The organism is Parahoeflea alexandrii (assembly GCF_027214025.1).
GTDB lineage: Bacteria > Pseudomonadota > Alphaproteobacteria > Rhizobiales > Rhizobiaceae > Hoeflea > Hoeflea alexandrii_A.
Window position 1 is genome coordinate 509,576 of sequence record NZ_JAPWHB010000002.1, and the last position, 56,476, is coordinate 566,051.

A 56,476-nucleotide genomic window follows, 5' to 3' on the forward strand; every position below is an offset into this window, starting at 1 on the left:
CGGTGATCGTTATGTTTGACAAAACATATCACTGGATTTCGCGCAATTTGCAACCGTTATTTCTGAGCGGGAATATCGCTGAGCATCGCAGACAAGGTGGCAATCTGTGGCGCGCCGCGCTCAAGAACCATGGCTTCAAGGCTGCGGAACTCCGCCAGCACGGCTTCTCCGGCATCGGTCAGGCTGGCGCCGCCGCCTTTCTGTCCGCCGCGGCTGCTCTCCACCAGCGGCGAAACGAACGCGGCGTTCATGTCCTCCACCAGCATCCAGGCCCGTTTGTAGCTCATCTTCATGCGCCGGCCTGCAGCCGAGATCGAGCCCTCCTCGGCAATGCCTTGCAGGAGATCGGCCTTGCCGGGCCCCAGGATCAGGCCATTGTCAAAGGTCAGCCGCAGCCGCAGTTTGGGCGCCATAGCATCATCCTCCCTGGCTCGCCCGAAACATGACGACAAACGCCCGGCAAGACAAGGTCCAAGGCCCCGCTGGCCAGGACGCAAATGCCGGAAGCAGGAGTCCCCGCTTCCGGCCCCGCTTCAGGCGTTGTCGTGTTCACCGCGAATGACTGCGTGACCCGGACCCTAGCCGAACATGTCGGCGGTGATGCCGGCATACCAGCCGACCGACTCTTCAAAGTTGGCCTTACGCAGCGCATCCTCCTCGTTCATCTGGCTGATGAAACCTTGCGTCGAGGCAATCTTGCCGTCGCCGGGCGCGTATTGAGCCCCGACCTTGATGCTGTCGTCGGTGTCGATCAGGCTCCAGCAGGTGTTGGCGAATTTCGCCGGGAACACCTTCGAGCCCACAAGATCCGCGCGGACATTCATCGCCGCGACCTTGGCCTGGCTATTGGCAGAGAAGCCCGATTTCGGCATGTCGCCTGCGATGCAGGCATCCCCGATGACGAAAATCGCCTCATCCATTGTCGAACGCATGCTTGTGGGATCGATCGGGCAGAATCCGCTGTCGTTGGTCAGACCGGCGGCGGAGGCGATGGCGCCGGCCTTCTGCGCCGGGATCACGTTCATGAAAGCGCCCTTGAAGGTATCGAGCCCGGTCTCCACCGTGCCGGCCTTGACATCGATGCTCTCTATGCCGCCATGCACGTCCGGCCCGTACCACTCGATCATGCCCGGATAGTGCTTTTCCCAGCCTTCCTGGAACACGCCCTGCTTGGAGAATTTCGGCTTCGGGTCGAGGATGATGATCTTCGCATCCGTTAGCCCCTTGGACTTGAGCACATGCGCCATCATCGAAGCCCGCTCATAGGGGCCGGGCGGGCAGCGGTAGGGATTGGGCGGCGCCACCATCAGGATCTGCTGCCCGTTCTCGATCGCATCGACACCGGCCTTGAGGATTTTGGTCTGCTCTCCCGCCTTCCAGGCATGCGGCGCTGTCTGGGACAGTTCCTCCGAGTATCCTTCCACCGAATCCCAGATCAGATCGATGCCTGGCGACACCACCAGCCGGTCGTAGGGGATCGTCGATCCGTCCGCCATCGTCACCGTCTTGGCCGCGCGGTCGACGCCAGTAGCCCGTCCGGTCACCTTGGTGATGCCGTAGCTCGATTGCAGCGTGTCGTAGCTGTGGGTGATCGATTCGAAGCTGCGAAACCCGCCGACGTAAAGGTTCGAAAAGAAGCAGGTGGTGAACATCTCCGAATCGTCGATCAGCGTCACGTTGATGGCGCCGTCGGAATCCTTGGCGATGTAGCGTGCAGCCGTGGCGCCGCCGGCACCGCCGCCGATGACGACAACGCGCGGCTTGTCCTGCGCGCGCAGATAGGTCGGAAGCGTTAGCGCTGCGGCACTCGCGCCTGTGAAAAGTCCGAATTGGCGTCTTGTCAGGCCTGCCATGATATCCTCCCGGGTTGCAGGTTTCTCTCTATTGCGGATCCAGCGAACTGAAATAGGCCGCCAGCGCCGCAATTTCCTCGTTCGAGAGGTTCGCGACGCGCAATTTCATCACATCGTTTGAGCGCACATTGGTGACGTACTCGAACAGTGAAGTAACGAAATAATCTTTTGGCAATCCGACAATGGACGGAATGCCATCCGCATGGCCGCTGGCCTGGTGACAGGTCACGCATTCGCCGGCCAGATATTCGCCGTACTCCGGGTCACCTTCCATCTGCAGCACGATGTCGGCAAAACCGCTGACCGGTCCCGAAGCCGAAACTTGCTCGGGGACGGGATCTGCGGCGGGCGCTTGTCGGGTGGCCGCTTCAAGCCACGATATCAGCGCCCGCCGGTCATCCTCATCCGGCATGCCGCGAAACGACATCCGGTTGCCCTTGATGAAATCGCGCGGTCTTTCGAGATACTGGCTGAGCGCATCCGCATCCCAGACAAGACCCGCCTCACCCGCAGCGCGCATGCTCTCGGAGTAACGAAAATCCTCAAGGCTGCCAGCCTTGCGCCCGAACAGTCCGTCCAGATGCGGCCCCACCCGGTGCTTCGCGCCCGCACCGATCTCGTGGCAGGTCGCACACGGCTTGAACAGCGCTTCCGCCTCGTCCGCCCGCGCCGGACCGGAGAATCCGGATACGGTCAGAATGCCAATAAAAATGGCAGGCACCAGACTGCACACCATTCCAATGTGCGCGGGGTGCCTGCCAGTTCCATCCATACTAGCTCTCCTCAAGGGCGTTTTTCAGCGCTCGGGTGTCAATCGATTCCGCCTCCGGAATTCTCATCGCCCTCGCCCTCTGGCGTCACGTCGATGACCTGGGCACGGGCGGTGATTTTCACCGGGCCCGGCTTGCACTCGGACATGCAGGGCTCGATGCCCTTGGCGTAATGCGGCTCGCTCGCCCGGTCATCCGGAATGAAGTTGGCTTCATTCGGCAAATGTACCGAGGCGAAGTTGTCCTTCGACAGTTCGAACTCCTCGTCATCCACGATATCGTTGAGATACATCAGATAGGCCGTGAGCGCATAGACATCGTCGTCGGAGAGCGAACGGGCATTGCCGAACGGCATCGCTCGGCGAACGTAATCGAACACGGTCGACAGATATGGCCAGTACGAACCGATCGTCTTTTCCGGACGGTCGTTGCGCAAGGTGTCCTGCCCTCCGGCAAGCACCGGCCAGCGTCCTGCGCCCTCACCGAAATCGCCATGACAGACGGCGCAGTTTTCCACGAAGATCGGTTCGCCCTCTGCCACCGTGCCACGGCCTTCCGGCAGGCCGGTTCCATCCGGACGGACATCGATGTCCCAGGCCGCGATTTCATCGGGCATAGCCTTGCGGCCCAACCCGAATGCGCCCTGGCTTTTCTCGACAGCCATCTCCGCAGCCGGAGCAGCTTCGACGGCGGCGCCCGCGTCGGCGGTTTCGACCGGGGTTTTGCCAGTCTCAACAGCCGCCGGAGCCGCCGCCGTCTCCTGGGAGAAGGTTTTCAGATAAGCCAGCACATTGGCGATATCATCGTCTTTCTTGAGACCGGCAAAGGCCATCTTGGTGCCTTTGATCATGTCCTTCGGTTTGGCCAGATAGGTGCTCAGCGTCTCTGCGTCCCAGACCAGGCCACCCTGACCGGCCTCGCTCATGGCATTGGAGTACTTGTACCCCTCAGCCGATCCTGCCGTGCGGCCGAACACGTCATTGAGCTCCGGTCCCACCTTGTGCTTGGCGCCATCGCCTACGGCGTGGCAGGCCGCGCATTTCTTGAACACTTTCTGGCCGGCGTCAGCGTCGCCATCGGCAAGCGATGGGCTGGCAAAAGCTGTGAGCGCCAGAACAGCGAGAGCTGCAGACTTAGGAAACTTCAACATTTTCAACCACCCCGTCGTTGTTGACGTGCCATGTCTGGATGCCATTGTTGTGATAGATCGAATTCTCGCCACGCGCCGCGCGCAGCTCGTTCTTGGTCGGCTGGACCAGTCCCTGATCGTCAATGGCGCGGGACTGCAGCAAAAGCTCCGACCCGTCCCAGTTAATATCGAGGTAGAACCGGTGCAGCGCCTTGGGCAGGCTTGGGCCGTCAAGCCGCGCGGTCTGCCAGGTGCGGCCACCGTCGAGCGTGACATCAACGCGCTTGATCGTGCCGTTTCCGGACCAGGCCAGGCCGGTGATCACCAGCGGCCCCTTGCCATGGGTCACCGGTGCCTGCGGGCTCGGGCTGGTGATGACCGATTTCACGTCCATCACCCAAGTATGGCGCCGCGCCTTACCATTGGCGAGAAGATCGGTGTATTTGGAGGTTTCCTCGCGCTGAGCCCAGGGCTCGTCGCCCACTTCCAGCCGGCGCAGCCATTTAACCCACATGTTGCCTTCCCAGCCGGGAACGCAGAGCCTGAGCGGATAGCCCTGTTCGGGACGCAACGCTTCGCCGTTCATCTTGAACGCGACAAGGCAGTCGTCGAGCGCTTTCTCCATCGGGATCGAACGCGTCATCGCCGAGGCGTCGGCGCCTTCGGCCAGGAGCCATTTGCCGTTGGTCTTCACCCCTGCCTCTTCCAGCAGATAGCGCAGCGGCACCCCGGTATAGACCACGCAATGGATCATGCCGTGGGTGAACTGGCAGCCGTTGAGCTGCGAGCCGCGCCACTCCATACCGCCATTGGCGGCGCATTCGAGGAAGTACACCCGGTTTTCGCGCGGGAACCGTTTCAGGTCCTCCATAGTGAACACCAGCGGCGTGTCGACCAGGCCGTTGATCATCAGCCGGTGATCGGCCGGATTGATGATCGCCGTGCCGCCGTGATGCCGTTCGAAACACAGGCCGTTGGGCGTGATGATGCCGTCAAGCTCGTGCAGCGGCGTGAAATTGATCGACGATACCGGGTCCGCGGTCAGCCACGGCACATTGCGGCGCACGACATTGGCCTCGAACTCGGACGGCTTGCCGTAGGGCGCCACGTCGACGCCTTCTCCGAGATAACGGTTCCAGTCCTGGATTTCGGTGATCAGCGGATCGCCTGCTGCCCGCGCCACGCCGGCGCTGGCTGCAACCGCGGCTCCGCCCAGCAGGCCGGCCTTGAGAAAATCGCGCCGTGACGCTGCCTGTTTCGTCCGTTTCGGGTCGGTGATATCTACCATGAAAACCTCCCGCTGCGCATATCCAGCATTTGCATTGTCGTCTCCGTCTTCATAGCCGTGGCTGGGAAACCCGGCTTTCGGTTCAAATCGGCGTTACTGGATCACCCGGACGGCAGCAGCCTCCGGATCCAGCGAAACCACCGATTTCTTGGTGATGTAGTTTTCCATCAGATCGTAGATTGCCGGGCCCTCGACCCCTTGGTTCACGGACGCCCAGCCACCGACCACATAGGTCTTGTCGGCCTCCAGCAGTTCGCCGCTTCCGGTCAGCCGCATATCCGAAATCCGGCTGCCCATTTCGGCCTCGGGCGTACAGGCGTAGCTGAACCCGCCCACCCGCACCATGTCGCCGCCCTGCTGCAGGAAGGGATCCTTGTTGAACAGGTTGTCGCAGACATCTTCCATGATGTCCTTGATCTGCGCTCCGGTGAACTCCAGCCGGTAGACCGCCGGGTAGCTCATAGAGGTTTCGGTGTAGAGGTCGTCGATGGTGATGTCCGAGCCCGGAAGCAGCGTCGTGCCCCAGCGGAAACCGGGCGACAGCGCAATCTGGGTGTCGCGTTCTTCCATGATGCCCTGGCAGATCAGGTCATCCCAGGTTCCGTTGAAATTGCCGCGCCGGTAAAGCAGGCTGTCGGTGCGGCCGATGACACGCTGTGTCTCGGCCTCATAGGGCGCGCGCACCTCGTCGATCTTGGCGGCCATCTCCGGATCCGGGGTAATGATGTCAGCAAAGACCGGAATCAGGTTGGAGCTGTAGCCCGTCACCTTGCCGTCCTTGACCTCGAGATCGATGCGGCCGAGATACTTGCCGTGCGAGCCAGACGACATCAGCAGCGTGCCGTCGACTTCCAGCGCAAACGGTGTCGCGTCGTGGGTGTGGCCGGTGACGATCACGTCCAGTCCGCTGACGGTCGAGGCGATCTTGCGGTCGACATCGAAGCCGTTGTGGGACAGCATCACCACCACTTCCGCGCCTTCTTCGCGCGCCGCGTCGACATTGGCCTGCAGCACCTCGGGACGGATGCCGAACGACCACTTCGGGAACATCCAGCTCGGATTGGCGATCGGCGTGTACGGCATCGCCTGGCCAATCACAGCCACCTTGACGCCGCCGCGCTCGAAATAGGCGGTGGGCTCGAAGGCCGGCTCATCCCATTCCGCGTCGAAAATATTGGATGCCAGAAACGGATAGCCCATGGCCTCGATCAGCTCGAGGAAGCGCTCCTCGCCGAAGGTGAACTCCCAATGTCCTGTCATTGCGTCGGGCTTGAGCAGCTTCATGCACTCGACCATGTCCATACCGTTGGTCTTCAGCGATGTATAGGAGCCCTGCCAGGTGTCGCCGCCGTCAAGGAACAGCACCTTGTCGTCACCGCGATCGGCGCGGATCGCCTTGACCAGCGTTGCCGTGCGGTCCAGCCCGCCGAGCTTGCCATAGGTCCGCGCCAGGTCGACATAATCGACCATCGTGTGGGCATAGGCATAGGGGCTGCCTTTCTCGATCTTGAAGTAATCGAGGAATTCCTGCGCAACCAGGTGCGGCGGAACGCCGGCATAGGCGCCGACACCGATATTGGTGTCCGGCGGACGGAAGTAGACCGGCTTGAGCTGGGCATGGCAGTCGGTGAAATGCAGCAGCGTCACCTGCCCCTTGGAGTCGAACTTCAGCAGATCATCCTGTGTCAGCTTCTGCTGCGCCAGCGCACGTGTCGGATTTGCACCCAACCCGGCGGCGCCAAGCACAAAGCCGGCGTTCAGGGCATATTGCAGAAAATCTCGCCTGGTATGCATCCCATTCTCCATTCGGGCGAAAAACGGACAAGCGATCTCGCTCCAGCAAATGCCAGAATCCGTATTTTCATTTAATTTCAAACCGTTAACGCAAAGCTCTTCAAGTCATGCCGATCTGAAGAACGGTAATCGCGTAATGCTCCAGCGAAACCGCTGGCTATGCGGGTCCTGTAGGACGCGCCGGGTTCTGAGGCCGGAGGCGCCGAGACGCCCCCGGTAAATTCAAAGCCTACTGGCGAACCGACGGGGTTTCGACCGAAAGGCCGGTACCGCGCCATGTCACATAGGTTTCCAGCGCCATCAACTCGTCCGAGAACGCCTTGGGCTGTTCTGCCCGCGTATCGCGGATACAGCCGCGGAAACGCTGATGCAGCGATGTCAGACCGCTCTTCAGACGGTAGGTCGGGAAGCCATTGACCTGTCCCTGGCTGAGATGGTCAGCCCGGATGAACTTGCCCATGGCCTTCTCATGGCAGCTTGCGCAGGCAAGGTTCAACTGACCCATGCGGGTGTAGTAGACGTCCTTGCCCTTTTCCCACCAGGCCTGCATGTCGCCCTGCGTCAGGTCGATTTCGACCGGCATGCCGAGCGACTGGTACTTGATGTAGGACGTCAGCTCCTGCTGGCCGCCCTTGTTGAAGGCGAGCGCTTCCGCGCCCATCTGCTCGGTGCGGCACTTGTTGATCTGCAGCTCGACATTGATCGGCTTCTTTGAATCCGCATCCCATTTCGGGAAGCTGGCTCCGATGCCCTTCATGCTTTCTGCAGCATCGCCATGGCAGCTCGCGCAGGATTTGCCGGCGGTGCCCTCAACCTTGTTCCACAGCACTTCGCCGTCTTCGACAGCGATCATGCCAGGGTTTTCGATCGAATCGCGCTCCGCGTCACGGGTTTCCGCTTCACGGAAAAGCCAGCCCGAATACACCTCGTCGAACGGGTGCCCCTCAGGCGCCTTTGCGCGGGTTACAATCGGCGTACCGTCGATTTCGAGCGTGTCATCGACCGGGTCGGCCATGACCGGACCTGACCCAGCGAATGCGGCCGCCATAACGACACCGGCAATCAAAAGTCTTTTCATAACGTTCTCCGTCCTCCCGGGAACTCCCGATGCGGGAACCTCCCCCGCCCGGGCTCCCTCCCAAAGTTACTTGACTTCGATCGGCGCCTCGGCCTCGTAGACCGAACCGTTGTCATCGAGCCAGGTGAACTTGAATGTCCCGCTGGCCGGCACCTTTGCGTTGAACTCGAAATAGGGATTGGCGGAAATCGCCGGATCCAGATCGCACTCGAACACCTTCTGCCCCTCGAAGGTGCAGGTGAACTTGTTGATGATCTGACGCGGAATGGGATTACCATCCTTGTCCTTGCGCTGACCCGATTCCATCTCGTGGCTGATCAGGGTCTTGATGGTGATCACCTCACCGGCCGAAGCCGACTTGGGCACCTTGATGCGTGGTTTTGATGCCATTTTCGTAAATCCTGTCCTGCCTCAGCCGCCGCAGCCGCCGATGGTTACCTTGACCTGTTTCTTGTCCATGAAGACCGAACCGTCTTTCATCTTCGCAACCGCGATGACGTTCTGGGTCTTGGCAAGGCGGATACGGGTCGTTGCGAGTGCTTCACCGCTCATTTCGGTGAAATGGAACGTGGCAACTGCCGGGCTCGGGTTTCCATCGGCAAAAATGATGACCGATTCCACCAGATCGTCGCCTTCCATGGCGCTTTCTACGCTGACCGACACCGGCACGGTGTTGCCGTTCTCGGCAATCTCCGGCGTGTTCAGCGAGACCTTGCCTTCGCCCGGCTTTGCACCGCCGGTGAATTCCATGATCATCTTTTCGGCGTCTTCCGCCGAGGCCAGAGCCGGAGTCATCCGGGCACCGGCGACCGCGAATGCAGCCGCACCCGCCGTCAGTCCTAAGACATTGCGTCTTGTTAGTTTCATTGGCTTCGAGCTCCCTTGCTCCAGTTTATTCCTTGAGTGTACCGAGATAGGCGACAACGTCCTCGACCTGCTGCGCGGTCAGGATTGTCTTGCCAACAAAATCCTTGGCCACGTCCTGCCCGACGTTGAGCGAGTAGAATCCTGGCATGACGGTTTCGTCGGTGAACACATGCTTCGAATTGACCACGATCGCCCTCAGCATCGGCTGCTCCCAGCGCGAGGCGACACCATCCAGCGACGGGCCCACATCACCATGGAAAAGCTCCTTGGACATATCGGTACTCGTATGGCAGGCCAGACAATTGCCCAGCTTGCGGCTCTTGAAGGCTTCCGCACCGGCCGCAGGATCCCCTGCCACGCCGGTCAGAGATACAGTCACACCGTCATCGGTGAACTCCACCGCATCGGGCGAAACCTCGCTCGCAAAAGCTGCAGTCGACAGTGCAACCGCCGCCATCGCCCCCAGTGTGATTTTCATTCGCCTTGTCATTTTGGCGTTCCCTCCTCCGATTGACCGGACACAGCAGTCCGGATCTACTCCGATTCCAAGATACCCATACTTCACCGCACAATCAATGCAAAAATATGATTTCTTGAATGTATGGCTTGCGCAGCCTACTCTGCATCAAGCCTTCCCTGTGCCCGCATCTCGTTGATGATCCGGGCGTGATACTTCTGAAAATGCTCGTCACTCTCGTAGCCTTTCTCGGCTACCCATTTGAACATGTTGAGGAATGTCCATTTCCCGAATGCGCCCGGCATGGTTGCAACCGCCGCCTCGGCAACGGTCTTTCCTTCCGGCGCTTCCTCCGGCAGAAACACCATGGTCGGGGTGAAAACATAGCCCCATTTGCGCGCCGCGGTCTTCTCGGTCAGCACTTCACCGTCAAGATCAGTGACTTCCTCGTCGCCGAACATGTTGTACTGGACGACCTTGTAGTTGGCCTTGATGAAGTCGGAAACCTCCGGATCCGACAGGATCTTCTCGTGCATCTGGGCGCAATAGATGCAGCCGCGCTGCTCGAAAATCATCACCAGCCGCTTGCCTTCCTCCTTGGCGCTGGCAATGTCCTCTGCGACATCGCGGAAGGTGAGGGCAAACCAGTCCTCCTTGTGCAGTCCGTCTTCGCCGATCTCGGAGGACCAGGCCTGGACGGACAGGGCGGCAAGCGCTGCAAGCGCAATTATCACACGTCTTATCATCTTATTCCTCCTAACCGATCGTAGCGAATGCGGGAAACATCTCAAGCAGCCATTGCGCGATCCGTGACATCTGCCCGGTCATGAACAGGATACCGGTGACGACAAGGAGTAGGCCCATGGCTTTTTCGATGACAGCCATATGTTTCTTGATTCGGGTCGAAAACCGGATGAAACGGCTCGCGAAGAACCCGGCGACAACAAACGGAATGCCGATTCCGAGCGCATAAAGGCCCAGCAGCACCGCGCCCTGCCCGGCGCTTTCCTTGGCGGCCGCCATGAACAGGATCGCCGCCAGGATCGGCCCCACACACGGTGTCCAGCCGAAGGCGAAGGCCAGTCCCATGACATAGGCGCCGACCATCCCCGCAGGCTTGCGCTCAACCTGGACCCGCGCTTCGCGATAAAGCAGCGCAAACCGGAACACGCCGAGAAAATGTAGCCCCATCAACAGGATCAACACTCCGGCGACGATCGCCAGCACATCGAAATAGCGCGCAACCGACTGGCCGATCAGGCTTGCGGTCGCCCCCAGCGACACGAAAACGGTACTGAAGCCCAGCACGAAGGCAATCGAGGCGAGAGCGATACGGCGCGATGCGACAGCGTCTGCATCGGCATTCTTCACCTCGTTGAAGCTCATGCCCGCCAGATAGGCAAGATAGGGCGGAACGATCGGCAACACGCAGGGTGAGAAAAAGGACAGCAAACCGGCCAGAAACGCGGCCCCGTACCCGACATCGATCATCTAACGTCCTCCCTGTGGCGCTGACAGTCGGATGCGACCCGTCACAACCACCCCATCACAATCCTCCGGTGCATGCAGGGCTTGCCGTTGCCATGTCAATTGCATGCAGCAAGCAGCTTCCTGTATTCCGGTATCGAGCCTCCCGCATTCCGGGACAAACCAGAATACGATTGCAAGATATGCAACAATGCATATATATTGCAATCACTATTTTTCAGTGATTGGACTGGCCTCATGACCTCACTCTATGTCGTGGCACTGACCCTCATCCTGGGTCTGACGACCCCGGTCATGGCCGCCGAAATGATCATGTTCGAGCAGCCGGGCTGCGCATGGTGCAAGCGGTTCAACGAGGAAATCGCACCGGCCTGGCCGAAAACCGAACAAGGCAAGCGCGCCCCGCTGCGCCGCGTCAACATTCACGACGATATCCCTGCCGACCTCGCCGGAATTCCGGTCGAGCGGTTCACCCCGACCTTTGTGCTGGTCGACGGTGGTCGCGAGATCGCAAGATTGCGCGGCTATCCCGGCGACCAGTTCTTCTGGGCGCTTGTCGACGAGATGATGACAAAGCTGGACCAGTGATGACCGCCCCGTCGTCAGGTCAGGATTTCAACGGGCAGGACATTACCCTCCTGGCCGGCCAGGCCCGCAAGGCAAGCGACATTCTCAAGGCCCTGTCCCACGAAACCCGGCTGCTGATTCTCTGGCTGCTGTCGGAGAGCGAGAAATCCGTCTCCGAGCTCGAGGAGTTGCTGTCGTTGCCGCAGGCCGCAGTGTCGCAACAGCTTGCCCGGCTTCGCTACGACCATTTGGTCAGCACCCGCCGCGAGGGCCGCGTGATTCACTATTCGATCACCAGTCCGGAAGTCTCGGCGGTGGTCACCTCGCTTTATGAGCTGCTGTGCGAACCGGCTAACCGGGCGGGTTGATGCTCCCGGATTGCTTGCATTGGCTTGGGTGTGGCCGTAAGTTCAGAGTAACAAGACCGGGCTCGAACCTGGCAAACGGGAGGAGATGACCGACATGATGGATTCGGGGTGGGTGCTGGCGCTTTCGGGCTGCCTGGTCGGCGCGATCATCGGCTATGCCGCGCGGCGAAGTCATTTCTGCACGATGGCGGCGCTGGAGCGTCACTGGTACGCGGGTGACGACACCCCCCTGCGGGCTTGGGCATTGGCCGCTTTCACCGCGCTCATCGCCACGCAACTGCTCAGTGCCGCGGGCCTAGTCACGATCGAGAAATCCTTCTACCTGACCGAACCGCTGCCGCTTGCCGGCGCTATCGTGGGCGGGCTGATGTTCGGCGTCGGGATGGCGCTCGTCGGCACCTGCGGCTTTGGCGCCCTGGTGCGGCTCGGCGGCGGCAACCTGCGGGCGCTGGTGGTCCTGACCGGCCTGGGTCTGGCGGCCCTCGCCGCCCAGCGCGGCGTCACCGCCCATCTCCGCGCAACCCTGCTTGATCCGCTCTCGCTGGATCTGAGCCGCTTCGGCGGACAGTCGGCCGGCGCCCTCCTGTCAGGCGCCATCGGTTTCGACATCAGCCTGGCGCTCGCCCTGGCAATCGGGTTTGCCGGCCTGTGGTGGGTATTCAGATCCGCAAGCTTCCGCGCCGACCGCGCCCGGCTTGTTGCCGGCATGGTCATCGGCCTGTGCATTGCCGCAGGCTGGGTCATCACCAGCAACTACGCCGCCCTTGCCTACTTCCCGGTCCAGATCGAGGCCGGCTCCTTCGTCATGCCGGTCGGCGAGACCATCCTCCAGATCATCACGGTCACCGGCGAACTGCCCGACTATGGCGTGGGCCTTGTCGTCGGCGTCTTCCTCGGCGCGGCGGTCTCCGCATTTCGTTCGGACGACATGCGCTGGGAGGCGTGCGATGACGCACGCGAACTCAGCCGTCACCTGCTTGGAGCCTTCCTGATGGGAACCGGCGGCGTCTTCGCGCTCGGCTGCACCATCGGCCAGGGCGTCAGCGCCTTTTCCGTGATGGCGATCTCCGCCCCCATCGTCATGATCTCGATCGCCGCGGGCGCCCGCATGGGGCTAGGCATGCTGGTCGAAGGCACGCCGTTCAGCTTCATCGCCGACTGGCGCGCCCGCAAGACCTGACCCTAGGCCGAGGCGACGAACCGGTAAGCCGTCCCGTCGCGCTCCACCCGGCCCTCGCCGGGCTTGGGCAAGTGGTAGGCGGCCAGTGCCGCCTTGTCGGTCGCAAGCCGGTCAAGCAGCCTGAGACGCGTGGCGACGCCCTTCTCGGCATCCTGGTCCGAGCCGCTTGGCCACGCCGGATGCGCGAACGACACGGCGAAATGGGTGATCGCATCGCCCGCAATCAGCATCGGCTCGGATCCGCCGTGCAGCATGAACGACATGTGCCCGGGCGTATGCCCCGACGTGTCCACGGCCTCAATGCCCGGCAGGACTTCGGCGCCGGGCTCGAACAGGTTGATCATGTCCTCGAGAACGGCCAGCCGGTTCTGCGCGCCCACGGCGAAGGTCTTGCGCTCTTCCGGCATGGCATCGACCGTCCCCGGATCGCGCCAGAAGTCCCACTCCGCACGCCCCATGTGGAAGCTGGCATTGGGGAAGACGATCTCGTCGAAATCATCGAGCAGGCCCCAGAGATGGTCCGGATGGCCATGGGTGAAGACCACATCGGTCACATCGGCCGGATCGAAGCCGGCGTCGGCCATATTGTCGAGAAGCTTGCCGGCCGACGGCATGAAGTTGGATCCCGAGCCGACATCAAACATGATCAGCCGGTCGGATGTCTTGAGGATAGGCACGTTGCAATCGGGCAGAAGCGAATCCGTCGGCAATCCGTTCTTTTCCAGAAGCGCGATCAGTTCGTCCTGCGGCGCATCCGGATAGGAAAAGCTCAGCGGCAGGACCAGATTGCCGTCGCTGACGCTGGTCAGAACGGCATCGCCGATTTCGAATGCCCTGGCCCCGGAAAGCCCCGCCGGCAGCAGCATGCTGGCTGCTGCAGCCATGCCGGTGTGCAGGAATGTGCGGCGCGTCTGTTCGAGCGGTGCCATGTTCTCTCTCCCATATAGAATTATATGAATATTTGCCTTTGTCTTGACCCAGGTCAATGCTTGTTCTCATAAATCAGGCAAATTGCGTCTAAAAAGGGCCGTGGAATGGAACTCGAATGGCTTGCTGACAGGTTTGGTGACAAAGGCGCGCTGTTGATCGGCGGCGCCATCATTGGTGCGCTGTTCGGTGCCTTCGCACAGCAAAGCCGGTTCTGCCTGCGCGCCGCAGCCATCGAGTTCTCCCGCGGCCAGGTCGGTGGCAAGATGGCGATCTGGCTGATCGTGTTTTCCACAGCCATTGCCGGAACCATGCTGCTGTCGGCGTTTGGTATGTTCACCGCCACCGAAGCCCGTCAATTGGCTTCGCCGCAAAGCCTCTCGGGAGCGGCCATTGGTGGCTTGCTGTTTGGCACCGGCATGGTGCTGGCGCGTGGCTGTTCGTCCAGGCTTTTGGTGCTCTCGGCCACCGGCAACCTGCGTGCCCTGCTTTCCGGTCTTGTCTTCGCAGTCGTCGCCCAAGCCAGCCTGCACGGGTTTCTTTCTCCGCTTCGCGATGCGCTGGCGTCGCCGCTGACAACCCTGTCGATCGGTTCGAACGATCTGCTGACATTGTTCGGTATCTCCGAAATAATCGCCCTCACCTTCGTCCTGGTCGGCCTTGTCGCCAGCCTGTCGCTGGCGCTTTGGCGCAAGATCGGACTCTGGAAGACCATCACCGCCTTTGCCGTTGGCGCCTGCATTCCGCTGGCCTGGTGGTTCACAAAATCGATGACCACTATCGCCTTCGAGCCGGTGCAACTGGAAGCTCTGAGTTTCACCGGACCGTCAGCCAACACGCTGATGCTGTTCCTCTCGGAGCCCGGTTCGATGATCGATTTCGATGTCGGTCTGGTCCCCGGCGTGTTCATCGGCGCGTTCATCGCCGCTTTGGTGACAGGGGAGCTGGAGCTGCAAGGCTTTGAGGGCGGCGGTTCGATGCGCCGCTATCTGGCCGGCGCAGCGCTGATGGGGTTTGGCGGCATGTTGGCCGGCGGCTGCGCCGTCGGCGCCGGCGTCACCGGCGCAAGCATCTTCGCCCTGACCGCATGGGTCACCTTGTTTGCGATCTGGATCGCCGCAGCAACAACCGACTGGGTGGTTGATCGCAAACTGCCTGCAAGAAAGGCCCGGTCTCAAGCAAGGTCCGTCGCCGGAGAGGCGCAACTCAGCGATCTCCAGCCCGGCATGTGAAAAGACCGCCAGCCAGGGCGCTCTCCGTACATCCGGGATCAGCGGCATCCTGTCTGGCGGCCTTTGTCGAAGCACTCTTTATCGAGCGTCTTGTGCGATCCCCTCTGGATCTGGCAAATACAATGCAGGAACCGTGCCAGTTGCTTGCGGTCACGTCAGGCCGGCATTCACACCGCTTTCGCTTCAAACCCTTGGGATCACTGCATTTGCGATGGGCAGGCTCAGCCCGCAAACCACGCCACTCGCACAATTCCTGTGCATCTGGGCCAAGGTCGGGACTTCAGACCGACACGGCCTCGCGCAGGGTTTCCTTGCTCAGGCTTTCCCGGTCGCCGGACATCTTCACCTCACCGCGCTCGATCACGCAGAAGCGGTCCGCCAGGCCATAGGCAAATTCGAAATACTGCTCCACCAGCACGATCGCCATCTTGCCTTCGTCGCGCAGCAGCGCAATCACCCGACCGATCTGCTGGATGATGTTGGGCTGGATGCCCTCGGTCGGCTCATCCAGCAGCAGCAGCTTGGGCCGGGTGATGAGCGCACGGGCAATACTCAGCTGCTGCTGCTGCCCGCCCGACAGGTCTCCGCCGCGCCGGTTGCGCATGTCTTTGAGCACCGGGAACAGCTCATAGATATGATCGGGGATCTTTCGCTCCGACCGCGGCAGGCAGGCAAAGCCGGTTTCAAGGTTCTCCGTGACCGTCAGCAGTGGGAAGATATCCCGGCCCTGCGGCACGTAGCCCACGCCCTTGGCCGCCAGCTGGTAGGCCGGCAGCTTGCCGATCGCCTCGCCCGCCAGGGAATAGTCCCCGCCCGAGCGGTGATGCACGCCGGAGATCGCCTTGAGCAGGCTGGTCTTGCCAACGCCGTTGGTGCCCATCACGCAGGTCACCTGCCCCACATCGGCCTTCAGCGAGATGCCCTTGAGGATTTGCGACTGCCCGTAATGAAGGGTGAGGTTTTCAACGTTCAGCATTTTCTAGCGCCCCAGATAGACATCGATGACGTCGGAATTGGCGGTGACGTGATCGAGCGTCCCCTCCGCCAGAACCGACCCTTCGTGCAGCACCGTCACCTTGCAGTCGAGCCGGCGGACGAACTCCATGTCGTGCTCGACCACGACGACGGCGCGGGTTTCGGCCGCCCGGCGCAAGAGGTCGGTGGTGTGTTCGCGTTCGCCCAGCGTCATCCCGGCCGCCGGCTCGTCGACCAGCAAAAGCTTCGGATCCTGGGCCAAGAGCATGCCGATCTCGAGCCACTGTTTCTGCCCGTGGGAGAGTTCGCCCGCCGTCCGGTCGAGTTCCCCCGACAGGCCGATCTCCTCGGCAAGCGCCGACACCCTGCCATCGTCTTCCTTGCTCGGCTTGTAGCGCAGCACCGCGAACGGCAGCCGGTCGTTGCTCAGCGCCATCGTCAAATTGTCGCGCACGCTTTGCGCCTCGAACACGGTCGGGCGCTGGAACTTGCGGCCGACGCCAGCGCGCGCGATCTGGCTTTCCGACAGCCTGAGCAGATCGAGCTGCGGTTCCCCGAACCGCACCCGGCCCTCGTCGGGCCGGGTCTTGCCGGTCACGATATCCATGAAGGTGGTCTTGCCCGCGCCGTTCGGTCCGATGATGGCGCGCAGCTCCTGCCCGCCGATCTCGAACGACAGATTGTTGATCGCCTTGAACCCGTCGAACGAAACGGAAATCGAAGTCACTTCCAGAAGCGCGCTCACGATGCAGCATCCTTCCTGACCAGCCGGTCAAACAGCCCGCCGATGCCCTTCGGCGCAAACAGCGTCACCAGCACGAAGCCGAGCCCGAGCAGCACCTGCCACCAGTCGACCCAGTCGATCGTGTAGAAGCCGAGCGGGATGCTCGGCGCCTGCCCGCCGGTGAACCAGGAGGACAACAGCGACACCAGCGCGGCCCCGATCACCGCGCCATAGAGCCGCCCGCGGCCGCCGATCGCTACCCAGACCGCCAGGTAGATCGAGGCGATCGGCGCAATTTCCGCCGGATTGATGATGCCGGCCTGCGGATAGTAAAGCGCCCCGGCAATCGCCGCGATCACCGCGGTCAGGGTGAACACCACCAGCTTGTAGGCCTCCACCGGGTAGCCCATGAAGCGGATGCGCGCCTCGTCATCGCGGATCGCCCGGATGACATTGCCGAACTTGCCCGACACCACCCATGCGGCGACCAGATAACCCAGCCCCAGCGCGAAGGCCGAAGCCAGGAAGAACCACACCGAGACCACCGATTGCGGCACTTCGGTCAGGCCGGGAATGTTCTGCAATCCCGAAAGCCCGTTGTTGCCTCTCAGCCCCGAGTCGTTCTGGAACAGGTAGAGCGACAGCGCCAGCGTCATCGCCTGCGTGAGGATGGAGAGATACACGCCCGTCACCCGGCTGCGGAAGGCGAGCCAGCCGAACACCAGCGCCAGAAGCCCCGGAACCAGCACCACGAGCAGGAGCTGCGCAAACAGGCTGTCGGCGAAATACCAGACCACCGGGATCTCGGCCCCGCCGACCACGCCGAAGATCTGCGTGCCGATCGCCTCGGTGATCTCTTCCGGCGTTGCCGGCAGTTCCCCTCCCGACAGCGAGGCGATGACGATGTCCTTGGTCCGCTCGTACATCAGCCACATGCCGATCATGTAGCCGCCGAGCCCGAAGAAGGCGAAATGGCCGAGCGACAGGATGCCGCAATAGCCCCAGACCAGATCCATGGCGATGGCGATCAAGCAGAGACACAGGGTCTTGCCGAGGATCTTGATGAAGCTCGTCGAGACGATGCCGAGACCGAAACCTTCCGACAGGATGATGATCACGATGGTGAACAGCGCCAGAAGACCGATGAAGACCAGCACCGAGGGCTGCCGGGCGAACAGGGAGCGTTGCATGGTCTAGTCCCCCGCCGCACGGCCCTTGAGCGCGATGATGCCCTTGGGTCTGAACTGGATGAAGATGATGATGAAGATGATCATGTAGGTCTGTGCCGCCAGCGTGTTGGACGGATTGAAGAACTCGATGAGCTTCTGCAGCGAGCCGATCATCCCGGCGCCGGCCAGCGTGCCCCAGATGTTGCCAACGCCGCCGACCACTACGGTCATGAAGCTTTGCACGATGTAGCCCGATCCGAGTTCCGAGGTGACTTTCGCAAACAGCCCGATGGCGACCCCGGCGATCCCGGCGATGCCGGAGCCGAGCCCGAAGGTCAGCATGTTGATCCGGTCCGGATTGATCCCCATCGACGAGGCCATGCGCGGGTTCTGCGTCACCGCCCTGACTTCGAGACCGAGGCGGGTCTTGTTGAGCACGAACAGCAAGAGCCCGAGGAAGGCGAGCGCCAGCACGAAGATCGCGATCCGGATATAGCTGATCGACACCACGTCATTGAGCACCCAGGCACCGTCGAGCCAGGACGGCGATGTCAGCGGCCGAGCCTGGGTGCCGAAGATGTTCTTGGCAACCTGCTGCAGCGCGATCGACACGCCGAAGGTAGCGAGCAGCGTTTCGAGCGGCCGGTGCGCAAGATAGCGGATCACCAGACGTTCCAGAGCCACGCCGGCCAGGAACGCCACAGCGAAAGCCAGCGGCAGCGCCACGATGATCGAGACCGTGTAGTTCGGGATGAACTGCTGCACGACGTAGCCGGTATAGGCGCCGATCATGATGAATTCGCCATGCGCCATGTTGATCACCCCCATCACCCCGAAAGTGATGGCAAGCCCGATTGCCGCGAGAAAGTAGATCGACGCCAGCGACAGCCCGTCGAGCGCCAGATCGACAAACTGGTAGAAACCGACCGTACCGCTGATGCTGGCGAGCGTTTCCCGTGCGGCCGTCGTCAGCACCGGATCCGGCTCCGCGTAGACTTCCGCGAACACATGATCGGCCAGCGCCTGGCGCTGCTCTTCCTTGGTCACCAGCGGCGGCACGGTTCCATTGCCGGCAAGCGCCAGATAGGCGCGGTCGCGGGCGCTCTGGGTTACCAGTTCGGCGACCGGAATGCCGGCCACCAGGCCGTTTTCGATATTGTCGATCAGCGCCTGCTTGCGGTCGGCCAACGGCACGATCGGCCGCGCCTTGCCGGCATCGACCAGCAATTGGTAGGCGATGTCAGGCTCGATATCGCTGCCCGGTGTCAGCAGCCTCGCCACATTGACGCCTTCGGGTGCCGTGTCGAACACCTTGATGCTGGTCGCCAGTAGCGGATTGAGTGCCGCGCGCGCATCGACGCCGGGATCGCCGGCAAAACTCTCGATTGCGGCAACCCGGTTTGCCTGGTCGCTGCCGAACTGGATGGTCAGCAGCCGCTGCAGCCGCTCCTTGCGCGCCTTGATGGCGGGGTCGGGTTCGGAGTCGATTGCCGCCCTGAGAATGCCCAGATGCGAGGCATCGGGATCCCGTTCCAGCGCCGTCAGTGCCTGCAGCCGCCGTTCCGGGTCCGGATCGGAGAGCTGGAACTGTACCAGTGCGCCGGCGATAACGCCGCGCACGCCACTGTTGGGCTTGAGATTGTCGAGGTCGGCCTTGTCAGCCAGCCCGGCCTGCTCGCCGGTGCCGACATCGATCAGCATCAGCTTGCCGCCGTCGGCCTTTTCGACAAGGAAGAACCGGCCATCCGATTTCCGCTGCCACAACTCCTTTTCCCGCCACTTCTCGAGAAAGACCGCCACGCCGGGCAGCTGGCTTGCGACCAGGGCGTCGAGCACCGGCCCGATGGTCGTGCGCGACGGCTTCTCGATCTTCGCCCGGTGTGTCTCGAGCAGGGTATTGAGATCGGCGTCCTGCGCGTGGGCGGGCGCGAATGCAAGCAGAGCGGCAAGGAGAAGGAAAATGATGCGGAGCATGGGAAATCAAGACCGGTTGAAGGGGTGGAAGGGGGCACAAGGCCCCCTTCCCTTTGCAGGGTTCAATAGTTGGAATTGAGCTGCACGCAGGTCTTGGTGTCGGTGTTGTACATGCCGCACTTCAGGGTGATCCAGTCCGATTCCAGCACCTTGGATTCGGGCAGGAAGTCGGTCCAGGCGTCGCCCGGAACCGGCTCGGTCTGGCTGACGATATCGAACTGGCCATCGGCCTGGATTTCGCCGATGAGCACCGGCTTGGTCAGGTGATGGTTGGGCAGCATTTCGGCCATCGTGCCGGTCAGGTTCGGAACCTTCTGTCCGACCACGGCTTCGGTCACCTTGTCCACGTCGGTGGTGCCGGCGGCTTCGACTGCCTGCACCCACATGTTGAAGCCGATATAGGTGGCTTCCATCGGGTCGTTGGTCACGCGCTTCTCGCCGGCAAACGCCTTCCATTCCTTGATGAACTCAGCATTGACCGGCACATCGGCGGACTGGAAGTAGTTCCAGGCGGCCAGGTGACCGACGAGGTTGGTGGTGTCGAGGCCGGAGAGTTCTTCTTCGCCCACAGAGAAGGCAACGACCGGAATGTCGTCGGCAGAGATGCCGGCGGCGGCCAGTTCCTTGTAGAAGCCGATATTGGCGTCACCGTTGATGGTCGAGATCACGCCGACCTTCTTGCCGTCGGCGCCAAGAGCAACCACGTCGGCAACGATCTTCGACCAGTCCGAATGACCGAACGGCGTGTAGTTGACGAAGATGTCTTCGGCAGCGATGCCCTTGTCCTTGAGGTACTGCTCGAGGATCTTGTTGGTCGTGCGCGGGTAGACATAGTCGGTGCCGAGCAACGCGAACTTCTCAACGCCGAGCTCTTCGAGGAAATAGTCGGTCGCGGGAATGGCCTGCTGGTTCGGCGCAGCACCCGTGTAGAAGACGTTCTTGGAGGATTCTTCACCCTCGTACTGGACCGGGTAGAACAGAAGGCCGTTGAGCTCCTCGATCACCGGCAGCACCGACTTGCGGCTCACCGAGGTCCAGCAGCCGAACATCACGTCGACCTTGTCGACGGTGAGCAGTTCGCGCGCCTTCTCGGCAAACAGCGGCCAGTCGGATGCCGGGTCGACGACAACGGCCTCAAGCTTCTTGCCCAGCACGCCCCCCTTGGCGTTCTGCTGCTCGATGAGCATCAGCACAGTGTCCTTGAGCGTCGTTTCCGAGATCGCCATCGTGCCCGAAAGGGAGTGCAGAACACCAACCTTGATCGTGTCGTCCGCGGCATATGCCGAATGTGCGAGAATCGTTGATGTGAAAAGTGCTGCCGCCCCTGCGATACGCAATTTCGTGGTAAATTTCATGTCAGCCTCCGTGCTGTTCGTGTCCACGGAGGTCATCAATGCAAACGCCTTGCCAGTTGCGACGGAGGGCGGACATTAACGGTTTATTATAGTTCACAGCCCGGATTGCATGTGCCAGAGACTGGAAATTGCCCACTAATTCGCCATTTATTACACAGTGACTAATGTTTAATCAATTTACTTACAAATTCAGTCAATCGGATCGCGACACAACAAGTCACAGAAAAGCAGTTTCCTGGGGCAAGGCTTGCGCAACAGTGTTTTTTCGCCTCTTATCGATTCAGGCGAGGCAGAAAGCCTCATCAGCAACGATCAACAAGGAGTTCAGCGGTAATCATGAGCGCACCCCTTTTCTTGCTCGCCATGCTGGCGGCCTTGTTTACGTTTCTCTCGCCGGCAATTGCCTCTACATGGCTCAAGACCGGCAAGCAGACCACGCGGCCATACGGCCACGTTGAATACTGCACGCGCAATGCCTTCGATTGCGGTGGACGCTCCGCCGGTTCCACACTGCCGCCGCCCCGGAAGAACATCCTGAATGCCGTCAACCGGGAGGTAAACCGCTCGATCAAGGCAGCCTCCGACCAGACCGCCTTTGGCCGCAAGGAATTCTGGACGGCAAAGGCACGCTCGGGGGATTGCGAGGATTTCGCTCTCGCCAAGCGCGCCAGGCTGCTGCGCATTGGTTTCAAGCCTTCGCAACTGCTGCTGACGATGGGCTACGCCGGCAGCGAGGCGCACACGGTGCTGGTGGTCAGAACCCGCGATGGCGACTATGTCCTCGACAATCTCCATGACGAAGTGATGCCGGTCCAGTCTGCGCAGATGAGTTTTCGCAAGATCCAGGCGCCGGACCATGGCGGCAAATGGCTGCAAGTCACCGGCAAGACCGGCCGGGCGCCCTGATTTCCATCCCGCAACCGACCGTCAGCCGCACCTGATCAAACTCGAGGGCCGCCCGAAAGGACGGCCTTCCTGCTTTGGAAAAGCTTGCCGACGCGCCGGTAGACTGTGCTATGGCTTGACCTCGCCTCATCAACAGCAATCCGGGAAAAGCCGGAGGACATACCAATCGCCGGCTTCCGCTTCATTCACACCGCCGACATCCATCTTGATTCCCCACTCAAGTCGCTCGCCCTGCGCAATCCGGAGCTGGCCGAACTGGTCGGCGGGGCTTCGCGGCAGGCGCTCTCCGATATTGTCGACCTGTGCATAACCGAGCGCGTCGATGCCCTGATCATCGCCGGCGATCTCTATGATGGCGACCAGACCTCGATGAAGACCGCCCGGTTTCTCGCCAGCGAGTTGAACCGCCTGTCCGCCGCCGGCGTCCGCACCTTCATCATCCGCGGCAATCATGACGCGCTGTCGCGCATATCCCGCGAACTGGTGCTGCCCGATCTGGTCAAGCTGTTCGGCAGGAGCCCCGAGCATGTGCTGATCGAACGCGGCGCGGGCGAGAAGCCGGTCGCTGTTCATGGACTGAGTTTTGCCAGCCCGACAGCGCCGGAAAGCCTGCTTCCGAAATACGCCCGTGCCCTTCCCGACGCGATCAACATCGGCATCATGCACACAAGCCTCGGCGGCGCCCCCGGGCACGATCCCTATGCGCCCTGCAGCCCCGCCGAACTGCAAGCCACCGGCTATGATTACTGGGCGCTGGGACACATCCACAAGCGCTCGGTCGTCACCGGTTCGGCAACCATCGTCATGCCCGGCATGCCGCAGGGCCGCGACATCAACGAGGACGGCCCCAAATCGGTGACGCTCGTGTCGATCGGCGAAGATGGAGCGGTCAGCCTTGAAGAAAGGCAGACCGCCCTCGCCGAGTTTGCCCGGGTCACCGTCGACGCCACAGGCCTCGCCGAATGGAGCGATCTCGCAGGCGCGCTCACCGATGCGCTGGCACCGGCCCGCTCCAGGTCATCGGCTCAGCAGCTCGTGGTCCGGCTCACGGTCTCCGGCGAAACCCCGCTCGCCTGGCGCATGCGCCGCGATGTCGATCTGCTGATGGCCGAGGCCGAGGAACGGGCCGCGCAGATCGGCGGCACCTGGATCGAGAAGATCGAGATCGGCTGTACGCCGCCGCGAACGGTTCAAGCATCGGCGACCGACCCGCTGCATGAACTCAGGGCCCTGATCGAGGACGCCATTCTCGGCTCCGACGCCTACGAGACCGCGCTGGCAGCCGTGGCCGAAACCTTGCAGGCGCAGCTGCCGACCGATCTTCGAGATATGTTCGGCACCGACGAGGCCGAGACAAGGGCGCGGCGCCTGGAGCTTGCCCGCCAGGGCGCCGACGACGTGCTGGCCCGGCTGCAGCCAGGCCACGCCACCGGCGGCGAGACCGCCTGATGCGCCTCAATCGCCTTGACCTCACCCGCTACGGCAAGTTCACCGATCACCGGATCGATTTCGGATCGGCTGCCGCCGGCGGCTGCGATCTGCACATCGTCTACGGCCCGAACGAGGCCGGCAAATCGACCCTGTTCAGCGCCTGGCTCGACCTCTTGTTCGGCATCGGCGCGCAAAGCAGCTACAATTTCCTGCACCCCTACCCCAACATGCGGATCGGCGCGGCCATCGAAATCGACGGCAGGACGCAGGAATTCGTCCGCATCAAGCGCCAGCAGAACAGCCTGCTCGATAGCCGCGACCAGCCCGTCTCCGACGGCGCACTGCTCTCAGGCCTCGGCGGGCTCGACCGCGACAGCTACCTGACCATGTTCTCGCTCGACGATGAAAGCCTTGAACAGGGCGGCGAAAGCATCCTCGCCAGCCGTGGCGATCTGGGCGAACTGCTGTTTTCGGCCAGCGCCGGACTGGGCGACCTCTCCCAGCGGCTTTCGGGGATCCGCACCGAGACCGAGGATTTCTACAAGCCCCGCGCCCAGAAGCGCATCCTTGGTGAACTCAAGGCCGAACTTGCCGAACTGAAGACCGAGCGCGACCGGATCGACACCCAAGCCAGCAAATTTGCGCAACTGAGCAAGGAGCTGGAAGAGGCAAAGGCCCGCCACGACGAGGCCGGCGGCGAACGCAAGCGACTCCGCGTGCGGTTGACCGAAATTGACCGCCTGCTGACGGCGCGTCCCCGCCTCGCCGAACTCGAGCGGCTGCAGGCCGGCCTCGAACCGCTCTCGGACCTGCCGGACGTTGCCCCCGAATGGCGCCAGCAGGTCCGGGATCTCGGCGAGCAGGAGGCCGCTCTTGAAGCCGCGGGCGCTGCGCTGGAGGCCGAGATCGAGCGGCTGACCGCGGAGCGGGATGCACTTGATGTCGATGCCACGATGCTGGCGTTGCAGGACCGCCTCGGCGAACTCGCCCGGCTGCGCACCCGCCACGACGCTGCCGGCGAAGATCTGCCGGAGCGCCGCGCGGCGCTCGACCGCATCGACGGGCGGATCGAGCAGTATCTTGCCCGCCTCGGGCAACCGACCGGCTCAATCGCCGCCGAGCTGCTGCTCGACACCTCCAGGACAGCCGCCCTCCGCGAGCTGATCGACGCCCGTGCAAGCCTCGATGTACGGCTTGCCGCCGCCCGCAAGGAAGCCGCCGACGCGCTTGCCAACCGCGACGAGGCGCAGGCACATCTGCTCTCGGCAGGCGGAGCACCGGAGCCCGGCGCACCCGGGCTCCAGCAAGGCCGGATGGCGGCGCTCGCAGAAATCCTCGCGCTTCTGCGCAATGACAACCACGACCAGCACTGCCTGACCGCCAGCCGCACCGTGGCGGCGGCGCGCGAGACATGCCGTGCGCTGATCGAGACCCTGACCCCGTGGACAGGCAAGACCGGGCAATTGCGCGCCATGCTGCCGCCATCGGCAGAAACAATCCGCGGATGGAAATCCGGCATCGAGGAGCTCGACCGGAAACGCATCTCGACCGACGAGGAGATTGCCCGCCACGGCCAGACGCTCAAGCGGCTGGAGGCGGAGGCTGCCGCCATCACCCGGCCAGGCGCCCTGCCGTCAAACGCTCAGACGCAGGCGCTGCGCACCGTGCGCGACAAGGCCTGGGAAACCCACAAGGCCAGGCTCGATCCGGAGACCGCAGCAACCTTTGAAGCCGCCATGCATGCCCATGACGAGGCCGCCGACAGGCGCGCCGCGCATCTCTCCGAGGTCGCCAGGCTCAACGAAATCTCGATGCAATCGGACATCGCCAGGGCCGGCCTTGAGGGCGCGGAGACCGCCCGGGCCGGCATCGACAAGGCACTGTCCGATCTCAGCGATCGGATCGCCGCCACTATCGGGCAGCTTTCACCCGCCCTGCCCGCCGGCATGACGCCCGAGGCTTTGCAGCAGTGGCTCGATCGCAGGGACCAGGTTCTTCGGGCCGACGACGCGCTTCAGGCCGACGTCCGCGCGCTGGAAATCGCCGAGCAGGACCGGCGGACCGTCGCTGCACGGCTGCACCGGGCGCTTTCGCCGCTCGACCCGGAGGCCGGCCCGGACGAAGACCTCGAGACGCTGCTCGCCCGCGCGCAAACTCTCGTCAGCCGGGAAGCGAAGCTTGATGGTTACCGCCAGGCACTGGCCGAACAGGAGCGCATGCTCGCCCGGCGGCAGCGCGATGTCGAGAACACCGAAGCCGAAGCGCAGGCCTGGATGCTGGCCTGGAAGCAGGCCTGCGACGGCAGCTGGCTTGGCAACGCCGCGAAGGCCCCGACCGCCGCGGAAGTCCGCGAGGCCCTGCCGCTGCTTGCCGAACTGGCAACCGCGATCCACGAGCGCGATGGCCTCGCCGACCGCATCGCCAAGATGCAGCGGGATCAGGCCGACTATGCCGCAGCACTTCAGGCAACCGCCTCAGAGGCCGGCCTCGACACTCGCGACACCCCGCCCGCCGCCATTGCCCGGCAACTGGCGGACCGGCTGGCAATGGCCGAGAAAGCCAACGCCCGCCATGACGATCTCACCCGGCAGATCGAACAGGCGCTGGCCCGGCAGCGCACCCATGCAGAAACCCGCGCGGCCCATGCCGCCCGCAAGGCGCATATGCTCGAGGCGCTCGGCGCCGACTCGCTGCCCGACGCGGCGCTGAGGACCGACCAGGCGCTCGAGCGCAGGCAACTGGGGCAACGGACCAGCCAGATCGCGGACGAACTCTGCGAGGCGCTCGGCGTCGCCTCGCTTGACGAAGCCCGCTCCCGGCTGGAAACCGCCGACGCCACAGAACTTAACGCGGAAAAGCAGGAACTCGAAGCGTCGCTCGAAACACTCGACGCCGAAATCCAGCATCTGTTTGCCGCCCGCACCCGCGCCTCCGACGCGATCAACGCCGTCGGCGGCGACGATGCGGTGGCCCGCATCGAGCAGAAGCGGAAGACCACCCTGCTCGCCATTGCCGAGGGCGCCGAGCGCTATCTCAGGCTGTCGGCCGGCGTCATCGCCATGGAGCAGGCGCTGACGCTCTACCGCGAGCGCCACAGCTCCTCGATGATGCAGCGCGCATCGGAAGCCATCCGCACCATCAGCCGCGGCCGCTACACCGGCCTTGCCTCGCAGCCTGACCATGGGCGCGACAAGGGACGCGAACTGCTGATCGCCATCCAGAAAGACGGCACTTCGAAACAGGCGGCGGAAATGTCCAAGGGCGCCCGCTTCCAGCTTTACCTGGCGCTGCGCGTCGCCGGCTTCCATGAATTCGCCGCCACCCGCCAGACAGTGCCGTTCATCGCCGATGACATCATGGAAACCTTCGACGATTTCCGCGCCGAGGAAACCTTCCGGCTGTTTGCCGGCATGGCCTCCGTCGGCCAGGTGATCTATCTCACCCACCACCGCCATCTCTGCTACATCGCCAGATCCGTCTGTCCGGACGTGACCATTCACGAACTGACCGCCTGATTGAGGGCTTGCCGGCTGTTTTTCCGCACCTGCGAACAGGCTTGGCTTGGCATTGACGGCTTATGCCTGTATCGAGGCGGCACTCTCGCTGATCCTCACTCGGATCATTTTCCCTGCAGGACGCAGGACCGCCGGGCCCGATATCGCTAGCGCATTGGCCCGCTCCTGCAAGCACAGCATCACCGAACCATCCCTTCACCGGACAGGACGCCAACTCTCCATGATCTCGTTCAACAGCTATGCGTCGCAATGGACCGGCAACATCCGCGGCGACATTCTCTCGGGCCTCGTCGTCGCCCTTGCCCTGATTCCGGAAGCCATCGCGTTTTCGATCATCGCCGGCGTCGACCCAAAGGTCGGCCTCTATGCCTCGTTCTCGATTGCGGTGATCACGGCAATCGTCGGCGGCCGTCCCGGCATGATCTCGGCGGCAACCGCGGCGACTGCCGTGCTGATGGTCACGCTGGTCAAGGAGCACGGGCTTGAATACCTGCTCGCCGCCACCGTGCTCGCCGGCTTGATCCAGATAGCCGCCGGCATTGCCCGGCTCGGCTACGTCATGCGCTTCGTCTCGAAATCGGTGATGACCGGCTTCGTCAACGCGCTGGCGATCCTGATCTTCATGGCGCAATTGCCCGAGCTCATCGGCGTGCCCTGGCTCACCTATGTCATGGTCGCGGCAGGTCTTGCCATCATCTACCTGTTTCCGCTGATCACCACCGCCATCCCCTCGCCGCTGGTCACCATCGTGGTGCTCACCGCGATTACCTGGTTCTTCGGCTTCGACCTCAGGACCGTCGGCGACATGGGCGCCCTGCCCGACACCTTGCCGGTGTTCCTGATCCCCGTCATCCCGCTCAACCTCGAAACGCTGTGGATCATCCTGCCCTATTCGGTCGCGGTCGCCGCCGTCGGCCTGCTTGAATCGCTGATGACCCAGTCGATCGTCGACGATCTCACCGACACCTCGTCCAACCGCAACATGGAATGCGTCGGCCAGGGCATCGCCAACACCGCCACCGGCTTCATCGGGGGCATGGCCGGCTGCGCCATGATCGGCCAGTCGATCATCAACGTGAAATCCGGCGGCCGCGGACGCCTGTCGACCTTCGTCGCCGGCTCCATGCTCCTGTTCTTCATCGTCGTACTGGGCGATTCCGTTGCAAGGATCCCGATGGCGGCCCTGGTGGCGATCATGATCATGGTCTCGATCGGCACCTTCTCCTGGTCCTCGATCAAGAGCTTGCGCACCCATCCGCGTTCCTCTTCGGTGGTGATGCTGGCCACCGTGCTGTTCGTGGTCTTCACCCACAATCTCGCCATCGGCGTGCTGGTCGGCGTGCTGCTCTCGGGCCTGTTCTTCGCCTGGAAGATCGCGCAGCTCTTCGGCGTCCGCTCGACGCTCTCCGAAGACGGCCGCACCCGCACCTACATCGTCGAGGGGCAATTGTTCTTCGCTTCCGCCGAAGACTTCATGAAGGCCTTCGATTTCCGCGAAGTGCTGGAGAAGGTCGTCATCGACGTCTCCCGCGCCCACATCTGGGACATTTCAAGCGTCGCAGCCCTCGACATGGCGGTCTTGAAATTCCGCCGCGACGGCGCCGAAGTGGAGATCATCGGCATGAACGAAGCATCGGAAACCATCGTCGACCGGCTGGCTATCCACGACAAGCCCGGCGCCATGGACCAGCTGATGACCCACTAGTGCATCCTGCATAAGGCGGAATCGCCTGATGCAGATAAGATGCCCTAGATTCATAGAAATAGAGCGACCTTTGTGCGTCCAAGAGGACGCACGGCGCTCTAGAGGAGGACCTGATCATGACCAACATCCTTTTGGCCCTCGTTGACGGGTCCATCTATTCGAAAAGCGTCTGCGACCATGCCGCCTGGGCGGCGGCGCGGATGGATGCCGAAGTCGACCTGCTGCACGTGCTCGATCGCCAGCCGGGTACGGGCAAATCCGATCTCTCGGGCTCGATTGCGCTCGGCGCCCGCACCGCGCTGCTGGAGGAGCTGTCATCGCTCGACGAGCAGCGCGCCAAGCTGTTGAGCCAGAAGGGCCGCGCCATTCTCGACGATGCGCGCGCCATCATCGAGGCCGCGGGCGGGAAAGTTGCAGGCGCTCACCTGCGCATGGGCGAAATCGTCGACACCGTGATCGAGCAGGAAGGCCCTGCCAGCATGCTCATGGTCGGCAAACGCGGCGAGGAAGCCGATTTCGCCAGCCTGAGGCTCGGCGCCCATCTCGAGCGCTTCATCCGCGCAAGCCACAAGCCGGTCTTCGTCGCCTCCCGCGCCTTCAAGCCGATCGACACCGCGATCATCGCCTATGACGGCGGAGCATCGAGCCAGCGCGTGGTCGACCACATCGCCCGCAACAAGCTGTTTGCAGGCCTCAAGATCGATCTCGTCACCGTCGGCCAGCGCAACCGCGAAACCGAAAAGGCGCTCGAGGATGCCAAGGCCATCCTCACCGGCGCCGGCCTCGCCACCGAGACCACCATTCTCTCAGGCCAGCCCGACGAGGTGCTGGGCAAGCGCGTCGAGGAGCATGGCTCCTGTCTTGTCGCCATGGGCGCCTACGGCCACTCCCGCATCCGCGCCTTTGTGCTGGGCTCGACCACCTCGGAAATGCTCCGCTCCTGCAAGGCGCCGGTGCTGTTGATGCGGTGATGGCTTTGGGCCTATCTTGTAAGCATGTTTCATCTGGAATTTCGGCATGCTCCAGACCATTGCCTTTGATGCTGACGACACACTTTGGGAAAACGAGCAGTTCTATCGTCTGACCGAGCAGGAGTTCCGCGCACTCCTGTCCGATCATGCGGACGGTGACCATCTTTCGGAGCGTTTGCTGGCTGCTCAGAAGCGCAACCTGAATACCTACGGGTTCGGCATCAAGGGTTTCGTTCTGTCGATGATCGAGACCGCGATCGAAGTCACCGACGGACAGGTTCCGACCGAATCTATCTCAAAGATCCTCGCGATCGGCCGCGACCTTCTCGGACACCCGATCGAACTGCTGGAAGGGGCAGGTGACGTGCTCGACGCACTCGCGGGACGCTACACCTTGCTACTTATTACGAAGGGCGACCTGTTCGATCAGGAACGGAAGATTGCCCAGTCCGGCCTGGCCGAAAAATTTGACACCATCGAAATCGTCCCGGACAAGAACGCCGCGGTCTACCGGCGGATTTTCACCCGGATGGGCGCCGAGCCGCACAGCACGGCCATGGTCGGCAACTCGCTCAAGTCGGACATCGTTCCGGTCCTCGAGCTTGGCGCATGGGGCATTTTTGTTCCCCATGCCCTCACCTGGTCGCTCGAACATGTCGAAGCGCCAGTGGACCATGAGCGTTTCAGACAGATTGAAAACCTCAGGGCGCTACCAGATCTGCTGTCGCGAATCCCCTAGCCTAATCCCAGCGGCCTGAGCCGCCGCCAGTGATAGAACACCTTGGCCAGCGCCGCAGACACGATCCGCGCGTCCACCGTGTCCGAGCGGCTGGTCAGCATGATCGGCACGCGGGCGCCAAGCGCGATGCCGGCGGAGGATGCACCGGCCAGGTGGATGAGCTGCTTGGCGATCATGTTGCCGCTCTCGAGATTGGGCGTGACCAGGATGTCGGCACGGCCCGCCACGTCGGAGATGATGCCCTTGGCGGCGACGGCGGCAGGCGAGATCGCGTTGTCGAAGGCCAGCGGCCCGTCGACCTTGCCGCCCGTGATCTGGCCGCGGTCGTGCATCTTGCAGATCGCGGCGGCGAGCAGCGTCGAGGGCAGCTTGCCGGTTACCGTTTCGACAGCCGAGAGCAGCGCCACCAGCGGCACTTCCACGCCGATGGCGATGGCCAGATCTATGGCGTTCTGGACGATGTCCTTCAGCGCTTCCAGATCGGGCGAGATGTTGATCGCCGCATCGGTGACAAACAGCGTCCGGTCCTGTCCCGGCACGTCGAGCGCGAAGACATGGGAGAGCCGCCGCTCGGTCCGCAAGCCCTTGTCCTTGTCGAGGACGGCCACCAGAAGTTCGTCGGTGTGCAGCTTGCCCTTCATCAGCGCGCCGGCGCGGCCCTCGTGCACCAGCGCCACGGCCACTTCCGCCGCCGCATGGCTGTGCGCCGCGTCAACAATCTCGAGCCCGGCGAGATCAAGCCCCGCGGCTTCCGCCGCGGCCTCGATCTTGGCCCTGGGCCCGACCAGCACTGGCGTGATCATGCCCTCGTCGCGCGCGGCGATCGCCCCGCCGAGGCTGAGCGCATCGCAGGGGTGAACGATGGCCGTCAGCAGCGGATCGAGCGCCCTTGCGCGTTCGACCAGCGCGCCGAAGCGCACGCCCGGCGCCTTGAGGTGGGTAACCGGCATGCGGGCGATGCGCCGGCGGATCTTGGCTCGTGGCGCCCGCACCTCGGCCTGGCCTGACACGATCGTCTCGCCTTGCGCATCGAGGCAGCTGCAATCGAGCCTGACTTGCCCCGTACCCTTGTCGATACCGGTGACTTCGACGCGAACGATGATGCGGTCGCCGACATTGACCGCCCGGTGGAATTTCAGCGTCTGCCCCAGATGCTCGGTCCCGGGTCCGGGCAGCCGTGTGGCCAGCACCGCCGAAATCAGCGCGCCGGCCCACATGCCGTGCACGATGCCCTGTTCGAGTTCCGTACCTTCCGCGCCGCCCTCCTCCAGGCTCGCCGGATTGACGTCGGCTGAAACGGTCGCGAACATCGCAATGTCGGGACGGGTCAGCACCCGTTCGATTTCGGCCCGGTCACCGAGGGCGATTTCATCGACGGTGCGGTTTTCGATCAGATCCATTCAGACACTCCAATGACGCTTGGCTGGGCCGCAGCCGTTGACACGGCTTCAGACGGGCTTGGACCGGCCCGGCGAAGCGCGGGCTGCGGACCCGGATGGCAGCGAACTTGCCCCAGCGGTGCAACAGACACAAGACATCGGGTCTGCCGCGACCCGGTTTTCGGCACGGACTCCGATAGGAAGGTTCACATCCGTGGTCGAGCGTCCGGTGGCAGCCGGAAGCGGCCCGCAGAAAGACACAAAAAGACCTGCCAGCGCGGCGGCAGCTGGCAGGTCGGCCCAAGCGTCGAGGGGGACGTGAGAACGCTCAGGCGATATCGTCGGGTCCGGGGGCGCGTTTGCGGCCGGTGACCATGGCGCGGACGAGGTTCTCGCCATGCTCGAAGCCCGCGACGATGACGCCGCCGACATGCAGTCCGATCAGGCCGAGAGCGGCAAAGGCCGATGCCTCGTGCAACTCCTCGACCCATTCCACCCCCCAATAGGCATTGGTGGTCATCAGGAAGCCGGAGAGCGAGATGGCGGCGAGAACAAGCAGCAGGGCAATTACCATCGCTCCACCCGCCGGATTGTGTCCGAGATAGCGCCGGGCCTTCATCCTGATCGTGTCACCGATGAACCCGGCCACTGTTGACGGCCTGTAGATGAACGATGCAAACCGCGCGTGCCGCGACCCGACGAAACCCCAGATCACCCGAAAGCCGATCAGCCCGGCAATGATGTAGCCTGCGGTCTCATGTGGCTTCTGCCATTCATCGCCGGTGAGAAAGGCGAAAGTGAACAGGCCGACGAGCGACCAGTGGAAGATCCTGACCAGCGGGTCCCACACCCGGATGGTCGCCGGCGACTGGATGTCGCCGGTTTCCATCGCGGCCTTCGCCGTGACCATCAGTCGTCACCCTTGACCCGGACCACGTCACCGGTGCCAGGATGGAAGTAGACCTCGACGCGCTTGCCGTCCTTGTCGATCGCATAGGCTTCCAGGCAACCGTCTTCGGCCTTGATCGAGCGGACGTCGTAGCCCATGCCCTTGGCCTTCTCCGTGATGGCGGCATCGCTCATCCACTGGTCGCGGGGAACATTCGGGCAGTCCTGCGAGGCCAACGCTGCGGCCGGGGCAATGGCCGTGAACAGGACTGCGGCGATAAGCGGTGTTTTCATTGTGTGTCTCCATTGATAAAGCAGTCTGGCCTTCTGGCCGTTGACGCTGGCTTTGTCGCAGAGCCATCATGACAATCCGCTGATCGGGTCTGTCAGCGTTTTGTCATTTTCGAACAGCGATGCTGCAGACATGAACCCTATGATATATCGCTTCTTGCTGATCGCGACGCTCGCGCAGGCGCCGGTTGCCGTCCTTGCCGACGATGATCATCGTCAACGCGACGAAATCGATGCCGCGGTAAGGAAGGGTGAGATCCTGCAATTGTCGGACATCCTCAAACGGGTGAAGCCGCAGATTGACGGCAAGATATTGGAGATCGAGTTCGAGAATTCGAAGCGAAACCCGATCTACGAGATCTATGTTCTCGACCGCAGCGGACGCCGCCTCGAATACGAGGTCGACGCCCGCACGGCCAGAATCATCAGCTTCGAAGCCGACGACTGATCCCATGCGCATCTTGCTAGTCGAAGACGACCAACGTATCCGACAGGATGTCACCACCGCACTCGAGGCGGCGGGCTTTGTCATCGACGCAGAGGCCAACGGCGAGGAAGGCTGGTTCCTGGGCGACACCGAAACCTACGCCGCTGCCGTTCTGGACCTGGGCCTCCCGGGCATGGACGGCCTGAGCGTGCTCAAGCGCTGGCGCGCCGAGGGCCGCGATTTCCCCGTGCTGGTTCTGACCGCCCGCGGCGCATGGGCCGAACGCGTGGAAGGCATCGACGCGGGCGCCGACGACTACCTGCCCAAACCTTTCCGCATGGAGGAACTGATCGCCCGGCTGCGCGCCATCATCCGCCGCTCCGGCGGCCAGGCGAGCCCGGTCGTCACCGTCGGCGAGACCGAACTCGACACGCGGCAGATGCGGCTCACCGTCCGCGGCGTCCCGGTCAGCTTGTCGCCGCAGGAATATCGTCTCGTCGCCTATCTGATGCTGCACAAGGGCCGCGTGGTCCCGCAGCAGGAACTCTCCGAGCATCTGCAATCGGTGCATTTCGAGCGCGAGTCCAATGCCGTCGAAGTGCTGGTCGGCCGGGTCAGGCGCAAGCTGCCCACAGCACTCATCGAGACACGCCGCGGCTTCGGCTACATCGTCAACGAGCCGGACGGGACGTCGTGAAGGCCGGCGCCTCCCTCAGGTTCAGGCTGTTTGCCTACGCCGCCATCGTTGTCGCTGCCGCCCTGCTGGTGACCGGCCTCAGCCTGTCCGCGCTGTTCTCGCGCCACCTCGAGCGCCGTGTCGGCCAGGAACTCGACACCCACTTGAACCAGCTCACCGGCGGCTTGCGCATTGACGAAAACTCGGAGCTCTCGCTCGGCCGCGAGCCGGTCGACCCCCGATTCCAGGCGATCTTCGGAGGGCTTTACTGGCAGGTCGACGATGAAACCACGCAGAGGCAGCTGAAATCGCGGTCGCTGTGGGACACCTATCTCGATATCCCCGGCGACAGGCTGGTCCCGGGCGAGACCCATGTCCACGAGATCGCCGGTCCGCAGGGCTCCACCCTGCTTGTCCATGAAATCCTGCTGCTGGTTTCCGCCTCCGACGGCGATCACCGGTTGCGGGTCGCCGTGGCCATCGACCGGGCCGAGATCAGCACTCTTGCGGCAGGTTTCTCGCGCGATCTGGCCCCGGTGCTCGCCATCCTTGGCATGGTTCTCCTGCTCGGCTTCCTGCTGCAGATCGGCGAAGGCCTGAAGCCCGTCTACCGGGTGCTCGAAGGCGTGACAGCGATCCGGACCGGGGCCTCAAGACGCCTCGCCGCCGACCGCGTGCCCCGCGAAGTGGCGCCTCTCGTCGAGGAAGTAAACGCCCTGCTCGACGCCCAGGACCAGGCCATCAGCCGCGCGCGCGACCGCGCCGCCAATCTGGCGCACGGCCTCAAGACACCGCTATCGGCGCTCGTCTCCGATGTCGAGCGCCTGCGCGCGAGGGGCGAGGCCGAAATTGCCGATGACATTTCCGAATTGACCGAGAGCATGCGCCGTCACATTCAACGCGAGCTTGCCCGTGCGCGGTTGCGGCATGGCCGCAGCCAGGATCGCACGCCGCTCAAGCCAGTCGTCGACGGGATCCTGCGGGCGCTCAAGCGAACGCCGGAGGGAGAAGACCTCACACTGGACTGCACTGTCCCTCCGAACCTGGCAGTCCCCGTCGATCCCGATGATCTCAACGAACTGATCGGAAACCTGGCCGAGAACGCGGTCCGGTTTGCGCGCACGCGCGTCCTTGTCGACGCGGTGGCATCGCCCGATGCGGTAGTCATCCGGATCGCCGATGACGGCCCCGGCATGAGCCCGGACAGCATGGCCGGGGTCGTAGAGCCACCCCGCCGGCTGGACCAGTCGACAACCGGCGCTGGTCTGGGACTGTCCATCTCCGGCGACATCGTCGAATCCTTCGGCGGCCGGCTCGAACTGGCGACCGCTTCTCTCGGGGGGCTCGAAGCCCGGATCTCGATCCCGTTGGCAAACACGCCCACCCCGGCCTCCAGGCCGTCCAGCCGCCTCCAAGACACTCACTAATCCCTCAAGGAATGCCTTACTGAGACTACCCCGTCCGTCTATCGGAAGCGTCGCGCTCGGCATGCCCCTCAAAAACATCGTCAAGCCGATCTACATCCTCTCCCTCTTCAACGCTGCCGCGGCATCCTAGTCGAGCGTGCGGCGGAAGCGCATCAGCGCCAGCAGCATGTAGACCGCGACGAAGACCAAGAGCGCGGCAAGCGGCGTCGCCACCCCCTGCAGATCGGCGCCCTTGAGCATGACCGCGCGGATGATCCTCAGGAAATGCGTCAGCGGGAAGATCTCGCCAAGCGTCTGCGCCCAGCCCGGCATGCCGCGAAACGGGAACATGAACCCAGACAGCAGCAGCGACGGCAGGAAGAAGAAGAAGGTGAGCTGCATCGCCTGCATCTGGGTCCGCGCCAGCGTGGAGAATGCGTAGCCCAGGAGCACCAGCGCCAGCACGAAGATCAGGATGCTGATCAGGAGCAGCCAGAGCGAGCCGACAAACGGCACGCCGAACAGCGATTTGGCCGCCACCAGCACCACCACCACCTGCACCCCGCCGACCACCAGGAACGGCAGCACCTTGCCGAGCATGATCTCCAGCGGGCTCGCCGGCATGGCGAGCAGGTTCTCCATTGTGCCGCGCTCGGTCTCCCGCGTCAGCGCCATCGAGGTCATCATCACCATGGTCAGCTGCAGGATCACCCCAAGCAGGCCCGGGACGATGTTATACTGGGTGATGCCTTCCGGATTGTAGAGCTGGTGAACCACCACTTCGAGCGCTGCCGTCGATTGCCGGGCGGCCAGCGCCTCGGCCGATTGCTCGCGCAACAGCGCCTGCGCCGCAACGGTCCCGAGCGTCGAAATCGCGCCGGAGGCCACAGACGGATCGGTCGCATCGGCCTCGATCAGGATCTGCGGATGATCGCCGCGCTCCACCCGCCGGGCAAAATCCGACGGCACAGTAACGACAAAGGAAACCACACCCGACTGGATCAGCCGGTCGGCCTCCTCGGCGCTCGCCACCACATGATCGAACCGGTAGTAGCCGGTGTTCTCCATCGCCGAAACCATGGCGCGGGTGTAATGGTCCTGGCTGGTGGTCACCAGCGCCGCCGGCAGGCCCTTCGGATCATTGTTGATGGCGAAGCCGAACAGCACCAGCTGCATCAGCGGCACCCCCAGCATCATCGCGAAGGTGATCCGGTCGCGTCGCATCTGGATGCTTTCCTTGGCAATGATCGCCATCAGCCTGCGAAACGAGAAGATGGAGCTCATGACATGTTGTCCGTCGATTTGCCCATGAACTGGATGAACACATCCTCCAGGCTGGTGGCGCCCTCGCGGTAGGCCACCCCGGTTGTTTCGGCCACCTTTGCGATCGCCGCCGCGAGGGTCGCCCTGTCCTGTCCCACCACGTGCAGCGTCAGCCCGAACGGCGCCACCTGGTCGACGCCCTCCATGCCCTGCAGCATCCTGGCTGCCTCTGTGATCCGGCCGCCCTCGAGCACGAAGGTGGTGAGCGCCGCATCGCGGATCACCTCCGGCACCGTGCCGCTGGCCAGCAGTTTGCCATAGGAGATGTAATGGATCCGGTGGCAGCGTTCCGCCTCGTCCATGTAGTGCGTCGACACCAGAACGGTCAGCCCGGCGCTGGCGCGCATATGGATCTCGTCCCAGAACTCGCGCCGCGCCTTCGGGTCGACCCCGGCCGTCGGCTCGTCGAGCAGCAGCAGCTTCGGCTTGTGCATGATGCAGGCGGCCAGCGCCAGCCGCTGCTTCCAGCCGCCCGAAAGCGTTCCGGCCAGTTGCCTGCGCCGCGAAAACAGCCCGAGATCCTCCAGCGTGTCGCGCACCACGGCGGAGACCGGATCGAGATCGTAGAGCCGGGCGACGAAGGTGAGGTTTTCCTCGATCGACAGGTCTTCGTAAAACGAGAACCTCTGTGTCATGTAGCCGACTTCCCGCTTGATCCGCTGCCCGTCGGTGCGGATGTCATGGCCGAGCACCCGCCCTTCGCCCTCGTCGGGTGTCAAAAGCCCGCACATGACGCGGATTGTCGTGGTCTTGCCCGATCCGTTCGGCCCCAGGAAACCCGCGATCTCGCCCTCGGCCACCGACATCGAGACGTGATCGACGACGGTCTTGTCGCCGAAGCGCTTGACCAGCCCGTGAACCTCGATGGCGTTCACTGTCCGCTCCCCGCAAGGTCGACATCGACGATCTGTCCCGGCGTCAGCGCCCAGGCATCGCTGTCGGGCCGCGCTTCGACCAGGTAGACCAGCTTCTGGCGGTTCTCGAGCGAATAGATCACCGGCGGGGTGAACTCCGGATCGGGCGAGATGTAGCTGACGGTCGCCCGCATCCCCTCGCCGCAGCCATCGCATCGCACCACAAGGCTCGCGCCCACCCGGATCGAGGAAAGCGCCGTCTCCGGCACGTAGACCCTGAGCTTGAGCGCGCCGTCGGGCAGCACCGAGAGCACCGGCGCCTGCGGACCGGCCACTTCGCCGGCGTTACGGATGATGTCGGAGACCACACCTGGCTGCGGGATCGACAGCACCCGCTTGGAAAGCCGCCACTCGGCGGATTCGAGGACCGCGCCGGCCTGGTCGACCGCGGCCTGCGCCGCCTTGATCTCGTTTTCGCGCGCCGGAAGCCTGGCGACCGCCAGGTTGGCTTCGAGCTCGGCCACCTTGGCGCGGTTGAGTTCGACCGCGGTGGAGGCGGAATCATAGGCAGCCTGGGTGGAAATCCCCTGCGCCAGCAGATCCGACTGGCGCTGCAGCACCCGCTCTGCTTCGGCTTCCTGTGCCTTGGCCGAACTCAGCGAAGCCTCGATACTGGCGATCTCTTCGGGACGCCGCCCCTCCTGCAGGTTGGCCAGTTGCCTCTCCGCCAGCGCCAGCCCGCCCGCGGCCTGGGCAACGGCGATTTCGGCGTCGCGCCGCTCGAGCCTGGCCAGGGGCTCGCCCGCCGTGACCCTGTCGCCGCGCCGGACCGCAAGGTCGACAACCTGCGCGGTCTCGATGGGGGCGACAAGCACATATTCGCCCTCGACGTAGCCGACAGCCAGCGGACCGGCGCCGGTGCAGGCCCAGATCAGGCTGGCAATGACGGGTACGGCGCAAATGAAGGACATCATCATTCCTGTTTTCTGTTGGTTTCGACAAATGCACGGATATTGGCCAGGATCACCGCCTTGATGGCGCCGACCTCCTCCGGACCGACGGTTTTCCAGTCCATCCGCCGGGCGACGATGGCATGCCCGATGCGGAAATAGACGACCTGACCCGCAATGCTGAAGGTGCCAATGCGGATCAGGTCACTTTCCGGATCCTGGCCGGTGGCCAGCCCCAGAAGCACGCATAGACTGCGATGCACCGGCAGGATGAAATCGGTATAGACCCTGTCGAAGACCGCGCCGGCGGCACCCAGTTCACGCACCATGAACCCGGCGATGTCGCGGGCCTCGACCTGTCCGAGCATGAAATCGGTCACCCCCATGATGACGCGCTCGAAGGCTTCCTGCGCTTTTCCCGGATCCCCTTTCGGATCGATCGCGCCGAGCGCCGGACCGACGACAGACTGGATCCGGCTGCCCACCATTTCCGCGCACGCCAGCCGCAAGCCCTCCTTGCCGCCGAAATGGTAGGCGATGGAAGCGATATTGGCGTCCGCCGCAGCCGCGATCTCCCGCGTCGAGGTGGCTTCGAACCCTTTCGTCCCGAACAGCCGGACACCGGCCATCAGCAGCGCGGCACGCGTCTGGTCTCCGGCTTTCGCGGCGTTGGGCGAGGGTTTGGCGGCTTGGGACACGGCGTTTTCCACGGGTTGCTTTGGCCAGATCCTAGCGCTACCTGAAAATTAAATCAATCGATTGATTTAATAATTTCGCGGACCGCCTTTCTCCCCTGCCCTCCATCAAGGCAGAGGCGGATCGATCCGGTTTCAAGGATGCTGTGGCCCGAATGCGCTACGGCCGGATTTTCCGCATCATCAGCCAGCTGTAGAGGCGCGGCGAAAGCCGGTTGATGCGCCAGCTCAGGCTTGCCACCCGGCCGACGGGAATGAAGCTCCGTCCCAGCCGCCAGCCATCGAGGATGATCCGGGCGGCCTGGTCCGGGCTCATCTCGTCGAAGCCGTCCGTTGCCGCCCCCGGCCTGCCGATGCCGTCCGCCGAGGCATCGAGCCGCCCGGGATTGGTGGCAACGAAGGAAGGCGCCGCGATCACCACCCTGACCCCGTATTGCGCCTCTTCCGAGGTAAGCGACGAGAAGAAGCCGTTGAGCGCATGCTTGCTCGCCGCGTAGGCGGTCCGCTTGTAAAGCGGCGCGAAGCCCGCCACCGAGGAGACCGCCAGATGCGTTCCCCGTCCCGCCCGCACCGCCTTGAGCAGGCCTGCCGCCACCCGCACCGAGCCGAAATAGTTGATCTCCATCACCAGCTTTTGCGAGGCGAGCGTGGTTTCGTCAAACAGCCCGATCTGCGTGACGCCGGCATTGTGGATGACGAGATCGATCGCCGGATGCCGCTCAGAGATCGCGGCGCAGATCGAAGCCAGCGCGGCTTCGTCGGTCAGGTCGCAGGCAACCTGCTCGACCCGGTCGTTTGCAGCCAGCGCCGCAAGGCCGCGAGGCAGATCGATCAGCACTACGCGCCAGCCTTCCTCGAGAAGCTGGCGCATGAACGCCTGCCCCAGCCCGCCGGCGCCGCCGGTAATCACAGCGACGCGGCTCACAGTCCCGCCGCCTTGCGCCACAGATCGAACGTCTCGGCGCTGGTGAGTTCAGGCGTATAGCCGAACACGGTTTTCAGCGCCGTGTTGTCGAGCACCGGGCGGTATTGCAGGAACCGGACCTGCTCCGGCCCGTAGCGCGACAGGCCCAGCGGCCGCGCGATGCCGAGCGCCGCCTTCAGCACCCAGGCAGGCAGCGCCATCACCGGTTTGCCGAGCGCTTTTGCAAGATCGTGAACCGACAGCGCCCCGTCCCCGCAGACATTGAAGATCCCCGCCGGCCCCTCGCCCGCCGCACGCATCAGGATCCTGGCCAGATCGCGGGTCCAGATGAACACGAACGGGCTGTCCGATCCCTTGACCGCGATCAGCTTCGGCCGGTGAAACAGCTCGGTGATCTGGTTTTCAAGCCCGGCTCCCAGCACCGTGCCGACCCTGAGCACAACCTGCTCGAGACCGGGATGCGAGGCGCGCGCCTCGGCCAGCATTTCCTCGACCTGCCGCTTGTGGTCCGAATAGGGAAACTCGGGGTTGCCCCGCACCGGATCGCTTTCGCGGAGCGGCACCGGATTGTCCGCGTGATAGCCGTAGGCCGCCCCCGACGAGGTCACCACCAGGCGCTTCACACCGTGGTTGATGGCGGCATCGAGCACGTTGCGCGTACCCTTCACATCGACATCATGGGCGAACTCCCGGGTCATGCCGCGCGACGGCGAAACGATCGAGGCCAGATGCACGATCACGTCCGGCTTGAAGCCGCTGATGACGCGCTTTGCGTCATTGCCGCGCACATCGAGCTTCATGAACCCGACACCGTCGGGCATATCCTCATGCCTGCGAATGTCGGTTGCAAGCGTCTCCACCCCGGCCGCCGCCAGTTCGCTGACCAGCACCTGGCCTACGGCTCCGGCAGCGCCAGTCACCAGCACACGGCTCATCGGCGCGCCTCCCGGCGCGACCAGACTGCCGCCAGCGCCAACCCGGAAATGGCATGCCAGATGCCCCAGAATGCTGCCGCCACGGCCATGCCGCCAAGCCCGCCGAAGAAGGCGAAGATCAACACCAGGCCGAGGCCCGAATTCTGGATGCCGGTTTCGATGGTGATCGCCCGGCGGTCATAATCGGACAATCGCATCACACTCGCCGACAGGTAGCCGCCGGCAAGCGCCAGCGAATTGTGCAGGATCACCAGCCCCGCGACCGCGCCGGCATAGGACAGGAAGAAACTCCAGTTCGCCGCCAGCGCCAGCACGATGAAGCCGATGAAGATCGCCATCGAGATCCGCTGCATCGTCTTGCGGATCCGCGCGGCGAAATCCGGCCGCCGGACATTGACCAGGATCCCGAGCATCAGCGGCAGGATCAGCATGAAGAACACGGTGATCGCGATCGACACCGGATCGAGCGTCGTCTGCCGCAGGATCGCCCGGGTCGGCTCGTAGAGATTGCCCCAGAACGCGACGTTGAATGGAGTCATCACGATCGCCGCAACCGTGGCAATCCCGGTCATCGACACCGACAGCGCCGAGTTTCCGCCCGCGCGGTGAGTGATGAAGTTGGAAATGTTACCGCCCGGACAGGCCGCCACCAGGATCAGCCCCAGCGCGATCGACGGCTTCGGGTTGGTGACCAGCAGCATCCCGAATGTCAGTGCCGGCAGCACCAGGAATTGCGACACCATGCCGGTCAGCAGGGCCTTCGGCATCCGTACCAGCGCCCGGAAATCCGATGGTTTCAGGTCGAGCGCGATCGAGAACATGACGATCGCCAGGATGGCATTGAGCAGCATCAGGCTTTCGGGGCTGAAATTCAGCCTTATGGAGTCGATATCGGTCACTTGCCATCACCTTTCAGGGCTGCAATCCAGCTTGTCACAGCATTGCGGTAGGTGGCCTTGTCGACATAATAGGCCATCCGAGGCAGGTCGATATAGTTCATGCCGCCGGTGGCGCGCTTGAATCCCGCCGCCTTTTCCTCGCGCAGCGCCTTGGCCGCCATCTTGCCGTTCTTCAGCCCGGCAATGTAGCGCGCCACCATCTCGGCCTGCTCGTGCCGTCCCTGCCAGCCGAGCCCGGAAGCCTCCACCATCCCAAGCACGAACAGGTCGTCACGCTCGGGGTGCAGGCAGTTGAGGAACAGGTGCGGCGCATCGCCCTGCCAGCTCAGAAGCGCCTTGTCGATGAACGGATAATGCAGCTTGTAGCCGGTGGCCGCCAGGATCAGATCGTAGTCGGCCTGCGTCCCGTCCTTGAAATGAACCGTGTTGCCCTCGAACCGGTCGATATCCGGCCGCACCGTGATATCGCCATGCCCGGCATGAAACAGGATCAGCGAATTGACCACCGGATGGGATTCGTAAAGCGCGTAGTCCGGCTTCGGAAACCCGTATTTGGACGGGTCTCCGACAAACCATTTCAGGATCATGCCGTCGACCCGGCGCTTGAGCCACATCGGCAGCTTGATCTTGCCCCCCATCGTGTCGGCGGGCCGGCCGAACACGTATTTCGGCACGAAGTAGTAGCCGCGCCGCATCGAGATATCGCAAGCCTTGCCGTGATGTATGGCATCGACCGCAATGTCGCAGCCCGAATTGCCAGCGCCGATGATCAGCACCCGCTTGCCCTTGAACACCTCCGGGTCGCGGTAGGCGCTCGAATGCATCAGTTCGCCGGAAAAATGTCCCTTGAATTCGGGCATGTTCGGCTCCGACAGGGTGCCGTTGGCGATCAGCACCCCGGCAAACTGCGCCGCGTGCTCGGTGCCGTCGGCTTCACGCCAGGTCACCCGCCAGCCCTCGCCGGACTTGCCGAGCGGTTCCGCCGACAGCACTTCCGCGCCGAATCGATAGTGATCGTAGATCCCGAAATGTTTGGCGAACCGGCGGAAATAGTCCTTGAGCTCGCGGTGCGACGGGTACTCCGCCACCGTGGTATCCATCGGGAAATCCGTGAACTCGGTCATCGTCTTCGACGAGATCAGGTGCGCTGTCTCGTACATGGTCGATTTCGGCCCGTCGATGTCCCACAGCCCGCCGACATCGGAATGCAGCTCGAAACCCCGGAACGGGATCCCCTGTTCGATCAGCGTCTTGGCCATCGCCAGCCCCATCGGGCCCGCGCCGATCAAGGCATAATGGTTGCGTAAATCTTCCGCGCCAGCCGCATCCTGCGCAGCCGTTTCAACTCTCTTGTCCAACTGTCCCCCTCCCTGGCTTCAGTGGATTTCTTCCTCGACTCATTATTGAACGATCGTTCAAAACAAGGCAAGATGAATCATGAGCCAAGAGTCACCAGCCGCCGCCCGAGCCGACCAGCCGCGCCGCCGCGCCGTATCCAAACGATCGCTGGCCACCAGCCTTGCCATCCTCGATGCAGCCGAACGGCTGTTTGCCGAGCGCGGCTATGACGGCGCCTCGGTGCGCGACATCGCCAGCGCCGCCGGCGCCCAGATCGCCTCCATCAGCTTTCACCATGTCGGCAAGGAAACCCTGTTCGAGCGGGTTGTCGAGCGGCGGGCCAAGGAACTGTCGCAATTGCGGCTAGATGCACTGTCAATGCTGAAAGCACATGACGCCAAGCCAACGCTCAAAGCGCTGCTCTCGGCTTTCCTGCGCCCCTATCTCGAAAAGGCCGGCGCCGGCGACCCGCAATGGCTCGCCTATGCGCGGCTTGTGGCGATGGTCTCTGCCGACATCCGCTGGCACCGGATCTCCGAGCGATGTTTCGACCCCACAGCCGGCGTCTTCATCGCCGAGATCGTAAAACTGTTTCCGCAGGCCGACCGGTCGGCCATCGCGGTGAGCTTCATCTTCTCGGTGTCGGCCATGCTGTCGCTGTCGACCTCGCAATGGCGCATCGAGGCGCTATCGGCGGCTGCCGGCAACCAGCCCGCCATGGACCGGCTCGCCGATCAGCTGGTCAGCTTCTGCGAGGCCGGCATGCGCGCGGCGCTTAAAGGCTGACGCCTGCGCCCATGCCTCGTTGCCCGCTTTGCGGGTGTCAGTTGAGCAGGATTTCCCCGTCCACCCGCCGCCACTCGTTCGGTCCGATCAGCTTCTGGTGCGCATAGCGGACCGAATGCAGCTTGCCGTCCAGCCGGGCTTCCCAGAAATCGAGGAACTTCCGCATTCCCGGAAACTCCGGTGCAAGATCGTACTCCTGCCAGATGAAGGTTTGCAGCAGCGACTGGAAATCGGGCAGCCGGTAGTAGATATGCGCGGTGGTCAGGCCGTAACCCTCCATCTGCCGTTCGAACTCAGGTGAAACCATTGTCTTGTGGACCTCCTGTTCTTCAACGGGAAAATCACAACAAACGACAATTGATTTGGCAAGAAAAATCGAACATTCCCATGAATATTCAATATGTTAGCAGCCAACTGAAATGAGTGCTGATTTTTTCGATTCAGGCTCTTGAAAACGGCTTTTTCAAAAACCAAATCGTCTGCCGCCAGGCGCCGTGAGCTTTCAGGGCCTGGCTTCCGCCGGGAGGCCATCGGCTCCGGGCGGAATGGGAGCCAATACAATGTTTGTCCAGGAGGAAAACATGAAATTCCGACCTTTGCACGACCGTATCCTTGTCCGCCGCGTTGAAAGCGACGAGCGCACCAAGGGCGGCATCATCATTCCCGACACCGCCAAGGAAAAGCCGCAGGAAGGCGAAGTCATCGCCACCGGTCCCGGCGCCCGCAACGAGCAGGGCGAGATCACAGCACTCGACGTCAAGGTGGGCGATCGCGTGCTCTTCGGCAAATGGTCCGGCACGGAAATCCGGCTCGATGGCGAAGACCTTCTGATCATGAAGGAATCCGACGTCATGGGCATCCTCGAAGCCGGCGTCGCGGTCAAGGCCGCCGCCTGATCACTGCCGGAAACATTGGGAAAACTGAAAGGAACGAAAAATGGCTGCAAAAGAAGTCAGGTTTCACAGCGACGCGCGCGAGAAGATGCTGCGCGGCGTCGACATTCTCGCCGATGCGGTAAAGGTGACGCTGGGTCCGAAGGGCCGCAACGTCGTCATCGACAAGTCCTTCGGCGCGCCGCGCATCACCAAGGACGGCGTCTCGGTCGCCAAGGAAATCGAGCTCGAGGACAAGTTCGAGAACATGGGCGCGCAGATGCTGCGCGAAGTCGCCTCCAAGACCAATGATCTGGCCGGCGACGGCACCACCACCGCGACCGTGCTCGCACAGGCCATCGTCAAGGAAGGCGCCAAGGCCGTTGCCTCCGGCCTCAACCCGATGGATCTCAAGCGCGGCATCGACCTCGCCGTCGATGCCATCGTCGCTGATCTGAAGGCCAACGCCCGCAAGATCTCCAACAATGACGAGATCGCCCAGGTCGGAACCATCTCCGCCAATGGCGACACCGAGATCGGCCGCTACCTTGCCGAAGCCATGCAGAAGGTCGGCAATGACGGCGTCATCACCGTCGAGGAAGCCAAGACCGCCGAGACCGAACTCGAGGTCGTCGAGGGCATGCAGTTCGACCGCGGCTATCTCTCGCCGTACTTCATCACCAACCAGGACAAGATGCGGGTTGAACTGGAAGAGCCCTATGTGCTGATCCACGAGAAGAAGCTCTCGAACCTGCAGGCCATGCTCCCGGTTCTCGAAGCCGTGGTCCAGTCCGGCAAGCCGCTGCTGATCGTGGCGGAAGACGTCGAGGGCGAGGCGCTCGCAACCCTGGTGGTCAACAAGCTGCGCGGCGGCCTCAAGATCGCCGCCGTCAAGGCTCCGGGCTTCGGCGACCGCCGCAAGGCCATGCTCGAGGACATCGCCATCCTGACCGGCGGTTCGGTGATCTCCGAGGATCTCGGCATCAAGCTCGAGAACGTGACGCTGAACATGCTCGGCCGCGCCAAGAAGGTGTCGATCGAGAAGGAAAACACCACCATCATCGACGGCGCCGGCGCACGTAAGGAGATCGACGGCCGCATCGCCCAGATCAAGGCGCAGATCGAGGAAACATCGTCCGACTATGATCGCGAGAAGCTGCAGGAGCGGCTGGCCAAGCTTGCCGGCGGTGTCGGCGTGATCCGCGTCGGCGGCTCCACCGAGGTCGAGGTCAAGGAGAAGAAGGACCGCGTCGACGACGCCCTGCACGCCACCCGCGCCGCGGTTGAGGAAGGCATCCTGCCCGGCGGCGGCGTCGCGCTGTTGCGCTCGGTCGCAGCCCTCGACGGCCTCAAGCCCGCCAATGACGACCAGCGCGTCGGTATCGACATCGTCCGCCGCGCCATCGAGGCGCCGGTGCGCCAGATCGCCCAGAACGCCGGCGCCGAAGGCTCGATCATTGTCGGCAAGCTGCGCGAGAAGACTGACCGGGCCTGGGGCTGGAACGCCCAGACCGGCGAATATGGCGACCTGTTCAAGATGGGCGTCATCGATCCCGCCAAGGTGGTGCGCACCGCGCTGCAGGACGCCGCGTCCGTCGCCGGCCTCCTGGTCACCACCGAGGCCATGATCGCCGAAAAGCCGAAGAAGGAAGCGCCGGCCCCGGCAATGCCGTCCGGCATGGATTTCTGATCCACCTTCCGCTCAAACAAACCAAGCCGCCTCGTCACCGGGGCGGCATTTTTTTTGTGTGGTCGCGTCAGGCTGCTTTACGACTTGTTCGCGTCCTCGCTGCTGTCTTCGATGTCGTGATGCTTGCGGATCGAGCGCACCACCATCCAGGTAAAGCCGATCGCCACCGGCACGAACAGCGCCGACAACGTGCCGGCCTTGATCGGCAGTCCCAAGCCGTCGAGCGGTTTGGCCAGGTATCCGAACAGCCCGACGATGTAATAGGAGATGGCCGCGACCGAGAGGCCTTCGACCGTCTGCTGCATCCTCAGTTGCAGCTTCACGCGCCGGTTCATCGAACTCAGCAGCGCGCTGTTCTGGCGTTCGAGCTCGACATCGATCCAGCTTCTGAGCAGCGCCGTGGCGCGCGACAGCTTGCGTGACAGGTTCGCCTGCCGCTCCTCGATCGACTGGCAGGTGCGCATCGCCGGCGCCAGCCGTTTTTCCAGGAACGCTCCGATGGTCTCGAACCCGGGCTGCCCGGTTTCATTCAGCGAGGCGATCCGCTCGCGCACGATGTTGTAGTAGGCGCGGCTTGCGCCGAACCGGTAGAGGCTGAGTGCCGCATTGGCCTCGAGCTCGGCCGCAAGCGCGGTGATGTCGGCCAGCAGCGTGTCGGCATGCTCGCGCGCACCGGTCTTCATGCCTTGTGTGATCTTGGTCAGCCCGTCCTCGATCCGGCGCATCTCGGGCGACAGCGACCGCGCCAGCGACAGCCCCAGCGCCGCAAGCGTCCGGTAGGTCTCGATGTCGAGAAGCCGCTGCACCACCGCGCCGCGGCCGGCATCGGTCATGCCCTTGTCGATCACCAGGATGCGGGTGAGCCCGTCACCGTCCTGGCGGAAGTCGGTGGCGATCAGCGCCTGGCCGTCCTTGACATCGCTCAGGCACAGGCTGGTCGGGTCGAAACTGTCGAGTGCGGCTTGCGTTGCCGCTGAATCGGGCCGCACCTCCAGCCTCACTCCGGCAATCAGGCTGCCGGGCGGCGAGAACTGGTCGCCGAACGGATGCGTATCGAGCCCGTCGCCAAAGCTTGCCGGCGCCGGCGCATCCCAGAAATAGGTCGAGAATTCCGTGTGCCGTTCCCAGCGCAGGGTGCCCTGCCCCCAGCCCATGGCAAAATGCGCCGCATCCCGCCCCGGTGTCGCCAGGCCGCGCGCCCGGGCCAGTTCCGAAAGCACCGCATGGTCGACCACCGATCCGCCATCGGTCAGGAACGCCAGCTGAAAGATGACGCGTGACTTTCCCACCAGCGCAAATGGCCGCGCATGGATTTCTCCCAGCGCCTCAGCCCGCCCCTGCGCCATCGGAAATGAAAACCTGCCCATCGTGTCGCTGCCTCTTCCAACCGGGAATCCCCGGGACCATAGCAAACCTGCCGGGGTATCGGAGTGTGTAATGCTGCACTACACCATGATGCGAACCACTGCCACGTCGGCAACAAGCGACAATTCAACGCTGGCAGGTCATCAGCGCTCGCAAGGAGATATCCGTACCGGCTCCTGCGCCGTGGCGCCCAGCTCCATGCATTCACCTTCGTGGCAGAGCCTCCAGGCCGACACGGTCGCGCCGGAGGAGGCAAGGTTGAGCTGCGGGACCGCCGGCATCTCGGGCGACCAGACCCACCAGCCGTCTTCAAGCCTTGCGCCAGCGCCCGGATCCATGCCCGCGCCCGAGCCCTTGACCCGCGCCTCGGTGAGTTCAAGCCCCTGCGCTGTCACCTGCCAGCTCTCCGACCATTCGGTCTTTTCCACCGAATGGGTCCACGACAGCGTAAACAGCGTGGTCGCAACCACCACCATCTTGCCGCCAGCCGCAACACAGAGCGCGAGTGCCATTCAGGCCGCTGCCGCGCGGCCGCGCATTTGCCGCCAGGCGAGCCCGGCAAACAGCGCCGCCAGCGCAAAGCCGATCTCGTCGGTCAGCGGCAGCGAGGCAATCAGGGTAAAGGCCGCGACCATCCCGAGAGCCCGCATCGGCCAGCCGAGCGGACTGCCGAGGAAGCCGATCACCGCAGCCCCCCACAGCCCGATCGCCAGCGCCGTCTTGGCGACGATGTAGATCACCGCCGGCACGTAGCCGATCTCGGCCGCCAGCGGCCCGCCATCCTGCAGCATTAGCGCCGGCGTGTAGACCGCCATGAACGGAATGACGAAGCCCGCGGCGGCCACCTTGATCGCCTCCATCGAGATCTTCAGCCCGTTCTCCTTGGCAATGGGTGCTGCGGCAAAACAGGCGAGCGCCACTGGCGGCGTCAGGTCGGCGAGGATGCCGAAATAGAACACGAACATGTGGCTGACGATCAGCGGCACGCCCAGTTCCAGCAGCGCCGGCCCCGCAATCGACGAGGTGATGATGTAGTTCGGGATCGTCGGAATCCCCATGCCGAGCACGATGCAGGTGATCATCGTCAGCACCAGCGACAGGAACAGGCTCTTGTCGCCCACCGAGACGATGAATTGCCCGAACGTGTTGGCGGCACCGGTCAGCGTCATGGTGCCGATGATGATGCCGACCACGGCGCAGGCGACACCCACCGGCAGCGCCGTCTTGGCCCCTTCGGCCAGCGAATCCCGGCAGATCGCCAGTGTTTCTCTTCCACCCTTCGACAGCGCGTTCCAGCCGATCAGCGCCAGCACGGCCAAAAGGATCACCATGATGCCGAACTGCAGGAAGGCAGCCGCCACCAGTCCCAGTCCGATCCAGAAGATCACCCGGATCGCACCTTGCGGCAGTCCGAGCGCGATCGAACCGCCAAGGATCAGCAGCACCGTCAGCGCCAATCCCACCGTACCGGCAAACAGCGGCGTGTAGCCCGAAAACAGCAGGTAGATCAGCATCAGCAGCGGCAGCACCAGGTACCACTGCGCTTTCAGCGCCTTCATCGGCGACGGCAGTTCATCCTTGGGAAGGCCGATGAGATTGTGCTTGCCGGCTTCCAGATGCACCATCCAGAAGGCGGAGGCGAAATAGAGCACCGCCGGAATGATCGCCGCCTGCACCACCTCGTAATATTCGACGCCGAGCGTCTCGGCCATGATGAAGGCCACCGCCCCCATCACCGGCGGCATCAGCTGACCGCCCATCGACGAGGTCGATTCAACGCCGCCGGCGAAGGCGGCGCGGTAGCCGAACTTCTTCATCAGCGGAATGGTGAACTGCCCGGTGGTCACCACATTGGCGACGCCGGATCCGGAAATCGTTCCCATCAGCCCCGACGAGATCACCGAGACCTTGGCGGCACCGCCGCGCTTGTGGCCGACCATCCCAAGCGACACGTCGGTGAACAGCTGGATCATTCCGGCTTTCTCGAGAAACGAGCCGAACAGGATGAACAGGAAGATGAAGCTCGACGACACGAAGATCGGAATGCCGTAGATGCCTTCCGTGCCGTAGGCCATGTGGTCGATCACCTGGGCGAAATCATAGCCGCGGTGATCGAACGGCGCCGGCAGGTATTCGCCGAACAGGCAATAAGCCAGGAATGCCCCGGAAATGATCGGCAGCGCCGGCCCCATGATCACCCAGGCGGCGGCAAACACCGTGGCCAGAGCAATCACGCCCAGTACGATGTCGCGCGTCAACGGATCGCCCGCGCGCAGCAACAGTTCGGTATATTCGTACCATTGATAGAAGGCGACAACGACGCCAAGACCGGCCATGATCCAGGCCAGCAGCTTCACCGCCGGGCCGGATTTCCTGGCCAGGGCGACCAGCGGGAAGGTCAGCAGCATCAGGAAGCCGACATGGATTGCCCGCACCACCTGGCTGGCAAAATCGACGATATGGGCCGCCGTGGCAATCTGGAAAACCGAGAAGATCAGCGCCAGCCAGAACAGCAACCGCCCTTCACGTGTCGCCGGAAAGCTCTCCGCCAGCGGATCGTGCAGGCCGAGATCGGGTTGGTTTTCCGGAACCTGATGCGGCGTCTGGTCGTGAAGCATGCGATGTCCTCCCCAAGACACGAAATCCCGTGGCGGCCGCCTTCGTCAGGGGCCACCACGGTCAGATGATGATGCGAGCCGGTTTGCCCGGTCTTACATCAGGCCTTTTTCCTTGTAGTAACGCTCGGCGCCCGGATGCAGAGGCAGCGGCATGCCGTTGAGCGCGTTCTCCAGTTTGATCTGGGTTGCGGCCTTGTGCGCGGCCTCGAGTTCCGGAAGGTTCTCGAACAGCTGCTTGGTCATCTGGTAGGCAAGCTCGTCGCTGACATCGGAATGCGTGACGAGGAAGTTGACCACGGCCACGGTGCTGACATCAGCGTCCTGGCCGTTGTAGGTACCGGCAGGAATGGTTGCGGCGATGTAGGGTGCGCCAAGCGCCTTCACCACATCCTCGGGAACGGCAACCATCTGGATGTCGATCGAGGTCGACAGGTCCTTGATCGACGACACGCCGAGACCGGCCGACTGCAGCGTTGCATCCAGCTGGCGGTTCTTGATCAGCTCGACCGATTCCGCGAACGGCAGGTATTCGGTCTTCGACAGGTCGTCATAGGACATGCCCGCAGCACTGAAGATCTTGCGCGCGTTGAGCTCGGTGCCGGACTTGGCAGCACCCACCGACAGGCTCTTGCCGTTCAGATCGGCGAAGTTCCTGATGCCGGATTCCTTCGAGGCAACGATCTGGATGTAGTTCGGGTAGACCGCCGCAATGCCGCGCAGCTTGTCGAGCGGCGCCTTGAAACCGGCTTCCGGGTCGCCTTCCCAGGCGAGCTTGACGGAATCGCCGAGCGCCAGCGCCAGTTCGCCCTTGCCCTGCTGCAAGAGGTTGAGGTTTTCAACCGAAGCCTTGGTCGATTGCACCTGGGTGCGAACGCCATCGATCTTCTCGGCATAGATCTTCGACAGGCCGACGCCGAGCGGATAATAGACGCCCGAGGTGCCGCCGGTCAGGATGTTGACGAATTCGGAAGCCTTTGCGGGCGCCATCGACAGGCTCATGGCTGTCGCGGCCATAAGGGTGACAAGGCTTCTACGGTTGATGTTGATCATAAGGATCTCCTCCACTGTTTTCTGATTGGCGAGCACGCGGCTTCGCAGCACTCACTTGCGGGTATCCGCCTGCAACGAACGTGCCAGATCCTGTTCTACAGGAATTCAGCCATCCCGGGCAGGTCCGGAGTTCGATAGTGGCAATTTCTTGCCCACATGCAAGACCCAATGGGCACTGGGTTGCCCACCCCGCACCTATGGCGCGTTGTGCGAGCGTCCGGCAGCGTTCACCAGACCGGCTGCGACCGCCCCAGCTTTCCCGCAGGCCTGTCCCAGCGCATCACAGCGTCGCCGAGCATCAGCGGCGAGTTCAACCGCAGCGCCAGCCCCCAATCGGTCTGTTCGACGTCTTGCGCATAATCGGCCGGCTCCGCCTTGCCGATCGGGTCGGCAACCGGGCCTTGGCGATGCGCTGCCAGAAACCCGCCGACCCGTGCCAGCGACGTGCGCCAGCGTGAACCGGTACCCTGTGTCTGGCGAAGGGTCAGTCCGCGCACTGCGGCGGCAGCGAGCAGGTAGCCCGTGCCGTGGTCGAGCGCCTGCACCGGCAGCGGCACCGGCACCGGCCGGTCGGCCCCGGCGGCGGCCATGCCCGCTTCGGCAATACCGGAACTCATCTGCACCAGACTGTCAAACCCGCGCCGGTTGGCCCACGGCCCGCTCCAGCCATAGGCGTCGTGCGAGACGTCGATCAGGCCGGGACGAATACCGGCGCGAACTTCCGCTCCCAGTCCCAGCGCCTCCAGCGCATCGGGCCGGTAGCCATGCACCAGCACATCCGCTTCGGAAAGCAGCGCCTTGAAGCGCCCCCGCCCGGCCGTGTCCTTCAGGTCGAGCCGGGCGCAGCGCTTGCCGGGCGTCACGTCCGGAACCACGCCGGGTTCCTCCCAGGATGGCGGATCGATCCGCAGCACGTCCGCTCCGAACCCGGCGAGAAGCCGTGTCGCGACCGGCCCGGCCAGCACGCGGGTCAGGTCCAGGACCCTGATCCCCTTGAGCGGTTGCGCCGGATCGAATTCCCCGGCAAACGTCTCCGCAGTATCCCGCGTTTCCATCCGCATCAGCGGCTCCGCCAGCACCGCCCGGCCCTGCGGGTGCTCCGCCCATTCCTGAGTGCTGCGCATCACTGCCGCACAGCCGCCTTCGGCAACGATCGCGGCCTCCAGCTCGTCGCCGCGCCACTTCGCCACCGCCGCTGTCACCGCATCGCGTTCGGCCGCAGTTCCCAGCACCTTCAGCGCCGCCTCCCTGTGGTGAGGCGCGTTGGTGTGCAGCCGGATCCAGCCGTCGGCTGAGGCGTAGTCCCCGGCGACCGGATCCCAGGCCGGCGGCAGCACCCAGCCCTGCGGCGCGATCGAGAATCCGAACCACAGTGACGCCAGCCGCCGGTCGACGGCGACGGACGGTCGCCGCCCGGACCGCGCATCGCTCCATTCGGCGAGCGCCAGCCCCGCCGCCGCCACGGAAGCCGCCGCGAAATTGCTCACCGCAAAGACCGACGGCAGCGAGCCCCGGCCAGTAAATTCAACGTTTCCGGGCATCTCCGGCGTCCCGCCGAGCGCGCTCCAGAGCGCGGATGTCATCGCATCTGCGGATGTCGGCTCAGTTATTGATCTCTGCGGCATGGCAGGTCTCCTTTCCGGTTTCGTGCTTCACACAACCGCCAAACTGAGATATCGTCAATATTGATCATATAAATCAACTATCAGGTTTTCAGCCATGGCCGACTACATCGACGCGAAACAGGCCGCCGATCGCCTCAGCGTCTCCCGCCAGACGCTCTACGCCTATGTCAGCCGCGGCTTGATCAAGGCCGTGCCCGGCGACGATCCGCGTCAAAGCCGCTATCTCGCCGACGCCGTCGAGCAACTGGCCGAAACCAGGCGACGCGGCCGCAAGCCCAGGGAAATCGCCAAAGCGACGCTCGACTGGGGCATGCCGGTGCTGGAATCGGGACTGACGCTGATCGAGAACGGCGCGTGCTACTATCGCGGACAAAGCGCCGTGGAGCTCTCGCGCACCGCCGCGCTCGAGGACATCGCCGCCCTGCTCTGGCAGTTGCCTGTGGGGAGCGCCTTCCCGCGCCGCGCCCCTCTTACCATCAAGGCTTATCTCGAACTGGCTTCCCAGGTGGGCGATGCATTGCCGGCCGAAACGCTGCTGCCGCTATTCGCGGTCGCCGCGCGTGACGAACCGACCTCCGCCTGGCGAACCGATCCGGCAGCGGTGGCGCGTGGCAGTGGCGACCTGGTCCGCATCCTCGCGGCCTGCGCACTCAGGCAGGCGCCCACCTCCGCACCGGTCCACCAGCAACTCGCTGCAACATGGGGCGTCGACGCGGCAGGCGCCGATCTGATCCGCCAGGCACTCGTCCTCTGCGCCGATCATGAACTCAACGCCTCCAGCTTCACCGCCCGCTGCATCGCCTCCACCGGCGCCTCGCTGAAAGCCGTCATCGTCGGCGCGCTCGCGGCCCTCAGTGGAGTCAAGCACGGAGCCACCACCACAAGCGTCGAATCCCTGTGGACCAGCATCGATCCCGACGCCCCGGCGAAAAGCCTCCGCGACCGGCTGCAGGCCGGCGGCTCGCTACCGGGCTTTGGTCATCCGCTCTATCCGGACGGCGATATCCGCGCCAGGGCGCTGCTTTCGGCAATCGGAGATGATTTTCCTGAAGCCACCCGGCTGACGGCGGCCGTCGACGATCTGACCGGCACGGCGCCCTCGATCGATTTTGCGCTTGTCGCGCTCAGGAGATATCTGCGGCTGCCCGAGGGTTCAGCCTTCCTGCTCTTCGCCATCGGCCGCTCGGTCGGCTGGATCGCCCACGGGCTGGAGCAACGCACCACGAACCAGTTGATCCGTCCGAGAGCGCTTTATACCGGAGAGCGGCCCTGAGGCGGAAGCAGGTTTTCGGCCTTGTGAACACCACCGCCAGCTGGCACTTTGCTGATGTATGATTCACACCGCAGGGAGAGGGAGCAGATGGCTCACAAGTTTGAAATCTACAAGGACAAGAAGGGCGAATTCCGCGTTCGCTTCAAATACAACAACGAGATCATGTTCTCGACGGAAGGGTATTCGAGCAAGGCCAGCGCCCAGAACGCCATTGACTCGATCAAGAAAAACGGCCCCGCGGCCCCGGTCGAAGACAACAGCTGAATTCAGGCCGGGGAACGGGGACAGTTTACTTTTGGCGCAATATCCAATGGGGATGGTCTAACGGACCCTGAGCGCTGAAAGTAAACTGTCCCCGATGTTATTCGCACACCGCCGGCAGTCCGCCGATCACGAGATCCGCGACGATGTCGGCATAGGCGTCGCGGTCGACCGGCCCGCCCGGCTTGTGCCAGAGATAGAACCAGTTGAGCATGCCGAACACCGACATCGTCACCGGCGCCAGAAGCTCCGGTCGCGCCCTGAACCGCTCGGGTTCGATCTCGCGCACACACTCCGACATGCAGGCGACCAGCCGCCGCTGCAAGGCGCGCAGGTGGATCTGGTTGTCTTCGGGCAGCGACGATAGCGCATCGAGCTGCACCTTGTGCTCGGCGTCGGAATCCCGGTAGGCGATCAGGATGGCGCGGACCAGCGCACGCAGCCGCCCGGAGCGCGATCCGGGCTCGGCCGCGGCCGTCTCCACCACGTCGACCAGCGCCGTCAGATGCGTATCGAGAATATCGAACAGAAGCGCGTCCTTGGACGGATAATAATGATAGATCAACGCCTTGGAGACGCCGCAGGCATCCGCCAGCTTGCCCATCGAGGCCCGGTCAAAGCCCTGTTTCGCGAAGAAGGACGCGGCGGTCTTCAGGATCGCCTCGCGTTTTGCCTCGTGATCCTTGGCGATTGTCCGGGCCATGGCCTCAGGTCCGGTTCCGGTTGTCGACCACGCGCTTGGCCTTGCCCTCGGAGCGCGCCACCTTGCCCGGTTCGGCGACATTGATCCGGGCGGTGACCCCGACCACGCTCTTGATGTGATGCGCCAGTTCCTTGCCCGACACCGTGCGCGCCTCTTCGGACGCACTGGTGACGGTGCACTCCACGTGAACCGTCATCTGATCCATGCGGCCGCTGGTGCTCAGCTCGATCTGGAAATGCGGCGCAAGCCCTGCGCATTTGAGGATCTGCTCCTCGATCTGGGTCGGGAACACGTTGACGCCGCGCAGGATGATCATGTCGTCGGACCGACCGGTAATCTTTTCCATCCGCCGCATAGACCGCGCCGTGCCGGGCAGCAGCCTTGTCAGGTCGCGGGTGCGGTAGCGCACCATCGGCAGCGCTTCCTTCGACAGCGTTGTGAACACCAGTTCGCCGATCTCGCCGTCCGGCAGCACTTCGCCGGTCACCGGGTCGATGATCTCGGGATAGAAATGATCCTCCCAGATATGCAGCCCGTCCTTGGTCTCGACGCACTCGTTGGCAACCCCCGGCCCCATCACCTCGGAAAGCCCGTAGATGTCGACCGCGTGCATGTCGAAGGCCTGCTCGATCTCGCTGCGCATCGAATTGGTCCATGGCTCCGCCCCGAAGATGCCGACGGCCAGCGAGCTCTCGCGCGGATCGATGCCCTGCCGGCGGAACTCGTCGAGGATCGACAGCATGTAGGACGGCGTCACCATGATCACCTGCGGCTTGAAATCGGTG

The 56,476-nt window shown here is 63.4% G+C and carries 55 protein-coding genes (1 of these 55 only partly in view); 18 read left to right on the forward strand and 37 right to left on the reverse strand.

Annotation, left to right across the window (positions count from 1 at the left end; genetic code table 11):
* Window positions 1-56: 56 nt before the first annotated feature.
* The 12 genes from O4H62_RS08625 to O4H62_RS08680 form a co-directional block, all read right to left on the reverse strand.
* Window positions 57-413 carry a winged helix-turn-helix domain-containing protein gene (locus O4H62_RS08625; RefSeq protein ID WP_269387044.1) on the reverse strand — a complete coding sequence of 119 codons (357 nt, stop codon included), beginning with the start codon at window positions 411-413 and terminating at the stop codon, window positions 57-59.
* Window positions 414-578: 165 nt separating this feature from the next.
* Window positions 579-1,853, reverse strand: coding sequence for an NAD(P)/FAD-dependent oxidoreductase (locus O4H62_RS08630; RefSeq protein ID WP_269387045.1), 1,275 nt, complete (start codon window positions 1,851-1,853; stop codon window positions 579-581).
* Between the two features lie 28 nt (window positions 1,854-1,881).
* On the reverse strand, window positions 1,882-2,574 hold the full coding sequence (locus O4H62_RS08635; RefSeq protein ID WP_269387046.1) for a c-type cytochrome: 693 nt from the start codon (window positions 2,572-2,574) through the stop codon (window positions 1,882-1,884).
* Window positions 2,575-2,663: 89 nt separating this feature from the next.
* Window positions 2,664-3,773 carry a c-type cytochrome gene (locus O4H62_RS08640; protein WP_269387048.1) on the reverse strand — a complete coding sequence of 370 codons (1,110 nt, stop codon included), beginning with the start codon at window positions 3,771-3,773 and terminating at the stop codon, window positions 2,664-2,666.
* Window positions 3,757-5,040, reverse strand: coding sequence for a sulfite dehydrogenase (gene soxC / locus O4H62_RS08645; RefSeq protein ID WP_269387050.1), 1,284 nt, complete (start codon window positions 5,038-5,040; stop codon window positions 3,757-3,759). Before soxC ends, O4H62_RS08640 begins: the two co-directional genes overlap by 17 nt.
* Before the next feature lie 93 nt (window positions 5,041-5,133).
* Entirely contained in the window at window positions 5,134-6,834 is a 1,701-nt protein-coding gene (gene soxB / locus O4H62_RS08650) for a thiosulfohydrolase SoxB (protein WP_269387052.1), read from the reverse strand.
* Between the two features lie 229 nt (window positions 6,835-7,063).
* Entirely contained in the window at window positions 7,064-7,912 is an 849-nt protein-coding gene (gene soxA / locus O4H62_RS08655; protein WP_430538397.1) for a sulfur oxidation c-type cytochrome SoxA, read from the reverse strand.
* Between the two features lie 66 nt (window positions 7,913-7,978).
* Window positions 7,979-8,302: a thiosulfate oxidation carrier complex protein SoxZ gene (soxZ, locus tag O4H62_RS08660; RefSeq protein WP_269387053.1), complete on the reverse strand. Its 324-nt coding sequence runs from the start codon at window positions 8,300-8,302 to the stop codon at window positions 7,979-7,981.
* A gap of 21 nt (window positions 8,303-8,323) precedes the next feature.
* On the reverse strand, window positions 8,324-8,779 hold the full coding sequence (soxY, locus tag O4H62_RS08665) for a thiosulfate oxidation carrier protein SoxY (protein ID WP_269387054.1): 456 nt from the start codon (window positions 8,777-8,779) through the stop codon (window positions 8,324-8,326).
* A gap of 25 nt (window positions 8,780-8,804) precedes the next feature.
* Complete coding sequence (gene soxX / locus O4H62_RS08670; protein ID WP_269387055.1) at window positions 8,805-9,257, reverse strand: sulfur oxidation c-type cytochrome SoxX; 453 nt, start codon at window positions 9,255-9,257, stop codon at window positions 8,805-8,807.
* Between the two features lie 137 nt (window positions 9,258-9,394).
* Window positions 9,395-9,982 (reverse strand): thioredoxin family protein, encoded by a 588-nt coding sequence (locus O4H62_RS08675; protein WP_269387057.1) that lies wholly within the window; start codon window positions 9,980-9,982, stop codon window positions 9,395-9,397.
* Between the two features lie 10 nt (window positions 9,983-9,992).
* The gene (locus O4H62_RS08680; RefSeq protein ID WP_269387059.1) at window positions 9,993-10,727 is read right to left on the reverse strand and encodes a cytochrome c biogenesis CcdA family protein; all 735 of its coding nucleotides are present in this window, start codon (window positions 10,725-10,727) and stop codon (window positions 9,993-9,995) included.
* Window positions 10,728-10,961: 234 nt separating this feature from the next.
* Here O4H62_RS08680 and O4H62_RS08685 point away from each other — a divergent pair, with 234 nt between their 5' ends.
* The 3 genes from O4H62_RS08685 (at window position 10,962) to O4H62_RS08695 (ending at window position 12,839) form a co-directional block, all read left to right on the forward strand.
* Window positions 10,962-11,312 (forward strand): transcriptional regulator, encoded by a 351-nt coding sequence (locus O4H62_RS08685; protein ID WP_269387060.1) that lies wholly within the window; start codon window positions 10,962-10,964, stop codon window positions 11,310-11,312.
* Window positions 11,312-11,659, forward strand: coding sequence for an ArsR/SmtB family transcription factor (locus O4H62_RS08690; protein ID WP_269387061.1), 348 nt, complete (start codon window positions 11,312-11,314; stop codon window positions 11,657-11,659). The genes O4H62_RS08685 and O4H62_RS08690 overlap by 1 nt, the downstream gene beginning before the upstream one ends.
* A 94-nt stretch (window positions 11,660-11,753) precedes the next feature.
* Window positions 11,754-12,839, forward strand: a complete 1,086-nt coding sequence (locus O4H62_RS08695; RefSeq protein WP_331284452.1) for a YeeE/YedE family protein — start codon at window positions 11,754-11,756, stop codon at window positions 12,837-12,839.
* Window positions 12,840-12,841: 2 nt separating this feature from the next.
* On the opposite strand, the gene O4H62_RS08700 is transcribed toward O4H62_RS08695, so the two are convergent.
* Window positions 12,842-13,768: an MBL fold metallo-hydrolase gene (locus O4H62_RS08700; protein WP_269387065.1), complete on the reverse strand. Its 927-nt coding sequence runs from the start codon at window positions 13,766-13,768 to the stop codon at window positions 12,842-12,844.
* 105 nt (window positions 13,769-13,873) lie between these two features.
* On the opposite strand from O4H62_RS08700, the gene O4H62_RS08705 reads away from it, so the two are divergent.
* Window positions 13,874-14,998 (forward strand): YeeE/YedE family protein, encoded by a 1,125-nt coding sequence (locus O4H62_RS08705; RefSeq protein ID WP_269387067.1) that lies wholly within the window; start codon window positions 13,874-13,876, stop codon window positions 14,996-14,998.
* A 280-nt stretch (window positions 14,999-15,278) separates the two neighbouring features.
* Here the strand turns inward: O4H62_RS08705 and urtE are convergent, their stop codons facing one another.
* From urtE to urtA, 5 genes are all read right to left on the reverse strand, one after another.
* Complete coding sequence (gene urtE, locus O4H62_RS08710) at window positions 15,279-15,974, reverse strand: urea ABC transporter ATP-binding subunit UrtE (protein WP_269387068.1); 696 nt, start codon at window positions 15,972-15,974, stop codon at window positions 15,279-15,281.
* Window positions 15,975-15,977: 3 nt separating this feature from the next.
* Window positions 15,978-16,718, reverse strand: a complete 741-nt coding sequence (gene urtD / locus O4H62_RS08715) for an urea ABC transporter ATP-binding protein UrtD (RefSeq protein WP_269387070.1) — start codon at window positions 16,716-16,718, stop codon at window positions 15,978-15,980.
* Window positions 16,715-17,887, reverse strand: a complete 1,173-nt coding sequence (gene urtC / locus O4H62_RS08720) for an urea ABC transporter permease subunit UrtC (RefSeq protein WP_269387072.1) — start codon at window positions 17,885-17,887, stop codon at window positions 16,715-16,717. The genes urtD and urtC overlap by 4 nt, the downstream gene beginning before the upstream one ends.
* 3 nt (window positions 17,888-17,890) lie before the next feature.
* Window positions 17,891-19,840 carry an urea ABC transporter permease subunit UrtB gene (urtB, locus tag O4H62_RS08725; RefSeq protein WP_269387074.1) on the reverse strand — a complete coding sequence of 650 codons (1,950 nt, stop codon included), beginning with the start codon at window positions 19,838-19,840 and terminating at the stop codon, window positions 17,891-17,893.
* Window positions 19,841-19,902: 62 nt separating this feature from the next.
* A complete protein-coding gene (gene urtA / locus O4H62_RS08730) occupies window positions 19,903-21,195 on the reverse strand; it encodes an urea ABC transporter substrate-binding protein (protein ID WP_269387075.1) in 1,293 nt (430 codons plus the stop codon).
* A 336-nt stretch (window positions 21,196-21,531) separates the two neighbouring features.
* Here urtA and O4H62_RS08735 point away from each other — a divergent pair, with 336 nt between their 5' ends.
* The 6 genes from O4H62_RS08735 to O4H62_RS08760 all read left to right on the forward strand — a co-directional run bounded on the left by O4H62_RS08735 (window position 21,532) and on the right by O4H62_RS08760 (window position 30,462).
* On the forward strand, window positions 21,532-22,101 hold the full coding sequence (locus O4H62_RS08735) for a transglutaminase-like cysteine peptidase (protein WP_269387077.1): 570 nt from the start codon (window positions 21,532-21,534) through the stop codon (window positions 22,099-22,101).
* A 105-nt stretch (window positions 22,102-22,206) separates the two neighbouring features.
* Window positions 22,207-23,550 carry a metallophosphoesterase family protein gene (locus O4H62_RS08740; protein ID WP_331284453.1) on the forward strand — a complete coding sequence of 448 codons (1,344 nt, stop codon included), beginning with the start codon at window positions 22,207-22,209 and terminating at the stop codon, window positions 23,548-23,550.
* Window positions 23,550-27,047 (forward strand): ATP-binding protein, encoded by a 3,498-nt coding sequence (locus O4H62_RS08745; protein ID WP_269387079.1) that lies wholly within the window; start codon window positions 23,550-23,552, stop codon window positions 27,045-27,047. Before O4H62_RS08740 ends, O4H62_RS08745 begins: the two co-directional genes overlap by 1 nt.
* Window positions 27,048-27,267: 220 nt before the next feature.
* Window positions 27,268-28,752 (forward strand): SulP family inorganic anion transporter, encoded by a 1,485-nt coding sequence (locus tag O4H62_RS08750; protein ID WP_269387080.1) that lies wholly within the window; start codon window positions 27,268-27,270, stop codon window positions 28,750-28,752.
* Between the two features lie 116 nt (window positions 28,753-28,868).
* Window positions 28,869-29,723 (forward strand): universal stress protein, encoded by an 855-nt coding sequence (locus O4H62_RS08755; protein WP_269387081.1) that lies wholly within the window; start codon window positions 28,869-28,871, stop codon window positions 29,721-29,723.
* A gap of 46 nt (window positions 29,724-29,769) precedes the next feature.
* A complete protein-coding gene (locus O4H62_RS08760) occupies window positions 29,770-30,462 on the forward strand; it encodes an HAD family hydrolase (protein ID WP_269387083.1) in 693 nt (230 codons plus the stop codon).
* On the opposite strand, the gene O4H62_RS08765 is transcribed toward O4H62_RS08760, so the two are convergent.
* The 3 genes from O4H62_RS08765 to O4H62_RS08775 form a co-directional block, all read right to left on the reverse strand.
* Entirely contained in the window at window positions 30,459-31,862 is a 1,404-nt protein-coding gene (locus O4H62_RS08765; RefSeq protein ID WP_269387085.1) for a bifunctional enoyl-CoA hydratase/phosphate acetyltransferase, read from the reverse strand. The two genes, O4H62_RS08760 and O4H62_RS08765, sit on opposite strands and share 4 nt — an antisense overlap.
* Window positions 31,863-32,169: 307 nt before the next feature.
* The gene (locus O4H62_RS08770; protein ID WP_269387087.1) at window positions 32,170-32,751 is read right to left on the reverse strand and encodes a cytochrome b/b6 domain-containing protein; all 582 of its coding nucleotides are present in this window, start codon (window positions 32,749-32,751) and stop codon (window positions 32,170-32,172) included.
* Entirely contained in the window at window positions 32,751-33,023 is a 273-nt protein-coding gene (locus O4H62_RS08775) for a PepSY domain-containing protein (RefSeq protein WP_269387089.1), read from the reverse strand. Before O4H62_RS08775 ends, O4H62_RS08770 begins: the two co-directional genes overlap by 1 nt.
* A gap of 130 nt (window positions 33,024-33,153) precedes the next feature.
* On the opposite strand from O4H62_RS08775, the gene O4H62_RS08780 reads away from it, so the two are divergent.
* Genes O4H62_RS08780 through O4H62_RS08790 form a run of 3 tightly spaced genes read left to right on the forward strand, consistent with a single transcriptional unit; the run spans window position 33,154 to window position 35,550 of the window.
* Entirely contained in the window at window positions 33,154-33,468 is a 315-nt protein-coding gene (locus O4H62_RS08780; RefSeq protein WP_269387091.1) for a PepSY domain-containing protein, read from the forward strand.
* Window positions 33,469-33,472: 4 nt separating this feature from the next.
* On the forward strand, window positions 33,473-34,144 hold the full coding sequence (locus O4H62_RS08785; RefSeq protein ID WP_269387092.1) for a response regulator transcription factor: 672 nt from the start codon (window positions 33,473-33,475) through the stop codon (window positions 34,142-34,144).
* The gene (locus O4H62_RS08790) at window positions 34,141-35,550 is read left to right on the forward strand and encodes a sensor histidine kinase (protein ID WP_269387093.1); all 1,410 of its coding nucleotides are present in this window, start codon (window positions 34,141-34,143) and stop codon (window positions 35,548-35,550) included. Before O4H62_RS08785 ends, O4H62_RS08790 begins: the two co-directional genes overlap by 4 nt.
* Window positions 35,551-35,676: 126 nt before the next feature.
* On the opposite strand, the gene O4H62_RS08795 is transcribed toward O4H62_RS08790, so the two are convergent.
* The 8 genes from O4H62_RS08795 to O4H62_RS08830 form a co-directional block, all read right to left on the reverse strand.
* The gene (locus tag O4H62_RS08795; protein WP_269387095.1) at window positions 35,677-36,813 is read right to left on the reverse strand and encodes an ABC transporter permease; all 1,137 of its coding nucleotides are present in this window, start codon (window positions 36,811-36,813) and stop codon (window positions 35,677-35,679) included.
* Window positions 36,810-37,727 carry an ABC transporter ATP-binding protein gene (locus tag O4H62_RS08800; protein WP_269387097.1) on the reverse strand — a complete coding sequence of 306 codons (918 nt, stop codon included), beginning with the start codon at window positions 37,725-37,727 and terminating at the stop codon, window positions 36,810-36,812. The genes O4H62_RS08795 and O4H62_RS08800 overlap by 4 nt, the downstream gene beginning before the upstream one ends.
* A complete protein-coding gene (locus O4H62_RS08805; protein WP_269387566.1) occupies window positions 37,724-38,677 on the reverse strand; it encodes an HlyD family secretion protein in 954 nt (317 codons plus the stop codon). Before O4H62_RS08805 ends, O4H62_RS08800 begins: the two co-directional genes overlap by 4 nt.
* A 2-nt stretch (window positions 38,678-38,679) precedes the next feature.
* Window positions 38,680-39,354, reverse strand: a complete 675-nt coding sequence (locus tag O4H62_RS08810) for a CerR family C-terminal domain-containing protein (protein ID WP_269387098.1) — start codon at window positions 39,352-39,354, stop codon at window positions 38,680-38,682.
* A 157-nt stretch (window positions 39,355-39,511) separates the two neighbouring features.
* The gene (locus tag O4H62_RS08815) at window positions 39,512-40,276 is read right to left on the reverse strand and encodes an SDR family NAD(P)-dependent oxidoreductase (RefSeq protein WP_269387100.1); all 765 of its coding nucleotides are present in this window, start codon (window positions 40,274-40,276) and stop codon (window positions 39,512-39,514) included.
* Complete coding sequence (locus tag O4H62_RS08820) at window positions 40,273-41,211, reverse strand: SDR family oxidoreductase (RefSeq protein WP_269387102.1); 939 nt, start codon at window positions 41,209-41,211, stop codon at window positions 40,273-40,275. Before O4H62_RS08820 ends, O4H62_RS08815 begins: the two co-directional genes overlap by 4 nt.
* Window positions 41,208-42,110, reverse strand: a complete 903-nt coding sequence (locus O4H62_RS08825) for a bile acid:sodium symporter family protein (RefSeq protein WP_269387103.1) — start codon at window positions 42,108-42,110, stop codon at window positions 41,208-41,210. Before O4H62_RS08825 ends, O4H62_RS08820 begins: the two co-directional genes overlap by 4 nt.
* Window positions 42,107-43,468 carry a flavin-containing monooxygenase gene (locus tag O4H62_RS08830; protein ID WP_269387104.1) on the reverse strand — a complete coding sequence of 454 codons (1,362 nt, stop codon included), beginning with the start codon at window positions 43,466-43,468 and terminating at the stop codon, window positions 42,107-42,109. Before O4H62_RS08830 ends, O4H62_RS08825 begins: the two co-directional genes overlap by 4 nt.
* 79 nt (window positions 43,469-43,547) lie before the next feature.
* Here O4H62_RS08830 and O4H62_RS08835 point away from each other — a divergent pair, with 79 nt between their 5' ends.
* On the forward strand, window positions 43,548-44,234 hold the full coding sequence (locus O4H62_RS08835; RefSeq protein WP_269387107.1) for a TetR family transcriptional regulator: 687 nt from the start codon (window positions 43,548-43,550) through the stop codon (window positions 44,232-44,234).
* A 37-nt stretch (window positions 44,235-44,271) separates the two neighbouring features.
* Here the strand turns inward: O4H62_RS08835 and O4H62_RS08840 are convergent, their stop codons facing one another.
* Window positions 44,272-44,541: an usg protein gene (locus tag O4H62_RS08840; RefSeq protein ID WP_269387109.1), complete on the reverse strand. Its 270-nt coding sequence runs from the start codon at window positions 44,539-44,541 to the stop codon at window positions 44,272-44,274.
* Between the two features lie 274 nt (window positions 44,542-44,815).
* Between O4H62_RS08840 and O4H62_RS08845 the strand changes: the two genes are divergently transcribed.
* The gene (locus O4H62_RS08845; RefSeq protein WP_269387111.1) at window positions 44,816-45,130 is read left to right on the forward strand and encodes a co-chaperone GroES; all 315 of its coding nucleotides are present in this window, start codon (window positions 44,816-44,818) and stop codon (window positions 45,128-45,130) included.
* A 40-nt stretch (window positions 45,131-45,170) separates the two neighbouring features.
* Window positions 45,171-46,796: a chaperonin GroEL gene (gene groL, locus O4H62_RS08850; RefSeq protein WP_269387113.1), complete on the forward strand. Its 1,626-nt coding sequence runs from the start codon at window positions 45,171-45,173 to the stop codon at window positions 46,794-46,796.
* Window positions 46,797-46,873: 77 nt separating this feature from the next.
* On the opposite strand, the gene O4H62_RS08855 is transcribed toward groL, so the two are convergent.
* The 5 genes from O4H62_RS08855 to O4H62_RS08875 form a co-directional block, all read right to left on the reverse strand.
* Window positions 46,874-48,163 carry a DUF3422 family protein gene (locus O4H62_RS08855; protein WP_269387115.1) on the reverse strand — a complete coding sequence of 430 codons (1,290 nt, stop codon included), beginning with the start codon at window positions 48,161-48,163 and terminating at the stop codon, window positions 46,874-46,876.
* Window positions 48,164-48,304: 141 nt separating this feature from the next.
* Window positions 48,305-48,673 carry a DUF1850 domain-containing protein gene (locus O4H62_RS08860; protein WP_269387117.1) on the reverse strand — a complete coding sequence of 123 codons (369 nt, stop codon included), beginning with the start codon at window positions 48,671-48,673 and terminating at the stop codon, window positions 48,305-48,307.
* Window positions 48,674-50,779 (reverse strand): TRAP transporter permease, encoded by a 2,106-nt coding sequence (locus O4H62_RS08865; protein ID WP_269387119.1) that lies wholly within the window; start codon window positions 50,777-50,779, stop codon window positions 48,674-48,676.
* Window positions 50,780-50,872: 93 nt separating this feature from the next.
* Window positions 50,873-51,829: a TAXI family TRAP transporter solute-binding subunit gene (locus O4H62_RS08870; RefSeq protein ID WP_269387121.1), complete on the reverse strand. Its 957-nt coding sequence runs from the start codon at window positions 51,827-51,829 to the stop codon at window positions 50,873-50,875.
* 227 nt (window positions 51,830-52,056) lie between these two features.
* Entirely contained in the window at window positions 52,057-53,454 is a 1,398-nt protein-coding gene (locus O4H62_RS08875) for a CoA transferase (protein ID WP_269387122.1), read from the reverse strand.
* A gap of 94 nt (window positions 53,455-53,548) precedes the next feature.
* On the opposite strand from O4H62_RS08875, the gene O4H62_RS08880 reads away from it, so the two are divergent.
* Both O4H62_RS08880 and O4H62_RS08885 read left to right on the forward strand, forming a co-directional pair.
* Window positions 53,549-54,727, forward strand: coding sequence for a citrate synthase family protein (locus O4H62_RS08880; protein WP_269387124.1), 1,179 nt, complete (start codon window positions 53,549-53,551; stop codon window positions 54,725-54,727).
* Between the two features lie 87 nt (window positions 54,728-54,814).
* Complete coding sequence (locus O4H62_RS08885; protein WP_269387126.1) at window positions 54,815-54,991, forward strand: YegP family protein; 177 nt, start codon at window positions 54,815-54,817, stop codon at window positions 54,989-54,991.
* Window positions 54,992-55,088: 97 nt separating this feature from the next.
* On the opposite strand, the gene O4H62_RS08890 is transcribed toward O4H62_RS08885, so the two are convergent.
* The gene (locus tag O4H62_RS08890; RefSeq protein WP_269387127.1) at window positions 55,089-55,691 is read right to left on the reverse strand and encodes a TetR/AcrR family transcriptional regulator; all 603 of its coding nucleotides are present in this window, start codon (window positions 55,689-55,691) and stop codon (window positions 55,089-55,091) included.
* 4 nt (window positions 55,692-55,695) lie between these two features.
* Window positions 55,696-56,476 carry the 3' portion of a phenylacetate--CoA ligase PaaK gene (gene paaK, locus O4H62_RS08895; protein WP_269387128.1) on the reverse strand. It continues 530 nt past the right edge of the window, so 781 of the gene's 1,311 nt are visible here — the last part of the coding sequence; its start codon lies off the right edge, out of view; it ends in the stop codon at window positions 55,696-55,698.

Excerpts from the sequence above, each read along its gene's own strand:
- O4H62_RS08625 (WP_269387044.1), bottom strand. The coding sequence starts at position 413 with ATGGCGCCCAAACTGCGGCTGCGGCTGACCTTTGACAATGGCCTGATC.
- O4H62_RS08630 (WP_269387045.1), bottom strand. The coding sequence starts at position 1,853 with ATGGCAGGCCTGACAAGACGCCAATTCGGACTTTTCACAGGCGCGAGT.
- O4H62_RS08640 (WP_269387048.1), bottom strand. The coding sequence starts at position 3,773 with ATGTTGAAGTTTCCTAAGTCTGCAGCTCTCGCTGTTCTGGCGCTCACA.
- soxC (WP_269387050.1), bottom strand. The coding sequence starts at position 5,040 with ATGGTAGATATCACCGACCCGAAACGGACGAAACAGGCAGCGTCACGG.
- soxB (WP_269387052.1), bottom strand. The coding sequence starts at position 6,834 with ATGCATACCAGGCGAGATTTTCTGCAATATGCCCTGAACGCCGGCTTT.
- soxA (WP_430538397.1), bottom strand. The coding sequence starts at position 7,912 with ATGAAAAGACTTTTGATTGCCGGTGTCGTTATGGCGGCCGCATTCGCT.
- soxZ (WP_269387053.1), bottom strand. The coding sequence starts at position 8,302 with ATGGCATCAAAACCACGCATCAAGGTGCCCAAGTCGGCTTCGGCCGGT.
- soxY (WP_269387054.1), bottom strand. The coding sequence starts at position 8,779 with ATGAAACTAACAAGACGCAATGTCTTAGGACTGACGGCGGGTGCGGCT.
- soxX (WP_269387055.1), bottom strand. The coding sequence starts at position 9,257 with ATGAAAATCACACTGGGGGCGATGGCGGCGGTTGCACTGTCGACTGCA.
- O4H62_RS08675 (WP_269387057.1), bottom strand. The coding sequence starts at position 9,982 with ATGATAAGACGTGTGATAATTGCGCTTGCAGCGCTTGCCGCCCTGTCC.
- O4H62_RS08680 (WP_269387059.1), bottom strand. The coding sequence starts at position 10,727 with ATGATCGATGTCGGGTACGGGGCCGCGTTTCTGGCCGGTTTGCTGTCC.
- O4H62_RS08685 (WP_269387060.1), top strand. The coding sequence starts at position 10,962 with ATGACCTCACTCTATGTCGTGGCACTGACCCTCATCCTGGGTCTGACG.
- O4H62_RS08690 (WP_269387061.1), top strand. The coding sequence starts at position 11,312 with ATGACCGCCCCGTCGTCAGGTCAGGATTTCAACGGGCAGGACATTACC.
- O4H62_RS08695 (WP_331284452.1), top strand. The coding sequence starts at position 11,754 with ATGATGGATTCGGGGTGGGTGCTGGCGCTTTCGGGCTGCCTGGTCGGC.
- O4H62_RS08700 (WP_269387065.1), bottom strand. The coding sequence starts at position 13,768 with ATGGCACCGCTCGAACAGACGCGCCGCACATTCCTGCACACCGGCATG.
- O4H62_RS08705 (WP_269387067.1), top strand. The coding sequence starts at position 13,874 with ATGGAACTCGAATGGCTTGCTGACAGGTTTGGTGACAAAGGCGCGCTG.
- urtE (WP_269387068.1), bottom strand. The coding sequence starts at position 15,974 with ATGCTGAACGTTGAAAACCTCACCCTTCATTACGGGCAGTCGCAAATC.
- urtC (WP_269387072.1), bottom strand. The coding sequence starts at position 17,887 with ATGCAACGCTCCCTGTTCGCCCGGCAGCCCTCGGTGCTGGTCTTCATC.
- urtB (WP_269387074.1), bottom strand. The coding sequence starts at position 19,840 with ATGCTCCGCATCATTTTCCTTCTCCTTGCCGCTCTGCTTGCATTCGCG.
- urtA (WP_269387075.1), bottom strand. The coding sequence starts at position 21,195 with ATGAAATTTACCACGAAATTGCGTATCGCAGGGGCGGCAGCACTTTTC.
- O4H62_RS08735 (WP_269387077.1), top strand. The coding sequence starts at position 21,532 with ATGAGCGCACCCCTTTTCTTGCTCGCCATGCTGGCGGCCTTGTTTACG.
- O4H62_RS08745 (WP_269387079.1), top strand. The coding sequence starts at position 23,550 with ATGCGCCTCAATCGCCTTGACCTCACCCGCTACGGCAAGTTCACCGAT.
- O4H62_RS08750 (WP_269387080.1), top strand. The coding sequence starts at position 27,268 with ATGATCTCGTTCAACAGCTATGCGTCGCAATGGACCGGCAACATCCGC.
- O4H62_RS08755 (WP_269387081.1), top strand. The coding sequence starts at position 28,869 with ATGACCAACATCCTTTTGGCCCTCGTTGACGGGTCCATCTATTCGAAA.
- O4H62_RS08760 (WP_269387083.1), top strand. The coding sequence starts at position 29,770 with ATGCTCCAGACCATTGCCTTTGATGCTGACGACACACTTTGGGAAAAC.
- O4H62_RS08765 (WP_269387085.1), bottom strand. The coding sequence starts at position 31,862 with ATGGATCTGATCGAAAACCGCACCGTCGATGAAATCGCCCTCGGTGAC.
- O4H62_RS08770 (WP_269387087.1), bottom strand. The coding sequence starts at position 32,751 with ATGGTCACGGCGAAGGCCGCGATGGAAACCGGCGACATCCAGTCGCCG.
- O4H62_RS08775 (WP_269387089.1), bottom strand. The coding sequence starts at position 33,023 with ATGAAAACACCGCTTATCGCCGCAGTCCTGTTCACGGCCATTGCCCCG.
- O4H62_RS08780 (WP_269387091.1), top strand. The coding sequence starts at position 33,154 with ATGAACCCTATGATATATCGCTTCTTGCTGATCGCGACGCTCGCGCAG.
- O4H62_RS08785 (WP_269387092.1), top strand. The coding sequence starts at position 33,473 with ATGCGCATCTTGCTAGTCGAAGACGACCAACGTATCCGACAGGATGTC.
- O4H62_RS08795 (WP_269387095.1), bottom strand. The coding sequence starts at position 36,813 with ATGAGCTCCATCTTCTCGTTTCGCAGGCTGATGGCGATCATTGCCAAG.
- O4H62_RS08805 (WP_269387566.1), bottom strand. The coding sequence starts at position 38,677 with ATGTCCTTCATTTGCGCCGTACCCGTCATTGCCAGCCTGATCTGGGCC.
- O4H62_RS08820 (WP_269387102.1), bottom strand. The coding sequence starts at position 41,211 with ATGAGCCGTGTGCTGGTGACTGGCGCTGCCGGAGCCGTAGGCCAGGTG.
- O4H62_RS08835 (WP_269387107.1), top strand. The coding sequence starts at position 43,548 with ATGAGCCAAGAGTCACCAGCCGCCGCCCGAGCCGACCAGCCGCGCCGC.
- O4H62_RS08840 (WP_269387109.1), bottom strand. The coding sequence starts at position 44,541 with ATGGTTTCACCTGAGTTCGAACGGCAGATGGAGGGTTACGGCCTGACC.
- O4H62_RS08845 (WP_269387111.1), top strand. The coding sequence starts at position 44,816 with ATGAAATTCCGACCTTTGCACGACCGTATCCTTGTCCGCCGCGTTGAA.
- groL (WP_269387113.1), top strand. The coding sequence starts at position 45,171 with ATGGCTGCAAAAGAAGTCAGGTTTCACAGCGACGCGCGCGAGAAGATG.
- O4H62_RS08855 (WP_269387115.1), bottom strand. The coding sequence starts at position 48,163 with ATGGGCAGGTTTTCATTTCCGATGGCGCAGGGGCGGGCTGAGGCGCTG.
- O4H62_RS08860 (WP_269387117.1), bottom strand. The coding sequence starts at position 48,673 with ATGGCACTCGCGCTCTGTGTTGCGGCTGGCGGCAAGATGGTGGTGGTT.
- O4H62_RS08865 (WP_269387119.1), bottom strand. The coding sequence starts at position 50,779 with ATGCTTCACGACCAGACGCCGCATCAGGTTCCGGAAAACCAACCCGAT.
- O4H62_RS08870 (WP_269387121.1), bottom strand. The coding sequence starts at position 51,829 with ATGATCAACATCAACCGTAGAAGCCTTGTCACCCTTATGGCCGCGACA.
- O4H62_RS08875 (WP_269387122.1), bottom strand. The coding sequence starts at position 53,454 with ATGCCGCAGAGATCAATAACTGAGCCGACATCCGCAGATGCGATGACA.
- O4H62_RS08880 (WP_269387124.1), top strand. The coding sequence starts at position 53,549 with ATGGCCGACTACATCGACGCGAAACAGGCCGCCGATCGCCTCAGCGTC.
- O4H62_RS08885 (WP_269387126.1), top strand. The coding sequence starts at position 54,815 with ATGGCTCACAAGTTTGAAATCTACAAGGACAAGAAGGGCGAATTCCGC.
- O4H62_RS08890 (WP_269387127.1), bottom strand. The coding sequence starts at position 55,691 with ATGGCCCGGACAATCGCCAAGGATCACGAGGCAAAACGCGAGGCGATC.